55 protein-coding genes (1 of these 55 cut by a window edge) are annotated in these 56,041 nt (G+C 62.2%); 29 read left to right on the top strand and 26 right to left on the bottom strand.

Annotation, left to right across the window (positions count from 1 at the left end; translation table 11 throughout):
• The 5 genes from ACYPXD_RS02560 to ACYPXD_RS02540 form a co-directional block, all read left to right on the top strand.
• Positions 1-865, top strand: partial view of a tetratricopeptide repeat protein gene (locus ACYPXD_RS02560; RefSeq protein ID WP_459707101.1) — the 3' portion only. The gene continues 1,523 nt to the left of window position 1, outside the view; the window shows 865 of its 2,388 coding nt (coding positions 1,524-2,388); the start codon falls outside the window, past its left edge; its stop codon occupies positions 863-865.
• Positions 866-1,135: 270 nt separating this feature from the next.
• Positions 1,136-3,067 carry a methyl-accepting chemotaxis protein gene (locus tag ACYPXD_RS02555; RefSeq protein ID WP_459707285.1) on the top strand — a complete coding sequence of 644 codons (1,932 nt, stop codon included), beginning with the start codon at positions 1,136-1,138 and terminating at the stop codon, positions 3,065-3,067.
• 92 nt (positions 3,068-3,159) lie between these two features.
• A complete protein-coding gene (locus ACYPXD_RS02550; protein ID WP_459707100.1) occupies positions 3,160-3,660 on the top strand; it encodes a methylated-DNA--[protein]-cysteine S-methyltransferase in 501 nt (166 codons plus the stop codon).
• Between the two features lie 40 nt (positions 3,661-3,700).
• Positions 3,701-4,525, top strand: coding sequence for an isocitrate lyase/PEP mutase family protein (locus ACYPXD_RS02545; protein ID WP_459707098.1), 825 nt, complete (start codon positions 3,701-3,703; stop codon positions 4,523-4,525).
• 15 nt (positions 4,526-4,540) lie between these two features.
• Entirely contained in the window at positions 4,541-4,933 is a 393-nt protein-coding gene (locus ACYPXD_RS02540) for a RidA family protein (RefSeq protein ID WP_459707096.1), read from the top strand.
• Positions 4,934-4,948: 15 nt separating this feature from the next.
• Here ACYPXD_RS02540 and ACYPXD_RS02535 read toward each other — a convergent pair whose 3' ends face one another.
• The 4 genes from ACYPXD_RS02535 to ACYPXD_RS02520 form a co-directional block, all read right to left on the bottom strand.
• On the bottom strand, positions 4,949-5,149 hold the full coding sequence (locus tag ACYPXD_RS02535; RefSeq protein ID WP_459707093.1) for a hypothetical protein: 201 nt from the start codon (positions 5,147-5,149) through the stop codon (positions 4,949-4,951).
• A complete protein-coding gene (locus tag ACYPXD_RS02530) occupies positions 5,149-5,730 on the bottom strand; it encodes a hypothetical protein (RefSeq protein WP_459707091.1) in 582 nt (193 codons plus the stop codon). The genes ACYPXD_RS02535 and ACYPXD_RS02530 overlap by 1 nt, the downstream gene beginning before the upstream one ends.
• A gap of 41 nt (positions 5,731-5,771) precedes the next feature.
• On the bottom strand, positions 5,772-6,032 hold the full coding sequence (locus tag ACYPXD_RS02525; RefSeq protein ID WP_459707283.1) for a hypothetical protein: 261 nt from the start codon (positions 6,030-6,032) through the stop codon (positions 5,772-5,774).
• Positions 6,033-6,560: 528 nt separating this feature from the next.
• A complete protein-coding gene (locus ACYPXD_RS02520; protein ID WP_459707280.1) occupies positions 6,561-7,520 on the bottom strand; it encodes a LysR family transcriptional regulator in 960 nt (319 codons plus the stop codon).
• Positions 7,521-7,650: 130 nt separating this feature from the next.
• Here ACYPXD_RS02520 and ACYPXD_RS02515 point away from each other — a divergent pair, with 130 nt between their 5' ends.
• Positions 7,651-8,364, top strand: coding sequence for an SDR family NAD(P)-dependent oxidoreductase (locus ACYPXD_RS02515; protein ID WP_459707089.1), 714 nt, complete (start codon positions 7,651-7,653; stop codon positions 8,362-8,364).
• Positions 8,365-8,595: 231 nt separating this feature from the next.
• On the opposite strand, the gene ACYPXD_RS02510 is transcribed toward ACYPXD_RS02515, so the two are convergent.
• On the bottom strand, positions 8,596-9,213 hold the full coding sequence (locus ACYPXD_RS02510; protein ID WP_459707087.1) for a LysE family translocator: 618 nt from the start codon (positions 9,211-9,213) through the stop codon (positions 8,596-8,598).
• Between the two features lie 483 nt (positions 9,214-9,696).
• On the opposite strand from ACYPXD_RS02510, the gene ACYPXD_RS02505 reads away from it, so the two are divergent.
• On the top strand, positions 9,697-11,355 hold the full coding sequence (locus tag ACYPXD_RS02505) for a tetratricopeptide repeat protein (protein WP_459707083.1): 1,659 nt from the start codon (positions 9,697-9,699) through the stop codon (positions 11,353-11,355).
• Positions 11,356-11,432: 77 nt separating this feature from the next.
• Here ACYPXD_RS02505 and ACYPXD_RS02500 read toward each other — a convergent pair whose 3' ends face one another.
• Positions 11,433-12,395, bottom strand: a complete 963-nt coding sequence (locus ACYPXD_RS02500; protein WP_459707080.1) for a 2-dehydropantoate 2-reductase — start codon at positions 12,393-12,395, stop codon at positions 11,433-11,435.
• A gap of 252 nt (positions 12,396-12,647) precedes the next feature.
• Between ACYPXD_RS02500 and ACYPXD_RS02495 the strand changes: the two genes are divergently transcribed.
• Entirely contained in the window at positions 12,648-13,592 is a 945-nt protein-coding gene (locus ACYPXD_RS02495; protein WP_459707078.1) for a LysR family transcriptional regulator, read from the top strand.
• 85 nt (positions 13,593-13,677) lie between these two features.
• Here ACYPXD_RS02495 and ACYPXD_RS02490 read toward each other — a convergent pair whose 3' ends face one another.
• Positions 13,678-13,836, bottom strand: coding sequence for a hypothetical protein (locus ACYPXD_RS02490; protein WP_459707076.1), 159 nt, complete (start codon positions 13,834-13,836; stop codon positions 13,678-13,680).
• Positions 13,837-13,849: 13 nt separating this feature from the next.
• Between ACYPXD_RS02490 and ACYPXD_RS02485 the strand changes: the two genes are divergently transcribed.
• Positions 13,850-14,683 (top strand): class I SAM-dependent methyltransferase, encoded by an 834-nt coding sequence (locus tag ACYPXD_RS02485; protein WP_459707074.1) that lies wholly within the window; start codon positions 13,850-13,852, stop codon positions 14,681-14,683.
• A gap of 125 nt (positions 14,684-14,808) precedes the next feature.
• Positions 14,809-15,168 (top strand): hypothetical protein, encoded by a 360-nt coding sequence (locus ACYPXD_RS02480; RefSeq protein WP_459707072.1) that lies wholly within the window; start codon positions 14,809-14,811, stop codon positions 15,166-15,168.
• 484 nt (positions 15,169-15,652) lie between these two features.
• Here ACYPXD_RS02480 and ACYPXD_RS02475 read toward each other — a convergent pair whose 3' ends face one another.
• From ACYPXD_RS02475 to ACYPXD_RS02460, 4 genes are all read right to left on the bottom strand, one after another.
• Entirely contained in the window at positions 15,653-16,150 is a 498-nt protein-coding gene (locus tag ACYPXD_RS02475; protein WP_459707070.1) for a DUF805 domain-containing protein, read from the bottom strand.
• Positions 16,151-16,300: 150 nt separating this feature from the next.
• On the bottom strand, positions 16,301-16,438 hold the full coding sequence (locus ACYPXD_RS02470; protein WP_459707068.1) for a DUF3563 family protein: 138 nt from the start codon (positions 16,436-16,438) through the stop codon (positions 16,301-16,303).
• A 63-nt stretch (positions 16,439-16,501) separates the two neighbouring features.
• Positions 16,502-17,428 (bottom strand): hypothetical protein, encoded by a 927-nt coding sequence (locus tag ACYPXD_RS02465; protein WP_459707066.1) that lies wholly within the window; start codon positions 17,426-17,428, stop codon positions 16,502-16,504.
• Positions 17,425-18,813 carry an ATP-grasp domain-containing protein gene (locus ACYPXD_RS02460; RefSeq protein ID WP_459707064.1) on the bottom strand — a complete coding sequence of 463 codons (1,389 nt, stop codon included), beginning with the start codon at positions 18,811-18,813 and terminating at the stop codon, positions 17,425-17,427. The genes ACYPXD_RS02465 and ACYPXD_RS02460 overlap by 4 nt, the downstream gene beginning before the upstream one ends.
• Positions 18,814-19,153: 340 nt before the next feature.
• Between ACYPXD_RS02460 and nhaR the strand changes: the two genes are divergently transcribed.
• The 6 genes from nhaR to ACYPXD_RS02430 all read left to right on the top strand — a co-directional run bounded on the left by nhaR (position 19,154) and on the right by ACYPXD_RS02430 (position 25,481).
• On the top strand, positions 19,154-20,041 hold the full coding sequence (nhaR, locus tag ACYPXD_RS02455; RefSeq protein WP_459707061.1) for a transcriptional activator NhaR: 888 nt from the start codon (positions 19,154-19,156) through the stop codon (positions 20,039-20,041).
• 56 nt (positions 20,042-20,097) lie between these two features.
• Positions 20,098-20,742 carry a glutathione S-transferase family protein gene (locus ACYPXD_RS02450; RefSeq protein ID WP_459707059.1) on the top strand — a complete coding sequence of 215 codons (645 nt, stop codon included), beginning with the start codon at positions 20,098-20,100 and terminating at the stop codon, positions 20,740-20,742.
• Between the two features lie 423 nt (positions 20,743-21,165).
• A complete protein-coding gene (locus ACYPXD_RS02445) occupies positions 21,166-22,491 on the top strand; it encodes an MFS transporter (protein WP_459707057.1) in 1,326 nt (441 codons plus the stop codon).
• A gap of 112 nt (positions 22,492-22,603) precedes the next feature.
• Positions 22,604-23,656: an alpha/beta fold hydrolase gene (locus tag ACYPXD_RS02440; protein WP_459707054.1), complete on the top strand. Its 1,053-nt coding sequence runs from the start codon at positions 22,604-22,606 to the stop codon at positions 23,654-23,656.
• 32 nt (positions 23,657-23,688) lie between these two features.
• Positions 23,689-24,414 (top strand): maleate cis-trans isomerase family protein, encoded by a 726-nt coding sequence (locus tag ACYPXD_RS02435; protein ID WP_459707052.1) that lies wholly within the window; start codon positions 23,689-23,691, stop codon positions 24,412-24,414.
• A gap of 182 nt (positions 24,415-24,596) precedes the next feature.
• A complete protein-coding gene (locus ACYPXD_RS02430; protein ID WP_459707050.1) occupies positions 24,597-25,481 on the top strand; it encodes a LysR substrate-binding domain-containing protein in 885 nt (294 codons plus the stop codon).
• A 279-nt stretch (positions 25,482-25,760) separates the two neighbouring features.
• Here ACYPXD_RS02430 and ACYPXD_RS02425 read toward each other — a convergent pair whose 3' ends face one another.
• Positions 25,761-26,876 (bottom strand): NADH:flavin oxidoreductase, encoded by a 1,116-nt coding sequence (locus ACYPXD_RS02425; protein ID WP_459707048.1) that lies wholly within the window; start codon positions 26,874-26,876, stop codon positions 25,761-25,763.
• 105 nt (positions 26,877-26,981) lie between these two features.
• On the opposite strand from ACYPXD_RS02425, the gene ACYPXD_RS02420 reads away from it, so the two are divergent.
• From ACYPXD_RS02420 to ACYPXD_RS02400, 5 genes are all read left to right on the top strand, one after another.
• Positions 26,982-27,878 carry a LysR family transcriptional regulator gene (locus ACYPXD_RS02420; RefSeq protein ID WP_459707046.1) on the top strand — a complete coding sequence of 299 codons (897 nt, stop codon included), beginning with the start codon at positions 26,982-26,984 and terminating at the stop codon, positions 27,876-27,878.
• A 66-nt stretch (positions 27,879-27,944) separates the two neighbouring features.
• Positions 27,945-28,199, top strand: a complete 255-nt coding sequence (locus ACYPXD_RS02415) for a hypothetical protein (protein WP_459707044.1) — start codon at positions 27,945-27,947, stop codon at positions 28,197-28,199.
• A 52-nt stretch (positions 28,200-28,251) separates the two neighbouring features.
• A complete protein-coding gene (locus ACYPXD_RS02410; RefSeq protein ID WP_459707042.1) occupies positions 28,252-29,388 on the top strand; it encodes an HlyD family secretion protein in 1,137 nt (378 codons plus the stop codon).
• Entirely contained in the window at positions 29,385-30,980 is a 1,596-nt protein-coding gene (locus ACYPXD_RS02405; protein ID WP_459707040.1) for a DHA2 family efflux MFS transporter permease subunit, read from the top strand. Before ACYPXD_RS02410 ends, ACYPXD_RS02405 begins: the two co-directional genes overlap by 4 nt.
• A 9-nt stretch (positions 30,981-30,989) precedes the next feature.
• Positions 30,990-32,429: an efflux transporter outer membrane subunit gene (locus tag ACYPXD_RS02400; RefSeq protein ID WP_459707037.1), complete on the top strand. Its 1,440-nt coding sequence runs from the start codon at positions 30,990-30,992 to the stop codon at positions 32,427-32,429.
• 78 nt (positions 32,430-32,507) lie between these two features.
• On the opposite strand, the gene ACYPXD_RS02395 is transcribed toward ACYPXD_RS02400, so the two are convergent.
• Entirely contained in the window at positions 32,508-33,716 is a 1,209-nt protein-coding gene (locus ACYPXD_RS02395) for a pyridoxal-phosphate-dependent aminotransferase family protein (RefSeq protein WP_459707035.1), read from the bottom strand.
• A 576-nt stretch (positions 33,717-34,292) separates the two neighbouring features.
• On the opposite strand from ACYPXD_RS02395, the gene ACYPXD_RS02390 reads away from it, so the two are divergent.
• Both ACYPXD_RS02390 and ACYPXD_RS02385 read left to right on the top strand, forming a co-directional pair.
• Positions 34,293-35,636, top strand: a complete 1,344-nt coding sequence (locus ACYPXD_RS02390) for an ATP-grasp domain-containing protein (protein WP_459707033.1) — start codon at positions 34,293-34,295, stop codon at positions 35,634-35,636.
• A 45-nt stretch (positions 35,637-35,681) separates the two neighbouring features.
• The gene (locus tag ACYPXD_RS02385; RefSeq protein ID WP_459707030.1) at positions 35,682-36,455 is read left to right on the top strand and encodes an SDR family NAD(P)-dependent oxidoreductase; all 774 of its coding nucleotides are present in this window, start codon (positions 35,682-35,684) and stop codon (positions 36,453-36,455) included.
• A 131-nt stretch (positions 36,456-36,586) separates the two neighbouring features.
• On the opposite strand, the gene ACYPXD_RS02380 is transcribed toward ACYPXD_RS02385, so the two are convergent.
• Positions 36,587-36,784 (bottom strand): hypothetical protein, encoded by a 198-nt coding sequence (locus tag ACYPXD_RS02380; RefSeq protein ID WP_459707028.1) that lies wholly within the window; start codon positions 36,782-36,784, stop codon positions 36,587-36,589.
• A gap of 290 nt (positions 36,785-37,074) precedes the next feature.
• Here ACYPXD_RS02380 and ACYPXD_RS02375 point away from each other — a divergent pair, with 290 nt between their 5' ends.
• Positions 37,075-38,100 (top strand): alcohol dehydrogenase, encoded by a 1,026-nt coding sequence (locus ACYPXD_RS02375; protein ID WP_459707026.1) that lies wholly within the window; start codon positions 37,075-37,077, stop codon positions 38,098-38,100.
• 32 nt (positions 38,101-38,132) lie between these two features.
• Here the strand turns inward: ACYPXD_RS02375 and ACYPXD_RS02370 are convergent, their stop codons facing one another.
• From ACYPXD_RS02370 to ACYPXD_RS02355, 4 genes are all read right to left on the bottom strand, one after another.
• A complete protein-coding gene (locus ACYPXD_RS02370; RefSeq protein ID WP_459707024.1) occupies positions 38,133-39,050 on the bottom strand; it encodes a LysR family transcriptional regulator in 918 nt (305 codons plus the stop codon).
• Positions 39,051-39,417: 367 nt separating this feature from the next.
• Positions 39,418-40,314, bottom strand: a complete 897-nt coding sequence (locus tag ACYPXD_RS02365) for a LysR family transcriptional regulator (RefSeq protein WP_459707021.1) — start codon at positions 40,312-40,314, stop codon at positions 39,418-39,420.
• A gap of 130 nt (positions 40,315-40,444) precedes the next feature.
• The gene (locus tag ACYPXD_RS02360) at positions 40,445-40,876 is read right to left on the bottom strand and encodes a cupin domain-containing protein (RefSeq protein ID WP_459707019.1); all 432 of its coding nucleotides are present in this window, start codon (positions 40,874-40,876) and stop codon (positions 40,445-40,447) included.
• Between the two features lie 101 nt (positions 40,877-40,977).
• Positions 40,978-41,235 carry a hypothetical protein gene (locus tag ACYPXD_RS02355; protein ID WP_459707017.1) on the bottom strand — a complete coding sequence of 86 codons (258 nt, stop codon included), beginning with the start codon at positions 41,233-41,235 and terminating at the stop codon, positions 40,978-40,980.
• A 543-nt stretch (positions 41,236-41,778) separates the two neighbouring features.
• Between ACYPXD_RS02355 and ACYPXD_RS02350 the strand changes: the two genes are divergently transcribed.
• The 3 genes from ACYPXD_RS02350 to ACYPXD_RS02340 all read left to right on the top strand — a co-directional run bounded on the left by ACYPXD_RS02350 (position 41,779) and on the right by ACYPXD_RS02340 (position 44,829).
• Positions 41,779-42,768 carry a zinc-dependent alcohol dehydrogenase family protein gene (locus ACYPXD_RS02350; protein WP_459707015.1) on the top strand — a complete coding sequence of 330 codons (990 nt, stop codon included), beginning with the start codon at positions 41,779-41,781 and terminating at the stop codon, positions 42,766-42,768.
• A gap of 170 nt (positions 42,769-42,938) precedes the next feature.
• Positions 42,939-44,090 (top strand): alkene reductase, encoded by a 1,152-nt coding sequence (locus ACYPXD_RS02345; protein WP_459707013.1) that lies wholly within the window; start codon positions 42,939-42,941, stop codon positions 44,088-44,090.
• Between the two features lie 73 nt (positions 44,091-44,163).
• Positions 44,164-44,829, top strand: a complete 666-nt coding sequence (locus ACYPXD_RS02340) for a peroxiredoxin-like family protein (protein ID WP_459707011.1) — start codon at positions 44,164-44,166, stop codon at positions 44,827-44,829.
• A 51-nt stretch (positions 44,830-44,880) separates the two neighbouring features.
• Here the strand turns inward: ACYPXD_RS02340 and ACYPXD_RS02335 are convergent, their stop codons facing one another.
• The 5 genes from ACYPXD_RS02335 to ACYPXD_RS02315 all read right to left on the bottom strand — a co-directional run bounded on the left by ACYPXD_RS02335 (position 44,881) and on the right by ACYPXD_RS02315 (position 50,101).
• Entirely contained in the window at positions 44,881-45,813 is a 933-nt protein-coding gene (locus tag ACYPXD_RS02335; RefSeq protein ID WP_459707009.1) for a LysR family transcriptional regulator, read from the bottom strand.
• Between the two features lie 272 nt (positions 45,814-46,085).
• Positions 46,086-47,120, bottom strand: coding sequence for a lysylphosphatidylglycerol synthase domain-containing protein (locus tag ACYPXD_RS02330; protein WP_459707007.1), 1,035 nt, complete (start codon positions 47,118-47,120; stop codon positions 46,086-46,088).
• Between the two features lie 72 nt (positions 47,121-47,192).
• The gene (hpnI, locus tag ACYPXD_RS02325) at positions 47,193-48,434 is read right to left on the bottom strand and encodes a bacteriohopanetetrol glucosamine biosynthesis glycosyltransferase HpnI (protein ID WP_459707005.1); all 1,242 of its coding nucleotides are present in this window, start codon (positions 48,432-48,434) and stop codon (positions 47,193-47,195) included.
• Positions 48,435-48,602: 168 nt separating this feature from the next.
• Entirely contained in the window at positions 48,603-48,974 is a 372-nt protein-coding gene (locus ACYPXD_RS02320; RefSeq protein ID WP_459707003.1) for a hypothetical protein, read from the bottom strand.
• A gap of 665 nt (positions 48,975-49,639) precedes the next feature.
• Positions 49,640-50,101 (bottom strand): CHRD domain-containing protein, encoded by a 462-nt coding sequence (locus tag ACYPXD_RS02315; protein ID WP_459707001.1) that lies wholly within the window; start codon positions 50,099-50,101, stop codon positions 49,640-49,642.
• 503 nt (positions 50,102-50,604) lie between these two features.
• Between ACYPXD_RS02315 and ACYPXD_RS02310 the strand changes: the two genes are divergently transcribed.
• Complete coding sequence (locus ACYPXD_RS02310; protein WP_459706998.1) at positions 50,605-52,332, top strand: tetratricopeptide repeat protein; 1,728 nt, start codon at positions 50,605-50,607, stop codon at positions 52,330-52,332.
• 81 nt (positions 52,333-52,413) lie between these two features.
• On the opposite strand, the gene ACYPXD_RS02305 is transcribed toward ACYPXD_RS02310, so the two are convergent.
• Complete coding sequence (locus ACYPXD_RS02305; RefSeq protein WP_459706996.1) at positions 52,414-53,163, bottom strand: SDR family NAD(P)-dependent oxidoreductase; 750 nt, start codon at positions 53,161-53,163, stop codon at positions 52,414-52,416.
• A gap of 102 nt (positions 53,164-53,265) precedes the next feature.
• Positions 53,266-54,012: an SDR family NAD(P)-dependent oxidoreductase gene (locus tag ACYPXD_RS02300; RefSeq protein ID WP_459706994.1), complete on the bottom strand. Its 747-nt coding sequence runs from the start codon at positions 54,010-54,012 to the stop codon at positions 53,266-53,268.
• A gap of 265 nt (positions 54,013-54,277) precedes the next feature.
• Between ACYPXD_RS02300 and ACYPXD_RS02295 the strand changes: the two genes are divergently transcribed.
• On the top strand, positions 54,278-55,195 hold the full coding sequence (locus ACYPXD_RS02295) for a LysR family transcriptional regulator (RefSeq protein WP_459706992.1): 918 nt from the start codon (positions 54,278-54,280) through the stop codon (positions 55,193-55,195).
• 191 nt (positions 55,196-55,386) lie between these two features.
• Here the strand turns inward: ACYPXD_RS02295 and ACYPXD_RS02290 are convergent, their stop codons facing one another.
• The gene (locus ACYPXD_RS02290) at positions 55,387-56,019 is read right to left on the bottom strand and encodes a (2Fe-2S)-binding protein (RefSeq protein ID WP_459706990.1); all 633 of its coding nucleotides are present in this window, start codon (positions 56,017-56,019) and stop codon (positions 55,387-55,389) included.
• Between the last annotated feature and the right edge of the window lie 22 nt (positions 56,020-56,041).

Here is a 56,041-nt window from a genome sequence, read left to right as displayed (position 1 = left end):
CCTGCTCGACCTGACGATGCATATGTCCGACGCGCGTCCGTTGCTGTTCGCGCGCAAGCCGGCGCCGGTGCAGATCGCGTGGCTTGCCTATCCGGGCACGACCGGCATCGATGCGATCGACTACCGGCTGACCGATCCGTGGCTCGACCCGCCGGGCAGCGATCGCCACTACAGCGAGCAGTCGATTCGTCTGGCGGACTCGTTCTGGTGCTACGACCCGCTGGCCGCGTCGATCAAGCCGGCCGACATGCCGGCCGTCAACGCGCTGCCCGCCTTCGACAACGGCTTCGTGACATTCGGATGCCTGAACAATCCGTGCAAGCTGACCGACCGCACGCTGCAGATGTGGCGTGGCGTGCTGCACGAAGCCGGCAACGCGCGCTTGCTGCTGATGGCGCCGCAAGGCTCCCCGCGTACGCGGCTCGTCGAGCGGCTCGCGTCGCATGGCATCGGCAGCGAGCGGGTGCGCTTCGTTAAGTTCCAGTCGCGCGCCGACTATCTGCGCACCTATCAGGAGATCGATATCGGCCTCGACACGTTTCCCTACAACGGCCATACGACGAGCCTCGACGCGAGCTGGATGGGCGTGCCGGTGGTCACGCGCGTCGGTGCGACGGCCGTCGGACGCGCGGGCCTGAGCCAGTCGATGAACCTCGACCTTGCCGAACTCGTCGCGCACAGCGACGCGCAGTTCGTCGAGATTGCGCTGCGGCTCGCGCGCGACTTGCCGCATGTCGCGCATGTGCGCGAGGGCTTACGTGCGCGCCTCGCCGCTTCGCCGCTGATGGACGGCGCGCGCTTCGCGGTACAAGTCGAAGCCGCGTATCGCAGCGCATGGGAACGCTGGTGCGACGCTGTTATGTGAATGTGAAGTTCACGCACCCTTGCTGCACCAGACAGGCGTTTTTTTAGCGGATTTTTTGCGTGACCGGCACCAGCGCAATGCGTATTGCGCCCCGCGGTGGTGCCACGCGAAAAATCCGCTTCGCATCGTTTCAGTTCAGGGTTTGCCAGCCGTAATAGGGATGTGACGTCGACGTGACATGTCTCTCGAGCTACGAGGCCTTGCGCACGCCGCCGTTGCAACCTGAACCCGAATCACAGGATGTACACGATGCGTTTTTTTGCTCCCGGAATGGCTTTGATGGGCCGCCTCAAAATGTCGCGCAAGCTCGTGGTGCTTGCGTTGCTGTTTATGCTGCCGCTTGCGGTATGCCTGTACGCGATCCTTAACGACGAAGTGAATTTCTATGTATCGACGCGCGAGGAACTCGACGGCATTCGCTTGCTCGAGACGACCCAGGCGTTGCTGAAAGCGGTGCAGAAGCGCCGCGGCGCGAGCGCGTCGCTGATGGCCGGCAATCAGTCGATCCGTCCCGCGTTCGATGCGGCCAACGCCGACGCGCAGCGGCTCATTGCAGCACTGCGCGCGCAGACGGCGGCAACGAAGTCGTTCGATCTCAGTGCGCAAACGGACTCGTTGTCCGAGCAATACACGCAGCTTGCGCAGATGCCGCTGACCGGCCCGGGCAAGGACGTCTTCGACGCGCACACGGCGCTCGTGCGCACGATCTTCGCATTTACGGCGGATCTCGCGGACGCGTCGCAACTCGCGCTCGATCCCGACGCCGCGACCTACTATCTGGCGAACTCGGTGGCGCTCTCGTTGCCGGCCGCCGCCGAAATGGCCGCGATCACGCGCGGCAAAGGCGCGGCCGCGCTTGCCGCTGCGGCAAAAAGCCAGGCGCCGCTGGGCGACGCCGACCGCGCGGCGCTCGGCGTGCACGCCGTGTTTCTGCGCGATCAGATCCGCACCGTGCGTAACGACGTGAAGCGTGTGCAGCGCGCACTGGGCACGAACGATGCCGCGTCGGTCATGCAGCGCCTGAACTTCGACGATGCCGATGCGTTCGACAAGACGGTCGAGGACCTCGCATCGAACCCGAATGCGCCGGCGCCCGAATCGAATGCGTACTTCGACTCCGGCACGCGCGCCGTCGATGCGGTCTATCGCGCGCATGGCCAAATGTCCGCCTTGCTGAAAACGCTGCTCGATGCGCGTGCGCATGCGCAGGCCGTGCATATCGCGGTGCTTAGTGTGTTGAGCGCCGTGTCGGTGGGCGTTGCGCTGTATCTGTTCGTCGCGTTTGCGCGCAGAACCGGCGCCGATGTGAACGCACTCGCCGGCAGCATGCAGCAGGCGAGCGCCGGCGATTTGCGAGGCCGGCTCGACGCAAGCGGCCGCGACGAACTCGCCTCGATCAAGCTGCGCATGAACGAACTGCTCGCAGCGCTCAGCCGCACGATCACCACGACGAAGACGAGCGCCGAATCGGTGCTGACCGGCAGCGAGGAAATCGCGGCGGGCAACCTCGATCTATCGCGGCGCACCGAGGAACAGGCGGCGTCGCTCGAAGAAACGGCGGCCAGCATGGAACAGCTGACCGCCACCGTACGCCACAACGCGGACAACGCAAAACAGGCGGGGCTGCTGAGCCGCGAGGCGTCGACGAAAGCATCGGCGAGCGGCGAGGTGATCACACGCGCCGTCGATGTGATGCACGAAATCGGCCGGCGCTCGGCGGAAATGGCCGCGATGATCTCGACCATCGAAGGCATCGCATTTCAAACGAATATCCTTGCGCTCAATGCCGCCGTCGAAGCGGCGCGCGCCGGCGAGCAGGGCAAGGGCTTCGCGGTCGTGGCCGGCGAAGTGCGTACGCTCGCGCATCGCACAGCGAGCGCGGCGAAGGACGTGAAGGAGATGATCGAACGTTCGTCGGCGAGCGTCGAAGGCGGCACCCGGCTGTTCGCCGATGCGCAGGCGGCGATTCGCAGCGTGATCGAATCGGTGACGAATGTCGACGCGATCGTCAATGAAATTGCCGGCGCATCGGTGCAGCAGGGCGAAGGCATCGAACAGGTCAATATCGCGATCACGCAGCTCGACCGCACCACGCAGCAGAATGCGGCGCTGGTCGAACAGGCGGCCGCCGCCAGCACGTCGCTGAAAGAGCAGGCGCTGATGATGGAGGAGGTTGTCGCGACATTTCACGTCGACGTGTAAGGTTGTGGCGGGATTGCGCTTATGCTTCTGCTTTTGGCGTTGAGCGGGCCGGCGGCGGAAATACCGCACGGTCCGCGGCGAAGGAGAGCGCAATGCCGTATGTGTTCAAGATTGTCGCGTCGCCGGTCGGCAAGCTGAAACTCGTGGCGCGCGGCGAGAATCTTGTCGCGATTCTGTGGGAAAACGACCGGCCGGGCCGCGTGAAACTCGGCGAGATGCATGAGGCGGACGATCACCCGGTGCTGGTCGACACCGCGCGCCAACTGGGCGAATATTTCGACGGTACGCGCACGCGTTTCGAGGTGGCCACCGAGTTTATCGGCACCGAATTCCAGAAAAAAGTGTGGAATGCGCTGCTGACCATTCCGTTCGGCGAGACACGCAGCTACCGCGAGATTGCCGTGCAGATCGGCGATGTGAAGGCGACGCGCGCAGTCGGCGCGGCGAACGGCCGCAATCCCATTTCAATCATCGCGCCGTGCCATCGTGTGATCGGCGCATCCGGCGATCTGACCGGCTTTGCCGGCGGCATACCAACCAAAGCCACGTTGATTGCGCTCGAATCGGGCGCGGTGCAGCCGTTGCTGATTTAAGCGCGGTAGCGGTTGCGATTCCTTCTGAAGGAGACATCCGATGTCACGCACCACCGCAGAAAGGCGCGCCGCTTTCCGCGCGCTGCACGCATCAGGCTGCTTTATCCTGCCGAATCCGTGGGACGCCGGCAGCGCCCGCTATTTGCAGTCGCTCGGCTTCAAGGCGCTCGCCACGACGAGCGCGGGCTTCGCATGGTCGAGCGGACGCGAGGACAACAATCTGCCGCGCGACGCGATTCTTGCGCATTTGCGCGAGATGGTCGAAGCGACCGATCTGCCGATCAATGCGGATTTCGAAAACGGTTTTGCGGACGATGCCGAAGGCGTCGCGCAAAGCGTTGCGCTTGCGGTTGAAACGGGCGTGGCGGGGCTATCGATCGAAGATTCGACCGGGCGCGCCGATGCGCCGTTATTTCCGATCGACGTAGCCGTAGAACGGCTTGGCGCGGCACGTCGGGCGATCGACAAGGCAGGCGGCGATACGCTGCTTGTCGCGCGCGCGGAGAACTTCTTTGCCGGGGTGCCCGATCTCGACGATACGCTCGCGCGCCTGAAGGCCTACGCGGCGGCCGGGGCCGACTGCCTGTACGCACCGGGCATTCGCACGCGCGAACAGATCGAGGCCGTGGTTGCCGCCGTCGCGCCGAAGCCGGTGAATCTGCTGATCGGAGGGAATTCCGGGCTGACGTTGCGCGCTGTCGAGGCGTTGGGCGTGCGGCGCATCAGCACCGGCGGCGGGCTGGCGCGTGCGGCGTGGGGCGGTTTGATGCGCGCGGCGCAAGGGCTTGCCGAGGGGCGTTTCGAGGGCTTTCCCGATGCGCCGGGCGGCGGCGATATCAACGGCTTGTTCAAACGCGGCGCTTGAACCGGAGTTTCAGACATGGCTCGCGAAACCCTACGCGTCGAACCGCTTTCGACATGGCTTGAGCGCTGGAAAGCACCGACTTCGGCCGTCACGCGCCACAACGGCACGGTCTATGTGTCGGGCTTTCCGCCGTTCGATCCTCAGACCGGCGAGATCGTCGATGCACCGATCGAACGGCAAACCGAACTCGTGCTGAACCAGTTGAAGGCCTGCGTCGAGGCGGCGGGTTCGTCGCTCGATCAGGTGTTGAAGTGCAATGTCTATTGCACGTCGGTCGATCAATTCGCGGTGGTCAACGGAATTTATGCGCGCTTCTTCGGGCCGAATCCGCCGGCCCGGATTTTTATCAACGTGCCGGCATGGCCCGGACATTTCGACATCGAGATCGATTGCATCGCGGCGTGCTGACTTCTGCGCTTTTCGCTAGCTATGGCTATCGACCCACGCCTCGGCCCATTCGAGCCCGACCGTTTCCGCTTCTTCTTCCGTGTTCACGTGCGCAAGAATGCCGGACGCTTCGACGACCTTTGCTCCGGATGTAATCGTGCCGCTTGCCGCATAACCTTCCTGCTGGCGGATCGCGTGACCCCAGATCGAATAGCCCTTGTAGTGCCGCGCTTGCATTAGTGCATGACCTGAGCGGTCGCACCACCGGTGCCGACGCGCAACACGTTGCCTTCCGGCGTGACGATGCGCGGAATGTCCTCGAAGTGCGAGATATCGTGCTTCGGCGGCGGGACTTCGTTGTGCTTGAGGCGGCTCGCATCGATGGCCGGCGCCGTTGCATGACGGGCGGCTTCGTTAGCGGCCTGAGTGGGCGCCGGGTTCGCAGCCTGATGCGGGCCTTGCGGCGAGCCTTGCATCGAACCTTGCATCGAACCTCGTGGCACGCTTTGCTGCGCCGTTTGATGTTGATGCGGCGCCGATGCACTGCGATGCGCAAGCACCTTTCGATGATGCGGCGGCGTGGCGGTCTTGCCGATCAGATGTGCGCCTGGCCGTGCGTCCGGCGAACGCATAGGCTGACGCGCTTCGGGCGGATTCCAGATCTCGATGATGCGTTCGCCGGCCTGCGCAGCGGGTGCGGCAGCGAGCAACGAGAGAGCGGGCAACGCCGCGGCGAGCAAACCTGAGGCGGCCGCCAGAAGTCGAAGCGGGGCTTGAAGCAGAGGGCCCATCGAAAGTCGCAGCATTGCAGTGTTCATTCCGCTCACTCCTTTCCGCTATTCGCATTCCGCCAACAGACTCACCGGCCATTGATGCGGCAGCTGACGTTTTGGCCTACGCACGAACCGTCGCACCCTGCGCAGAAATACCGGTCGCGCAGCGTCTTGCCGTCGACGTGCCACGCATTGTACGCGGGGGCCTCAACGGTTCCGACCGACCGGCCGTTTTCGCGCGCATGAAACGTCGGCTCGCCGTCTTTGCCGCGCCGGATCGCATCGTCGATGACGGCGGCGCCGAACGCGGCCTTCAGGCTCGCGACAAAAGCGGCGATTTCCGGCATTGGATGCGAGGTGGACGGCTCAGCGGCAACCAGTGTGGCCCCATGCGCGACAACCTGCGGCGGTGCGACTGGCGTGTTCATGGCACAGCACCTTTTCAGGGAGACGCCCGGAGCCGGGGCAACTGCATCGCAGGCATTGACCGAAAACCGGGCGATCAGGCTGCGCATAGAATACTGTATAAACATACAGGTGTCACGCGCTGTCGCGAGCGCGCGACAGCGCGGCTCGCATGCAGGGAAACGGAATTCGTGAGACTGGAGCCAAGTTCGTGAGACCGAAATTACGGAATTGATGAGACGGCCGGGAACGCTGTCCCGGCAAATCCGCGGCCGGTTGCGACAACAACCAGCGTGCTGCAATGCTCGCCGAACGCCAGCTGATGATGTCGGACCGACCCAATTCCGTCATTTATCTTCCGGGCGCTAATGTCCGTTTTCGGGGCGACAGGAGTCGGTCGAGAAAGCTACCTGCGTGCAGTGTTGATGACGCGGTGTCAAACGCTCCGTATGTCTGTGCGGTGGACTGGGCTAACTGTGCAGCGCTGGCGAATCTGTCAATAGGTCCGGCGGATAGGCTGCCGAACATAGATCCAGCACCTGGCCGCGAAACCAGCGATGAGGCGGATCGTGATCGAGGCGCGGATGCCAGATCGCCGAGATGTTGAACGCGGGTGTGGATAGTGGAAGCTCGAAGCACTGCAAACCGTTGGCGCTCGCGTAATCCGGAATAAATGCATTGCCGAGGCAGGAACGCGGAACGACAGCGAGCAAGTCGGAACGACGCACTAACTGCATGGCGTTGGTATAAGACGGCACCACCACCAATAGCTTTCGTTGCATGCCTTGCAGTTCCAGGGCCGTGTCGACGGAGTTTTCTGCTTCACCGGTACGCGAGATCATCACATGGCCGTATTCAGTCCATTGCGCTACGCTGATCCTTTCATCGCCCAGCAGCGGATGTTTGAGGCGGCATACGCCGACATAGCGATCGCGGAATAACAAACGCGTTCGTACCTCGGGGGCGGATGTCCTGACGATACCGATCTCCAGATCTATTGTGCCTTCCCTCAGCGCTTGCGCGCTCCAGTCCTGCTTGAGCGCAAAGCGAATCTGCACACCGGGTGCCGCGCGGTGGACCCGGTCCATCAAGGCCGCGCCAAGCAGATCGATGAAACCTTCGCCGGCTCGCAGCGTAAAACGTTGTTCAAGGGTGGAAATGTCGAACCGATGTTCGGCGCGACTCAGCGCGCCTTCCGCTTGCCGGACCAAAGTGGAAACACGCAGGCTCAGTTGCTCGGCGTAAGGCGTTAGCACCAGCGTGCGTCCGGCCTGAAGCAGCAAGCGATCACCGGTCGCCGAGCGCAGACGTGTCAGCGTGCGGCTCATGGCAGAGACGCTGAGGTTCAGGCGCCGGGCGGCCCCGGTAACGCTACGCTCGCTCAGCAACGCATCCAGTGCAGTCAGCAGGTTCAGGTCGACGCGTGTCATCCGCCCAGAATAATCGAAACTCACCTCGTATGGCGTTTGGTGCAATCGAGGATTGCGGGGCGGGCGTCTGGTGCAAATCCGGGGTTCTCTCGACAATTCATGGCATTCGTTGCCGGGAAAGGAGAACATCATGCACCGCACATCTGCCCACATATCCACTGTCCTGCTTATCGGCGCTTCACGCGGTCTCGGCCACGCCATGGCTGCGGAGTTTCTGAGGAAGGGCTGGCACGTTGTCGGGACCGTGCGCGCCGGTGGTGGACGAACGCTTCTGCACGAGCTGGCCGACGCGCACCCTGGTCGGGTCGACATCGAAACGCTCGACATCACCCAGCCGGATCAGCTCCGGGCATTACGCCAGCATTTGTCCGGCCGAACATTCGACGTACTGTTCGTCAATGCGGGCACTACCAATCCTGATCCTACGCAGACCATCGGCGAGGTGCCGACGGAAGATTTTGTGGGTCTCATGATTACCAACGCACTCAGCCCGATGCGGGTAGTCGAAAGCCTGTCCGATCGGGTTCGGCCGGATGGTCTGATCGGGATCATGTCGTCCGGGCAAGGCAGCGTCGCTGACAACGAATCCGGCCAGCGCGAGCTTTATCGTGGCAGCAAGGCGGCACTGAACCAGTTCATGCGCAGCTTTGCCGCGCGTCACGCGCACACGTCGCGGGCCATGCTGCTGATGGCGCCCGGCTGGGTGCGCACTGACCTGGGCGGTCCCGAAGGGCGATTGTCGATCGAGGAAAGCGTTCCAGGCGTCGTGGATGTCCTTTTGGCCAAGCTGGGGCGTCCTGGCCTTGAGTATCTGGATTATCGCGGCCGGACCGTTCGATGGTGACGGTGCAGTTTTTGGCTATCCTCCTCGCTCGCCGAGAATGACGGCAGCTACTTTCTGACCGGCCAATCGAGAAGCTGGCGTTGACTGACCGCTTCCTGGCCGAACGTGGAAATCCATCGAAAAGGTATGTGCGCTGCATCGCCCTGATCGGCGAACTTCCGCAGCCGACCGAAAGGGACATTCGCACGCGTGCGCAAGCGGCCGGTCAAATAGGCTCCATCGGGTGCTTTGCTAACGAAATGCCTGCCGGATACCCAGCGCGACAATGAGGCCTCCACACACGCGGTCGATCCACGCCTTCACGCGACGATACGCCGTCGCGATCGCCGCCTGCGATAGAACAAGCGCGACTGCTCCGTACCAGCACGTCGCAGTCGCACCGACAGTAGCAAGCATGGCAAAGAAGGTCGGCGTGGAGACGTGTGCGGGCGCTGCCGAGGAAAACACGGCAGCGTAAAAGGCGATGGACTTCGGGTTCGCGATATTTGTCGCGACGCCTTGCAGGAATGCGGCACGAAATAGCGGCGTCTGCGGAGGGGAAGACGCTGCCAAGTCGCTTGCCCGCGCTGACACGATGAGTCGCAGTCCAAACCAGATCAGATAGGCGGCGCCAGCAAGCCTAACGCTAACAGCCAGCCACGGGAAAATGGCGAACACCATTCCGATACCCAAGATGGCGCAAGTCGCCCAGAACAGATTGACTGCCACGATTCCAGCGACAAGCGCGAGCGCGTCTGAGCGTCTACCGGAAACTGCTTTGTGAACGACCGCGACAAAGTTCGGTCCGGGTATGACGACACCTGCCGCATAGACAGAGAAAACACTCGCTACAGCAGACGAATCGATCATTTGTTCTCTCGGTGAAGTGTGTGTACAGGGCGAGGATGCGGCTTGAACCGCCGGTATTCTGAAGCAATTTGGAGTTGACCGCTGTTGGCGGGGCGTGCAAACCGAAAATGTTAGCCAAATCTAGGCCGATTGTTGACGATCTTACTCAGATGCATGAACGTCGCTTCCTGGCCGGACCGCGCCCTAAGTGTGCGCGCCCAACAACGGCTCCAGCGTTTTGCGTAGGAAGTGGCGGTACCCCAGTCTCACGAATACCGTTTTCCTGCACTCGTGGGCGGCCGCGCAGCGCGCCGCCGCTCGATAGACGGTTTGCTCCCGCAAGCAGGGAAACTAGAATTTCAACGGAGCCGACCATTCCTGTCCGCTCGCTGGCCATGTGGAACCACGGCCGCGCACGGTCCAGGCACGCGGTCCAGGCACGTGGTCTGAGCACGCGGTCCGCACACACGGCCCAAAGCAACAACTGAGATGACGGAGCAGCGTATGACCTATTTCGATCTCGGACCCTACAGCCGCAAGATCACCACCTCCGCGCCGGAGGCCCAAGTCTGGTTCGACAGGGGGCTCAACTGGCTCTTTGGTTTCAACCATGGCGAGGCGATCAGGTGCTTCCAGAAGGCGCTCGAGCATGACCCGCAATGCGCGATGGCGCATTGGGGTATCAGCTATGCGTCGGGGCCGAATTACAACCTGCCGTGGGATCGTTACGACCCGCACGGTCGGCAGCTGGCGTTGTCGGCCTCTTACGACGCCGCATTGCGTGCGCTCGCGCATGCGGGGAACGCAAGTCCGGTCGAGCAGGCCATGATCGAAGCGCTGCCCGCGCGCTATCCCCAGCGCGAGGCGATCGAGGATATGAGGCCATGGGACAAGGCGTACACGAAGGAGATGCGCAACGTCTTCGAAGCCTTTTCTGACGATCTCGACGTCCGCGCGGTGTTCGCCGAGTCGATCATGAATGAGACGCCGTGGCAAATGTGGGATCTGCGCTCGGGCAGGCCCGCCGAAGGAGCGGGCACCGAGGAATGCAGGGCCGTGCTCGAACACGCCTTCGATAGCGTGCCGGCGGCGTGGGATCACCCCGGCCTGCTGCATCTCTACGTTCACCTGATGGAAATGTCGCCATTCCCTGAACGCGCGCTGCGCGCCGGCGATCGGCTACGAGGGATCGTCCCCGAGGCGGGCCACCTGATCCATATGCCGACCCACCTGGATGTGCTGTGCGGGTACTACCACGATGTCCTCGCCTATAACCAGAGGGCGCTGGCGAGCGACCGCCGGTTCCTCGCGTATGCGGACGATCCGGGCGTCTACCTGATCTACGTCATCCACAACTTCCACTTCGCGATCTACGGCGCGACGTTCCTTGGCCAGTACGCACCGGCCCTTGCCGCGGCCGAAGAGCTGATCGACACGATCCCGCAAGCGGTGCTGCGCGTCGAATCGCCGCCCATGGCGGATTTCCTCGAAGGCTACCTGACCATGAAGCAGCATGTGTTCGTGCGCTTCGGGAAATGGCGCGAAATCATCGAACAAGACTTGCCGGAAGACAGGGAGCTCTACTGCTCGAATGTCGCCATGATCCATTACGCCAAAGCGGTCGCGCATTCAGCGCTTGGCAATGTCGCCGAGGCCGAGGCAGAGAAGGCATCGTTCATGGCGGCAAAGAGCCGGGTGCCTGACACGCGGCTCGTGCATAACAACACGGTCGTCGACCTCCTGAGCGTGGCCGACGCGATGCTGGATGGCGAACTCGAGTATCGCAAAGGCAACTACGATTCCGCCTTCGCGCATTTGCGCAGGTCAGTCGAGATAAGCGACGCGCTGCCTTATGACGAGCCTTGGGGATGGATGCAGCCGACCCGCCACGCGCTCGGCGCGTTACTGCTCGAGCAGGGGCGGATCGAAGAGGCGGAGTCGGTCTATCGCTCCGACCTCGGTCTCGACGGCAAACTGAGCCGGGCCTGCCAGCACCCCGACAATCTGTGGTCGCTTCACGGGCTGCACGAATGCCTCGTTCGTCGTGGAGAAAAGGTCGAGTCGATGCTGATCAAGCAGAGGCTCGATCTTGCGCAAGCGCGGGCGGACGTTCCGATCAAGGCGTCTTGCTTCTGCCGCCGGGCGGCGATGGCGGCCGGCTAGTCGAATGCGGCGAAAGTGCGCGCGGGCATCGCCCGACATGGTCAGCGCGTCGACGATGAGCGCCGACGATGGGCGAGTTACTGTGGCGTAGTCGCCCCGAGTGTTGCACCGTCGTTTATCGCTTGCAGTAGAGCCAATACAATTCGGTTCGTGGGCGTCGGTACGCCGAGCGATTCGCCCATTCGTACAATAGCGCCCGTCAGGGCATCCACTTCCAGTATGTGTCCGTTGATGAAGTCGAAATACATGGACGTCGCTTCGTCCGGGGGATAAGCGAGGAGTCGCTCCAGCACCTGCGACTGCGCGTTCCCGTCGAGTTCGACGCCGCCAGCGAGCGCGACCGCGAGTCCTTCCCGAATGATGTCCGATGCGACGTTCTGAATATCGTCTCGCTGAAACACCACGAGGCGCCGTCTCGTCAGGGCCGTGATCGGATTCGCGACCGCATTCAACAACAACTTTATCCAGCGGCGCTGCTCAAAATCTTTTTGGGGCGACACCCTTAGCGATGTCCCTTCGAAAAGCGCTGCAAAGGCCTGACCGGCAGCACTGTCCGGAATCACGATGTCGACTTCGCTGCCATGGCGGAAACTGAAGTCGTTCGCCGAGCGCCGCTTGCCATTGAAATATACGACTGCCGGGACAACGGCACGGTTTCCCACATAAGGAGCGACCCGCCGTTCGTGTTCGATTCCGTTCTGCAGCACAGCGACACGCGTGTGGGGGCCGCACAGGCGCTCGAACCAGACGGAAGCGGACGCTGTGTCCTGCGTCTTCGTACAAAGTACGATCCAGTCGACTTGGCCGGCCCGCAGGGGGTTAGTCACGACATCGGGTGTTAAACGATGTGTACCTTCGGGCGTTTCCAGCGTGATCGCTTCGACATTGCGGCGTGCGCATACAACTATCCGATCACGCCCGGATAGTTGAAGGCAGCTTGCCACTACACCCCCTATGCCGCCCATTCCTATTACTGCAATCGACACGCGCTGAGTCATCTGAATTCCTGCCATGCCTGTGATGCGATTCGGGTCGAGCAAGTGTGGTCGGCTGCGGTACAAAAATGAAGTGATTTATAGTCATCGTCGCCATAAGCTTTTGTTATAGAGGCCGGTCGCGCAAGCAGCCTGCCGATCGCCTCGCTGAACTGTCGGCAATACCCGCTCCGATGCATAGCTTTTGCGCGTTGACGCACGTGCATCAAGGCGGGAACGGATTGGCGCAAATTAATGTTCCGACATGCAGGAAAGCCTATAATTTTCCGCACATAACCGATAGTTATAGGGCGGTTCTTGGACATTCGTGCGCTTCGCTATTTTGCCGAGGTAGTCAATTGCGGGGGCTTTAGCCGGGCTTCCGAGGTCCTGCACGTCACTCAACCTGCAATCAGCCGCGCGGTGCGCCTGCTTGAAGAGGAATGCGGGATTCGCTTGCTGACCCGCGAGCCGAAGACCGTAAAACTCACTCGCGAAGGCGAGGTGGTTTATCGGCACGCTACCCAGATGCTGCGCCAGGCTCGTCAACTCACCTCTGAATTGACAGACATGAAGTCGGAGCTGAAAGGCGTGTTCCGCGTAGGGTTGCCCCCTCTGGTGGGATCGACGTTTTTTTCCGGCGTGATCGCGCGGTTTCGAAGCGAATATCCCGGCATTGAGCTTCAAATTGCCGAGTTCTTTTCAAGCCGCCTCGAACAGGCGCTCGACGACGGCGAGATCGATATTGCCGCGGCGATGCTGCCCATCGACACGGAGCGCTTTGTCGCACAGCTGTTCGCCGCGGATCAATTGATGTTCGTCGTCAATCCGGGACACGAGATAAGCACGCATTCGGCGATGAGGATTCTCGCGCTAAAGAGCCACCCGCTGGTCACTTTCACCCAAGACTTCAAACTGTGCCGGTTGATCGAAGACGCGTGCCGTGCGCAAGGATTCGTCCCCTCGATCGTGGGCCGCAGCAGTCACCTCGACTTCGTTCTGGCGATGGTGGCATCGGGAATGGGCGTAACGGTTTTGCCCAGATCGGTTATCGAGAAAGCCAATGTCGGGCACTTCGTCTCGGTACCGATTGTGAAACCTGCCATCCATTTCGAACTTGCACTCGTGCGACCGCGCGAGAGCTACGTCAGCCACGAATGCCGGGCCTGGCTGGAACTCGCGGCGAGCGCGCTGGGATTTCAGATCTCCGACTCGTTCGTTTGCGAGGTCGACCGCAAGCCGCAGACGCGGGATCATCCATGACACCGCTCGTCGGTTCCGGCGTTCTGCGCAAAACATCTGGACGCCTGGTCATTCCTCGATACGGCTGACTTGCCGATACTGGCGCTCACACCATGCTGCGCGTCAGCCAGCCCCGACTAGCCTTAACCCTTTCCAGGTCCGGTTCGCTTCGCCCGATCGCCGCGCGGGCGCGCCAGAACCATGCATTTTGCGGCGCAAACAGGAGCAGCGCGAACGCGCATTTGTGCGTTTGCTGCGCCGTCATTGAGGAGCGCCTTATGTCAGCTGTTGATTCCGCTTTCGCACCCGTCACCGATTTCGGCGCTGTCAAGGTCCGCCAACAGGCAGCGTGGTCGACAGGCGACTATGCGGTGGTTGGCACCACGCTGCAGATCGTCGGAGAAAACCTCTGCGAAGCGCTCGACGTGCGCGCTGGCAGTCGCGTGCTCGACGTCGCCGCAGGCAACGGCAATGCAACGCTCGCCGCCGCGCGGCGCTGGTGCGATGTCACGTCGACTGACTACGTCGCCTCTCTGCTCGATTCGGGCCGTGCGCGCGCGCAAGCTGAAGGACTCGTGGTGCAGTTCGAGGAAGCGGACGCTGAAGCGTTGCCCTACGCGGATGCTTCATTCGACGTCGTGATGTCGACCTTCGGCGTGATGTTTACTCCGGACCAGCCAAAAGCGGCGGCCGAACTCGCGCGTGTTTGCAAGCCGGGCGGCCGGATCGGCCTTGCGAACTGGACGCCGGAGAGTTTCATCGGGCAGGTGTTCAAGACGATCGGCAAGTACATTCCGCCGCCGGCGGGCGTGAAGTCGCCGGCACTCTGGGGCACCAAGGCGCGCCTCGAAGAGCTGTTCGACGGCAGCGCCCGGACCATCACGACAATCAACCGCGATTTCACGTTCCGCTATCGTTCGCCGGCGCATTTCATCGAGATATTCCGCACGTTCTATGGGCCGATGAACAAGGCCTTCGCCGCACTCGAAGGCGAACCGCAGGCGGCGTTCCTCGCCGATCTGACGGCACTGATCCACAGCCGGAACCGGTCGAACGACGCGACGCTTGTGCTGCCGAGCGAGTATCTCGAAGTCGTGGTGGAACGACTGTAATTGCAATCTGCAGGCGAGGTTGACGTTGACATCGGGCAGGGTTCGAAGGGAAAGCCGGCGGCGAAAGTCCGGCCAGGCTAAGCTTGTGAGAGGTCGTCAGGCGCACGACCATCCAGGAACAAGTCATGGGACTCTTCCCGGCGGCAATGCGCGTAAGTAGCGCCGTTGCGCTACTTGCACTGTCCGGCTGCTACTACGTCGGCTACTACCCGTACGGCTATTACCCATACGGTTACTATCCGGCCGTGCCTGCTTACGCGACACAGCGCGAAGTCCCCGTTCAAAGCTATGGCCTTGCGAACGGCGCCGACGCGCAGAACATTCCGCCGGCATCACAGCGCGGAGCCGCGTACGTCTATCCGGTGCCCGTGTACGTCGCGCCCGCCTACTACCCTCCGTACTATGCCCCCTACCCATGGTATGGCTGGCCGGGCTGGTGGGGCCCGTCGGTGTCGTTCCGCTTCGGCTACTGGGGGCGGTGGTAACGGGCGCTGACGCGAATCAGGTGAAGGTCCGCTGGTGTCGCGGCTTCGCGCTACTGGACGTCACGACGGGTGACGTTCCTCACTCTGTCTGGGATTCTCCTTCTGTTGAGGCTTCACTGGCCGCGTCGTGCATTCTGAGGGGGCTGTTCCAGGGGTTGTAGTCGAAATTGTCCGAGACAAACTTCCGTGCGACCTTAAGCTCCGGCCGAAACAGCGTATTCAACCTTCTCAAGATCTGACATACGTTGCTCCGAGGCAAATCGAAAGACTGGGCAGTCAAGTTCCGGTCAATCGGCCGGTCTGCCTGACGAAAAGACGTTTGACAGCGTTTGCTTATTCCAGGCAACGCGATGCATCTCATGGACGCATCTCACCAGCTTATTGAACGTTTTCGAGGCGTCGCGTCGAGGCGTGCCCTCGCGCCCGCGCGATAGGTGCCGCATCGCAGGGGCGGCGTGAAATGTGCGCCGCCACGGCCGTGGATCTAGAAGCCGCCGGCCATGATCAAATGGCGCGTATGCAGATAGGTCAGCAGCGCCCACCGGCAAAGCGCAAGCGCCACGAGACACGAAACGAGCGCCAGCGTCGTCTTTGCGAAGCCGGACGGCGCCGGAGCGGGGCCGAAGTCGTTCGCATGGCGTGGGCCGGATAGAAAGCAGAGGACGGGTAGCACAATCACGCCGATCAGCGGAATCGACAGCACCTTGACGGACCACGCGGGAAAGTTGAGATCTCTGAGGCGCCGCGACGACGCGCTGTAGAACAGCGTCGCGAACGCCGCGCTGAGCAGCGACACGGCCAGATTCAGATCCGCGAGACCGATGCGGCCCGGGGCCGCGAACTCGAGGCAGGCGAGCGCGGTAAGAAGCGACCACGCCATCGCGCCCAGCGACATCACGAGCAGATAGCTGCCCGCGCCCATCCGACGATTCGCGACGATCGCGCCGGCCTGAAACCTGCACGCTGCGAGAAGCTTCGACATCACCGTTTCCCCTTGCTGGTTTGGGTGAGCGCTTCACGATGAAAAGGCGGATGTCGAAGTTTACGGCAGATGTCGCGGGAAGTTTAGGGATGCGGAGCGCATCGCCGTGTCGATGCGCTCCATGGCTGTATCAAGCAGCGTCGCGCCTGGTCAGTTCATCCTCTCGAGATGGATCATCCGGCGTTCGATTTCGGCCAGGTCTTTGGCCATCGCCACGTATTCGTCGCGGCGATCCTTGTCGGCCTGTTCGATCCACTCGGTCAGTTTGGTCAGAAGGTAGGCAACCATCGCAGTCTCCACTGTGGTCTGAGTCGGTGATCCAGATCGTACGGCGCGACAATGAGCGCAAAGTTAGGACGCAGATCCGCGTGCAGGCGCGGGCGCAGGTTTGCGCCCGGCGAACACATCGAAAAGCAGCGCGCCCGCGACGACCAGGGTTCCCGCCAGCGTGACCGGTTGCCACTCATAAGCCGGCGACAGCATCGACAGCATGAACGACAGCACGGGCTGCAAGGCCATGCAGATCATCAGTGTCAATCCGTCGGTCTTTCGCACCGCGAACTGCACCAGCAACAGCGGCAGCATCACGCCGATCGCGGCGACCGCGACGATCGTCAGCGCATCCGCGGGCGCCGGAAGCGCAAGGCTGCCGGCATCACCCACGCCACTTTCGAACGACAGCCACACCAGCGCCACCGCAATCGTCAGATAGAACCGATGCGCGAGGATCGACGCCGGCCGCCAGCCGCTATCGGCGAGCCGGCGGAACGAACCGATGATCAGCGTCGACGCGGCGCCCGCAATCGCGGCCGCGACAAGCGCGAACGCCGTGTGCCACGATGCGGCCGCCGCACGTTCGAGTTCGACCGGCACGAGCAATGCGCATCCGCCTACGATGCCCGCACAGACGACCAGCTTCGCCGCGCCCGGCCGGCCGCCGGATGGCCGGTCATGTCTCTGCCATGCCGCCGCAACGACCGCCACCAGCACCGCAACGCCGATCTCAATCGCACCGACCGCGGCCGGCGACAAATGCTTCAACGCGTAGAAGAAGCAGATAAACGCCACCGCGGTCCACACATTGACCGCCACGATCTCCGCGCGCGAGCCGGCCGGCAGCCGACCGCGCGCAACCGCGAGGAACACGCCCGCGACGACGCAAAAGCTGATCAGCAGAAATTGCGCGGGCGCGATCGCGGCGAGAAAGGTGCCGTACATCACCTTGCCGCTCGATTGCAGCAACACGGCAAGGAACGACAGCGCGTGGGCGGTGCTCATGGCGCACTATCCGATTCGGTTGCGAGCGCAACTTTCGGCTGGGTTTGCGTCTGCGTTTGCATCTGCATCTGCTTGCTGGTCCATTCCAGTGCCGTTTCGGGCGTGACCTCCGGCGCAGGTTCGGGCGCGATCGCGTACAGCGCATGAGCGGCTTCCCATGCACGAAACTGGGCGATGTCCATGCGGATCTGCATCGGATCGTCGTGGATCAGATAGACGACGCCGCCGCAAAACAGCGAGTCGGAACTGCGCCAGACGCGTGCACCGGGTTCGAGCGGCCGGTAGTGCGCATGAAACGACGGCAGCGTCGCGAGCCTCTGCAGTCCGTCCGTCGACGCGACATGGCCGCCCTCGCCAAACACGAAGAATACTTTCGCGAAGTGGCGCCGGCGCTCGTATGTGTCGCGCGCCGCGGGTTCGTTTCTGTACCGCGCGACGAGCTGGTCCGCGAAGCAGCTCGCTTGCGTCGGCAGTCCCGCTACCGCATAGGACGGCGCATCCATCATGCCGCCCATCAGCCGCGCGCCCGTTTCGATCAGCGCCGGGCCGGCTTCGGTGAGCCGCAGCTCGCTGTGCGCCGGGCCGTTTTCGATGCCGAGCGCCGTGATCGCGCGCTTCGTATAGTCGAACAACGCCTGGATTTTCGGCGCGTCGGGATTGAGCAGCGTCATCGAGCACATGGCGTTCGAGCCGCCGCGCACGTTGCGATAGTCGACATGCCATGCGTCGGTGACGCGATGGATGCCGTTTTCGCTCACGGTATTGACGATATATTGCGGCCCTTCGAGGTACGACTGGATCACGAGGCTATCGTTGAATCCGCCGAGCAGATTGTCGCGATACAGCGCCGCGTGCACCGCGCGGTCGATGTCCGTATGGTCGTAGCAAATCACCACGCCATCGGAGCCCGCGCTGAGCAGCGGCTTGACGACCACGGGCCACTTCCCGTAGTTGCGCGCCCACTCGTGCGCTTCAGCCGCCGAGGTAATGCGCGCCTGCTGCGCGGCGTGCAATCGATGCGCATGCAACTGGTTGATCATGTCGAACTTGTTGCGCCGCGCGCTCAGTGTGTCAGCGCGATTGGTCGGCAAGCCGAGCGCGAGTGCGAGCGATTCGGCGTACGTCACACCCCACTCGGAGCCCGCGACGATTGCATCGAAACGCACCGGCGGCAGGCGTACGAGCGCTTCCCGCACCGTGCCGAGGTAGCCGAGATTGGCCGAGTACGGCGTGGCGTCGAAACACGGCGCCGCGAGCTTTGGAACTTGTTGTGTCGAGCGCAGATGGACGCAGATTGCGCCGCGCAGGTTCAGTTCGCGCACGAGTTCACGCCCGGTCGAGTAGCCGTCGACGATCAGGATCAGTTTGCCCTTTACGCTTGCCATGATGAAGTCTCCTTGACGTTTCCTGCGAGAGAACCGCGAGAGCGCGGCTCAAGAGATCAGGTCGCTTCCGTTCGCATTGCATTGAAGCCTTTGCTTTACTTCGCAGTGCTCGATGCAAAAACGAAAGCCTGTGTCGGCAATGTAGAAGGCGAAGCGCGGGTTCGAATATTCGAAAAAACATTGCGAAGCGAAGAAAAAACAGGCGGGCGCGGCGTGTGCAATCGCCTGGGAACAAGGCGGCAAGCGGGTTTGACGGGTCGATAGCGATGCTAATTCGCGACTCATTCTTCGCCGATACGATGCGCAGCATCGACGCATCGACGAGGGTCAGGTGGATCGTATGAACTACAAGCACCTCTATTACCTGTGGATGGCCGCGAAGCACGGCGGCATTGCGGGCGCTTCCGAGCGGCTGCATCTGACGCCGCAAACGGTAAGCAGCCAGATCAAGCTGCTCGAAGACCGCGTCGGTTGCGCATTGCTGCGGCGGCGCGGGCGGCTTGTCGAGCTGACCGATGCCGGACGCGTGGCCGCCGACTATGCGGCGAAGATCTTCGCGCTCGGCGCGGAACTCGAGCGCGAGTTGCGCGCGCCGCGTCGCGCCAACGATGTACTGCGCGTCGGCATTGCCGATTCGATTCACAAGACGATTGCGTGCCGGCTCATCGAACCGGCCGTGTCGTCGCATGCGGGCCTGCGCGTGGTGTGCCGCGAAGGCAATCAGGCGGCGCTCGTCGGCGCGCTCGCCGAGCATCGGCTCGATGTCGTGCTCTGCGATGCGCCGTTGCACGACGAAGGGCGGCTGCGGGCGCGCAGCGACAAGCTCGGTTCGACCGGCATGTCGGTCTTCGCGACGTCGGCATTAGCGGCGCCGTACCGCGAGGCCGCGTTTCCCGCATGCCTCGCGCATATGCCGATGTTGCTGCCCGGCGCGGACAGCGTGCTGAAGGCGCGCTTCGATGCATGGCTTGATTCGCAGGGGCTCGCGCCGCCGATCGTCGGTGAATTCGACGATGGCGCCTTGATGGTCGCGTTCGCGGGAGAGGGCAAGGGCGCGATCGTTGCGCCGTCGGTGCTCGAAGCGTCGTTGCGCACGCAATATGCGCTGCTGCCGGTCGGTCGTATCGACGAGGTGCGCCACGACTTTTATGCGATTTCGCTAGACGGGCGTGGCAAACATCCGGCCGTCAGCGACATTACACGCGCGGGAAGGCAACTCGAGTTTTGAAACCGCGCACGTCTGCGTGGATAATCGCAGGCTCCCCCTACGACGGAGCCTGAACGATGCAGCTTTACGGAAGACGCAGTTCGATCAACGTGCAGAAAGTGGTCTGGTGCCTCGCGGAACTGGGTCTTGCCGAAGGGCGCGACTATCAGCGTATCGACGCGGGGCTCGAGTTCGGCGTCAACCATACGCCCGACTATCTCGCGATGAACCCGAACGGGCTCGTGCCGACGCTCGTCGATGGCGAACGTGTGGTGTGGGAGTCGAATACGATCCTGCGCTACGTTGCCGCGACGCGTGCGGGCGGCCATGCGTTATTTCCGGCCGATGCGGGCGAGCGCTCGGAAGTGGAGCGCTGGATGGACTGGCAACTCGGCACGTTGTGGGCGACGCTGCGCGTCACGTTCCTTGGACTGACGCGCACGCCGGAGGCGCAGCGCGACTATGACGCGATTCGCGGCGCGTTCCAGGACGCCGCGCGATTGCTGCGCGTGCTCGACGGTCACCTCGGGCAACGTGCGTTTATCGCGCTTCAGCGATTCACGATCGCGGATATCGTCGTCGCGCTGGCCGCGCATCGCTGGACGATGCTTGCGGAGCGCTTTCCGGAAGTGCTGGGCGCGGAGCCCGCGATGCCTTCCGTCATGCGCTGGCTCACGGAAGCAAGAAGCCGTGAGGGCTTTTCGCTTGCTGTCGCGCCGTAGCGGGAAGACAGCGCCTCGAAGGCCAGCGCCATGATCCGGCAAACCACCCGCATCACGATGACGACCGGCGACGACGGCGCAAGATAAGCGAGCATCGGGTCTTTCCGAAATAAGGACGGTGGGCGACATCGTGCGCAGCGCCAACCGCGCGCCCGAGTGTGTGAATTTCTGGTGAACGAAACCGTCGTTCCTGCCCGGGCGCGGCCTTCCGGCATGGCGGGGCACGCAACGCATGCTTGAGATGACGGCGCATGCGATGGTCGGCAAACGCGTCGCGATCGACAAAAACTTCACGAACGCGCGACGAAAAGTCGATGGCGGCGCGGAAGTGAATTTCCTATCCTTGCAATTCAACAATCGAACCATACAGCGGAGACGCGTCGCGCAGTTCCATGCCGCGGCGCCACGAGGAGACCCCCGTCCATGCGGCAGCTTGCGCACGCGTCCATCGAGACGCGCACGATCGCCCGAATATCGGCACGCATCGTCCCATTTCTTGTCCTCGCGTTCTTCGTCTCGTTTATCGACCGTGTCAATGTTGGTTTCGCTGCGTTGCAGATGAACCATCAGCTCGGCTTTTCCGCGACCGTCTTCGGCTGGGGCGTCGGCGCGTTTTTCGTTTCGCTGTGCCTGTGCGAAGTGCCGGCGAACATGTTGATGGCGAAGGTCGGCGCGCGCCGCTGGATCTGCCGGATCATGATCAGCTGGGGGCTCGTGTCGGGCGCGACCGCATTCGTGACCGGCGTGAAGTCGTTCCTGTTGCTGCGCTTTCTGCTCGGCGTCGCCGAAGCCGGCTTTTTTCCGGGCGTCATCCTTTATCTCGGCACATGGTTTCCGCGCGGCAATCGCGCGCATGTGCTGAGCCTGTTTCTGATGGCGATGCCGCTGGCGAACTTTATCGGCTCGCCGATCTCGGGCGCGCTGCTCGGCCTCGACGGCGCGCTCGGCCTGCATGGCTGGCAGTGGCTCTTCATCATCGAAGCGGTGCCGGCCGTGCTGATGGGCGTGCTGTGTCTCTTCGTGCTGCCGGACAACCCCGCGCAAGCGCGTTGGCTTGCCGACGACGAACGCCGGTGGCTCAACGAGCGTCTTGCCGCCGAACGCAGCAGCGCGCCGGCCACGGTCGAAGCGCATTCGATCTGGCAGGTGCTGCGCAATCCGCGCGTGCTCGGCCTCGCGGTCGTCTATGCGGGCTCGGTCGGCTGCAACTACGCGCTCAGCTACTGGCAGCCGCAGATCATCAAGGCGTTCGGCCTGAGCAATTTCCAGACGGGGCTGATCAACGCCATCCCGTTCGGTCTGGCCACGGCGGCCATGATTATCTGGGCGCGCCGCTCGGACCGTAGCGGCGAGCGTTTCTGGCATACGGCGGCGCCGCTCGCGGTGTCGGCGGTGGGCCTGATCGCGTGCATGTTTCTCACCACGCTGGCGCCGACCGTATTCGCGCTGACCGTCGCGCTGGCCGGCTGTTATGCAGTCAAGGCGCCGATGTTCGCGCTGTGCGCGGAGTCGCTGTCCGAGAACGCGGCCGCCGCCGGCATCGGACAGGTTTGCGCGATCGGCAACGTGGCGGGCTTTATCTGCCCGACGCTGATCGGCTGGATTCGCGACCTGACCGGCAACTTCCGCATGGGCCTGTTGCCGATGGTCGTGCTCGCGCTGCTCGGCATGGTCGTGACGCTTGCGCTCAAGCGCCGTCATCCCGTGCCGCCGGGTCCGCCCGGCGGCCGGCTGCAAGAGGCGGGCTGACGATTCAGGCGCCGACTCAAGCGCGGATCCAAGCGCGCTTCCGCCGCGTGCCAACCCGTGTTTCGACCCGCGTTTCAACCCGCGTTTCAACCGCTTGATCACGATGACCACGATGGACACCATCCAATTCCACGAAGAACAGACCGACACCGCCCACCACATCGCAGTCTGCGGTGCGCACGATCGCGGCCGATCCGGCGAACTCTTCTGCATCGAGGATGACTACACCGACGGCTGGCGCACGCCCGATACCGTGCTGTTGCTGCACGGCATCGCGGAGCGCGCCGAGACGTGGCGCGCATGGGTGCCGCAACTGGCGCGCCGCTACCGCGTGTTGCGCCCGGACCTGCGCGGTTTCGGCCGGTCGAGCGCGCTGCCGGCGGGCTTCACGATTGCCGATTGGGCCGACGACATCGTCCAGATGATCGCCACGCTCGAACGCACGCGTGTGCATCTGGTGGCGACGAAGCTCGGCGCGCTGATTGCCTTCGAACTGGCGCAGCGGCAGCCGCAATGGGTCGCGTCGATGACGCTGGCCGGCATGCTGCCGTCGCCGAACAAGGCGCTCGGACCGTGGATCGACGACTGGCTTGCGATGGTCGAGGGCGACAACAGCGGCGACGTCAAAGGCAAGCTCAACAGCGTGCTCAACGTCAAGCTAAAAGGCAACGGCAGGGATAACGGTCGAGACAAGCCCGGCGGCGTCGAGCGCTGGGCGCACGAAACGATGCCGGGACGCATGGGCAGCACGCTGTCGCCGGCCGCGATGCAGTGGTGGACACGTGCGATGGCGACCGCACCGGCGGCGAGCGTTGCTGCGTGCTTCCGTCTGCTGCCGGGCATCGACGGCCCGAGCTATCCCGAGCGCGTGCAGTGTCCGACGCTTTTTATCGCGGCCGGCGCGCCCGTTGCTGCGGATAAGTCGGGCTACGACCAGCGGCCGGCCGCGGCGGATCTGCAACGATTGCGCGAGCGTGTCGCGGGATCGTCGTGGGTCGAGGTGCCGGCCGATTCGTACCATATCGCCGCGACCCATCCGGACGACTGCGCGCGCGAAGCGCTTGCGTTTATCGAACGCGTCGACGAAGCGCAAGCGGCCGCGACCGAAGCGACCAGCGAGGCCGCGGCGCGCGCGGCGATCGAAACGAACCGCCCGGCGTCGTAAGCGCACCGGGCACTCTCACTGCGGGGGCATGTATGAAAGGATGGAGAGCGCGCATCGGCTTCCTGGTGCCACCGGGTAACCCGACGGTCGAGCCGGAAATGTTCGAGATGGCGCCGCGCGGCGTGTCGGTGCATTTCACGCGAATGACCGCGCACGGCGCGGCTGGCACGCACGACGGCCAGGAGGAGCGCAACCGGAGCCAGATCGAAAGCGTGGACGGGTGCCTTGAATTGCTTGCGATGGTGTCGCCGAATGTCGTCGTCATGGCGCACACGGCGACGAGCTATACGCTTGGCCGTGAAGCCGAGGCGGCGTTGACCGCGCGTATCGAGCAGAAGTTCAAATTCCGCTTTATCACCGCGTTCGGGTCGGTGATGGCGGCCGTTGCCCGGCTTGGCGTCAAGCGCATCGCGTACGCGACGCCGTATAACGAGGCGACGACGCTGCAAGGCGTCGCACATCTACGCGAACACGATATCGATGTGGTCAGTCACGGCCGCCTCGATAACGTGCGCAACATTTACGAAGAGAGCGACGAGCGTGCCTATCAGGTTGCGCGTCAGGTCGATCATCACCACGCGGAAGCGATCTTTCTCAGCGGCGTCGGCATGCCGACGCTCGGCGCGCTCGAATGCCTCGAACGCGACCTCGGCAAGCCGGTGATTTCCGCCGCGTCCGCGATGATGTGGCACGCGTTGCGCGTGAGCGGCGTCGGCGATGCCGTCGACGGCTACGGCCAGTTGCTTCGCGAACGCTGAACGTGAGGCGCAGCGGTGTGGCGGTGCAGTGGGTGTCCGCCATACATTCCAGAGAGGCGCTTATTCCAACGCGATACCAGAGCAGCGAGACCGAAGCGGCGGCCGGCGCCGGCGCAGCCCTGCACGAGTGCTGCGGTAAAGTAGCGGCGTTCCGGATCGAAAGTGAAAGGAGAGCCGCCGCGATGCATCGCCTGCCCCCGCTCAATGCCTTGCGGGCATTTGAGGCCGTTGCGCGTCAGGGCACGCTCACGCGTGCGGCCGAAGAACTGCACGTCACGCCGACGGCGGTCAGCCGACATATCCGTAATCTGGAGGAATCGCTGAACGCGCGGCTATTCGATCGCGAAGGCGGCCAGCTGCTGCTCACCTCGCACGGCAAGACCTACGCGCGCACGCTGGCGCGCGCGTTCGAAATGATGAGCGAGGCGACCGATCTGTTGTCGCAAGCGTCGGCGCGCACGCAGATTACGCTGCGCGCGTTCACGACGCTGCTCGTGCGCTGGATGATTCCGCGTCTGTCCGATTTTCAGCGCAAGCATCCCGAGGTCGATTTGCGTTTGACCACCGCGTTCGACGCGGTCGACTTCGAACGCGACAAGGTCGATCTCGGTGTGCGCTACGGGCAAGGCCAGTGGCCCGGCCTGCATGCGACCCGGCTCTTCTACGACGAGCTTGTCGCGGTCGGCAATACCGCGATGCGCGACCGCTTCGCGGACCGGCCGCTCGCCGAAGCACTCGAAGCGTCGACGCTGCTCGTGCATACGCTGCATCTCGACGACTGGCCCGACTGGTTCGAGGCAGCGGGGCTGGAGGAGGTCGTCGCGCAGAACCGCCAGCCGTTCGACGACATGTCGCTCATCTATCAAAGCGCGCTCGACGGCCTCGGTGTGGGCATGGTGCAGCGGCGCTATCTGACGCGCGACCTCGCCGAAGGACGAATGCATCTGCTTTCGCCGGTGGTGCTGCGCCGCGAGCGCGGGTTTTATCTCGTGTGCCGGCAGGAAACGGCGTTGAATCCCGCGGTGCAGTCGTTTATCAAATGGATCGACGAGCGGCGCGACGATTGACTGCGCGCCTGTCAGTCGCAATGCGAGGGCGGCATCTTCAGGGGGCCGCCCGGTTGCGTGGTTATGGTGGTTTGTGCTGCTGCTACTTCTGCCGATGTCCGACCGGATATACGGTGCGCCGTTGTATTCGTGCTGCGGTTGTCGGATATCGGCGCCGTGGTGGCGCCGCTTGTGCCCGCGTGTTACGCGCGCCCGCGGTCGCGCGGGGATATCGTGAGGCGGTGGAAGGAAAGGTAGAGGCAAGAACCTGCTTCGCTACCCAGCACCGCTTTCGAACCTTCACGCGTCCGCCAGCATCGCGAGTTCTCTGTCCTTGATGCTCGCCACCGGATGAAGAATCGCGCTATCGAATGACTTCGGTTCGCGGCTGCTTGCGAGCACCTTCGGCAGATCGGGGTTGGCCAGCGCGCCGCGTCCTACCGTCACGATGTCCGCGCCGGTCGACAGTGCGTTTGAGATCCGCTCTGCCGTGTGCAAGCTGCCGTTTGCGATGATCGTGACGTTCGGCGCGTAGCGACGGGCCAGCGTGACGAGACTATCGTGCATGCCTTCGAACGCGGGTCGCCACGCTTCATACTCGGTCACGTGAATGAAGTTCGCGCCGGCAGCGGCGAGCGTGCCGAAGATGATTTCGGCGTCGGCTTCGCCGCCTTGCCACTTCGACGTGTAGTCGTTGACCTTGCCTTGCGAAATCCGGATGCCCACCGGAACGGTGCGGCCGAGGTTGCGCTTGACCGCGCTCACGACATCGGCGAGCAACTGGACACGTGCCTTCGTATCCCCGCCCCAACGATCGGTTCGGCGGTTGGTCTCTGCCGTCAGAAACTGATCGAGGAGATAACCATTGGCGCCGTGAATTTCCACGCCGCTGAAGCCGGCGATGTTCACCGCGCGTTGTGCGGCATCGACATAGCCCTGAACCGCTTCATCGATCTCGGCATCGGTCATCGGTCTGGGTTCGGGATAAAGACCCTCGCCGTGGTAGAACTCCATCTGCCGGCCTTTCGGGCGAACCGCCGACGGCGCCACCGTGTGCGTGCGATAAATATTGCCTTGACTCAGCGCACCAGCGTGCATCAGTTGTGCGAACACCTGTGCGCCTTGCGCTTGCATCTGCCGATTGAACGCGGTCCAGGCCGCTGCCTGCGCGCGATCTGATAAGCCCGGTTGAAACCGGTATCCTTGCGAGAACGCCTTGTCGGTGTAAATGCCCTCGGTCGTGACGAGCCCAAAGCCGCCCTTCGCGAAACGCAGGTAATAGTCGAACATGGTTCGCGTCGGGTGCCCGTCTTCCGTGGCCGTGATGCGTGTCATCGGAGCGACTGCCATCCGGTTACGCACAGCGATGCCGTTGCCGTCGTACGGGGAGAGGATCAGGGAGGGGATGTCGGTCATTTTGCGGCTCGTCTTGAAGAGAAGGTGTCTGCATCTTAGGAGTCGAGACGAGCGGGAAACAGACATCGGAACGTGAAGGCGCCCTAACACTTCTGGATATAAACCATGCTTCTTCCCGACGTTCGAACCTTCCTGGCCGTGGCGTCCGCGGGGAGCTTGTCCGCTGCGGCGCGCCAGCTGGACGTCGTTCCGATGCAGGTATCGCGGCGCATAGCGGCGCTCGAGGAGGATCTCGGCGTGCGTCTCTTTCATCGGACCACGCGATCGCTGACCTTGACCGCGGAAGGCGAGGCATTTGTGCCGTATGCGAGAACGCTGGTTGATGCAGAAGCGACTGCGCGTGCCGAATTGAGCCCGTTGCCGAAAACCGCATCAGGAGTGCTGCGCATGACGGCGCCGAGCGGTTTCGGACAATCGGTTGTCTTGCCGATGCTTTCGCGGTTGCTGGAAGCGAACCCTGAACTGCGGATCGATCTCGATCTTTCGGACCGTCAGGTGGATATCGTGGGGCAGGGGCTGGATCTCGCGTTGCGCATTGCACCGCTCGAGGATTCGGAGCTGATTGCGAAGAAGGTGGCGGCGAATCCACGGCTGATTTGTGCGGCGCCTGGTTATCTGAAGAAGCATGGCGTACCGAACACCGTGGCCGAGCTCGACGCGCATCGCTGTGTCAGGCTGTGCGCGGTGCGGCGATGGCCGCTTGTCGTCGATGGCGTGATGACGCGCAGGCGCGTGGAAGCGTCGGTGACGACAACCAGTGTCGAGGCTGCGATTACCGCGGCCGTGCAAGGCTTGGGGCTCGCCATGCTGACTTACTGGGATGTCTTCAGGCAGCTAGCCGATCGCTCGCTCGTACAAGTGCAACTGCAGGATGCTTCGATGGAAGATCTGTCGGTTTGGGCGGTGATTCCGAGCAGGCGGTATGTGCCTAACCGCGTCAATGTGTTTTTGGGAGCGCTCGAGCGGGAGATTGGGGCGCTTGCGAGGAAGCATGGGCGGTGAGCGGCCGGAACAATGGCTTGAAGTATTGCCCACGTCATAGCGGTCGGCACGGTCCATGGACACGTCATGCGCGCCGTGAACGCATTCAATCGGGTGCTCGTCTTGCTGATCGCGCTGATTGCGATCAGCGCGCTCGAAGTGCTCGCGAGGCGCTTCGCAGCATTTCGCAGCGCCCATGTTCCGGGCGACGCGATCGCCTCCCATCGCTGCGCTGTTTCTAACAGCCGTCGATTACTTTTGCACATGTGCAAATTTCATCAGCCAGTGCTTGCGATTGGGGGATTTATTCACACGGTCCACGTCACCACAATTGAGCGCTGAGGCGCGCCAACTGCGCGCCGGACATGCACTCACGTAATTGACAGACCGCACTATGACCTCCTCTTTATCAGCAGCTACGCCGGTCAGCGACGCCAGTAGCGCCATCAAGCCGCGACGCGTCCCCTGGATGGGGCTTGCGCTATTCGCCGTCGTCGCTGTCGCGCTTGCCGCCGCCGGGTACGGGTACTTCGTCGGCCGCTTTATCGAAACCACCGACGATGCGTATGTGGGCGGCGACGTTACCGTGATGGCGCCGCGCGTGAGCGGCTTCGTCACTGATGTACTGGTGAAAGACAACCAGTTCGTGCACGCGAACCAGGTGCTGATCCGCATCGATTCGCGCGACTACGATGCGCGGCTCGCGCAGGCCAATGCCGACGTGCAGGGCGCGCAGGCGGCCGTGACCGAACTCGAAGCGAGGCGTGCGCTGCAACTGGCGGTGATCAACGAGCGCTCGGCCGGCGTGCACGCATCGAGCGCGGAACTCACGCGCAGCGCTGCGGACCAGTACCGCTATCGCGCGCTGATGAAAGACGAGGCGGTGTCGGATCAGGTGGTCGAGCGGGCGGATGCCGATCTGCAGAAGGCGCGTGCCGCCGTTGACAGCAGCCACGCGTCGCTCGTCGCCGCGCAGCGGCAGCTGACCGTACTCGATGCGCAGATCGCCGATGCGCAGGCACGCGTGGCGACCGCGCAGGCCGCGCAGCGCGTCGCGGAACTGAACGTCGGCTACACGACGATCCGCTCGCCCGTGGACGGCTACATCGGCAACCGTTCGGCACGCGTCGGTATGCTCGCGAACGTCGGCGGGCCGTTGCTGACGGTGGTACCCGCGCGCGGGCTGTGGATCGATGCGAACTTCAAGGAAGATCAGCTCAGGCATATGCAGGCGGGCGACGCAGTCGACGTAAAGCTTGATGCCTCAAGTGAACCGCTAAAGGGCGTCGTGCAAAGCCTCGCGCCGGCCACGGGCGCGACTTTCAGCATCCTGCCCGCGGAGAACGCGACCGGCAATTTTACGAAGATCGTGCAACGCGTGCCGGTGCGCGTGGTGCTCGACGTGCCGGACGACCTGCGGCATGGACTGCGGCCCGGGCTCTCGGCGACAGTGAGCGTGCATCTCGGCAGCGGCGCCGCGAGCTCGCATGGACTGGAAAAGACCGCGCCGGCGACGGATGATGTGCAATGACAACTGCAATAACGGCGACTCCTGCGCCTGCGCTAAACCCGGCCGACCAGCCGCTTCGCGCCAAAGTATTCGCGTTCGTACTGATGTGCGTCGGCTTCTTTATGGCGACGCTCGATATCCAGATCGTCGCTTCATCGCTAAAAGACATCGGTGGCGGATTGTCGGCCAGTCAGGATGAACTCTCCTGGGTGCAGACGTCCTATCTGATCGCGGAGATCATCGTCATTCCGATGTCCGGCTGGCTCTCGCGCGTATTTTCGACGCGCTGGCTGTTCGCTGTCTCGGCACTCGGTTTTACCGTGGTCAGCATGGTATGCGGCCTCGCCTGGGACATCAATTCGATGATTCTGTTTCGCGCCCTGCAAGGCGCGCTCGGCGCCGTGATGATCCCAACGGTCTTCACGACCGTCTTCGTGCTGTTCCCGCCGGGCAAGCAGCGACTGATCGCGTCGACGGCAGTCAGCACACTTGCGTCGCTCGCGCCGACTGTCGGACCGGTCATCGGCGGCTGGCTGACCGATCAGTGGTCGTGGCACTGGCTGTTCTTCATCAACCTCGTGCCCGGCATCATCGTCACGGTGCTGGTGCCGAAGTTCGTGCATGTCGACGAAGCGGACCTCTCGCTGTTAAAGCGTGGCGACTACCTCGGCATCGTGCTGATGTCCGCCTTCCTCGGATGCCTCGAATACGTGCTCGAGGAAGGCCCGCGCAAGAACTGGTTCGGCGACGATGCGATTCTCGCCTGCGCGTGGATTGCGGGAATATCGGGCTTTCTGTTTCTCGTGCACGCCTTCACCGCCAAAGAGCCTATTGTCGACCTGCGGTCGCTTGGGTTGCGAAACTTCGCCATCGGCAGCCTGCAATCGTTCGTGATCGGGATCGGCATCTATTGCATGGTGTTCCTGACGCCGGGGTTCCTTTCGCGCGTACGCGGATTCGATTCCCTGCAGATCGGCGTCGCGATGCTATCGGTCGGCTCCGCACAACTGGTAGGGCTCGTCGTGTATACGTGGTTCGCGCGCTTCGTGTCGTTGCGCAAGCTGCTTGTGTTCGGGCTCGCGCTGTTCGGCATCGGCAGCGTGCTGTACGTGCCCGTCACTCATGACTGGGGTTGGCAGCAACTGCTGATACCGCAGATGTTGCGCGGCTTCGGGCAGCAGTTCTGTATCTCGCCGATCGTGATGATGTCGCTCGGCAGTTTGCCGCCCGCGCGGCTCAAGTCGGCCAGCGGTCTGTTCAATCTGATGCGCAATCTGGGTGGCGCAATCGGCATCGCGGTGGTCAGCACAATGCTGAACGACCGCTTGAATCTGCACTATGAACGGCTGGCCGAACATGTGACGTCCGGCAGGCCGCGAATCGAACTCGCATTGGAAAGACAGATGGCGCACTTGAGCGCCGTAGCGGGCGATACGTTGAGCAGCACGCAAGGCGGCATGGCCATGCTCCATTCGCTGCTCATGCGCGAGGCGCTGGTGCTGACCTACTCCGACACGTTTCTTGCGGTGGCGTTGTGCTTCGGCGTCGCACTTATCGCGATGCTGTTTTCGAAACCGTTCGGCCTGAGCGCGCCGCCAAAGGATGCCCACTAAAAGACTGCCATGAAACCGATCATCGCACCGATAAGCTGTATCGCCGCGACGCTGATGCTGACAGCGTGCGCTGTTCCACCGGCCAGCCACGAAGCTCTTACGGATTCCATAGAAAAGATCGCGCCTGCCGCGTGGAACGTGGACGCACCGCAGGACGCGGTCAACGCAGACGCCTGGTGGATGCATTTCGGCGACCCGACGCTGTACGAACTTGTGCGGTCGGTGCTGAACGGCAACCTCGAGGTGAAGGCTGCCGTCGAACGCGTGAAGCAGGCGGAGGACGAAGTGACTGTGCGCCACGCGGCCTTGCTGCCGGAAGTCGATGCGTCTGCAATCGCGGCGCACGCACGGCAGATCACGCCGCCGCCGCTCGGCTATGTCGATTCCGCGGGCTTTGGTCTCACCGCCGGCTGGAATCTCGACGTTTTCGGTGGCGAACGTCTCGCGGTTCTGGCGTCGCGGGCCCAGGTGTCGGGCCGCCAGTCCGCGTTGAACGAACTGCGGCTCGCGCTCGCCGCGAATACGGCGGCCGCCTATATCAACTTGCGATGGGCACAATCGGAGTTGCAGATCCTTAAGGATAACGAGCAGATCCGCAGCCGCGCGCTGAAGCTGACCCAGGACCGCCTGCGCTACGGGCTGTCGACACAGCTCGATGTGGCCCGTGCGCAGAACCAGTTACAGGTCCTGCAGGCGCGCACGCCGCGCATCGAGTCGGAAATCCAGCACCAGCTGAGCCTGCTTGCCGTGCTGTCGGGCCGCACGCCTGAGAGCGTGAGCCATCTGGTCCTGACCGATGCGCGCCCGATTCCCGTGCCGTCGCAAGGCGTGCCGTCGACGCTGCCATCCGCTGCACTGCTGCGCCGCCCGGACGTGCACACCGCGTATGCGAGGGTCGAACAGCGTGCGGCGGAGGTGGGGGTCGCGCGTGCCGAGCGCTATCCGAAATTCCGCCTCGATCTAAGCGACGGTTTTCTTTCCGCGTCATGGGTCAACACACCGACGCTGACCGATAACCTGTTTAGCGCGGCATTGAGCGCGACGAGTCCAATTTTCAACGCGGGTCGCATCACCGCGAATATCGACGCGAGCGAGAGCCGGATGCGCGAATCGCAACTGGCACTGAACCAGACGATGTTGAACGCGCTCAAGGAGATCGAGGACACGCGCAGTGACCTCGTCAGCGGCGCGGCGCAGGTGGATCGGCTCGGCGGTGCGTTGAGCGCATCGGACAAGGCATTGAAATTGTCGACGCAACTGTACAAGGGCGGTGCATCGAGTTTCCTCGACGTGCTCGATGCGCAGCAGGCTTATCTCGTCGACGCGCAAGCGTTGAACGAGGCGAAACGCGCTCACGCACGCGCCGCGGTTGCGTTGTATCAATCGTTAGGCGGCGGGTGGGATGCGTCGGCTGATCTGTTGTCCAGCGCCGCGGTCAAGCTGCACTGATTGGCCCGCGACACGGAATTGATTGCTCCCGCAGACATCCGGCTTGCCCCGGCGTAACCGGCAAACCTGGCCGGTTCGTCATGAACCGGACACGGGCCCTGTGTTCAGTGCAGCCATAGCGAGTTCAAGTGCACCGTTGCCGATCGGCACATGTAGCGCACGGAAGGCGGCTTCCACGCTTGCCAGACAACCGAGAATCATCGCCTCGTTGATGCTGCCCAGGTGGCCGATGCGAAAGCTTCGGTTACCTTGCGGACCGACGCCGCCGCCGAGGGCGACATGGAATTGCTCGCGCGCAAAGAGGCACAGCTCCGCGGAATGGATGCCTTCACGCAACCTCACCACCGTGACGGCGGTCGAACGCGCCGACGGTTCCCTGACTACCAATTCCATCGCGCCGCGTTCGCTCCAGCGTTCGACGGTCGCATGGACGGCGCGGGCAATGCGCGTATGACGGGCGTAGACCTGCTCGTATCCTTCCCGTTCGATTTGCGCAAGCGCAGCTTCAAGTCCCATCAGGAGCGTTTCAGGCGGCGTCCCGCCGAACTTGCGAAAGCTGGCTGTCGACTTGCGCGGTCGCCAGTCCCAGTAAACGCGTGGCGCAGGATTGTCGTTCGCGACGCTCATTGCTTTCTCGTCGACCGCGACGAACGACAGGCCAGGCGGCACCATCAACGCTTTCTGACACGATCCGATCGTGACGTTCACGCCCCATGCGTCCATCTGATATGCGGTCGTGCCAAGCGACGCAACCGCGTCGACCACGAACAGCGCGGGATGGCCTGCGCGGTCGATGGCCTGCCTGACACTGCGCATGTCGCTCGTGACGCCGCTGGCGGTATCCGTGTGAACCGCGAACACGGCAACGATCCGGTGTGTCGAATCGGCGCGCAACGCAGCTTCGACAAGGCCGGCATCGATCTGCTCGCCTTCGCGGGCCTCAGTCCGAACGACGCGCCCGCCACAGCCTTCGACGTGTTGAGCCCACATCTCGGCGAAATAGCCGCTGCCGGCGACCAGCACGGTCGCGTCCGGCGGGATCAGATTCGCGATCGTCGCTTCCCATGCGCCGTGCCCGTTTGCCGCGTACATCATCACATCCGCGCTGGTCGTGTTCATGAGCCTTTTGAGCCCCAGTTCGCAATTGTCGATGAGATAGGTCAGCCGAGGATCGTTGAGGTCGAAAAGTTGCACATTCATCGCGTTCATCACGTCCGGCGGGATGTGCGTCGGACCGGGTGCGTGCAGCAGTTTCAGACCGGCGGTGGAAGAGAGGGTTGAATTCATGGAGTGATGGCAGGCGCAGAGAGTGGAGTGACGGATCGGCTGCTGCGATCGCGCAACGTGGGGGCTAAGGACGCGGGTTCCGGTCCCTTGGGCCGTCAGGAACGTTCAGTCCTGGGGCATCGCATTACGTCCCGCTATGGCTCGGGCGTCGAATACCCGTCATTGCACTAACGACGAGTCATTATCGACACACGGGAGAAATGAAACAGCGAATATTTGCGCGCATCTGCTGATCGAAATTGAGTTTGGGACGTCCCCTAAGCGACGGATAGCGATATCAGACCGATGAGAATTCATTAAATATTAATGAGCTTTACGATTTGCAAATGTGCACAGCGGCACATCGGAAATGATCGTTTTCTTTAGACAGCGCTTAACGCAAGATCTGAAAAATCTAAAGGTCGAAAGGCCTTGATTAAACCAGGTCCAATTCAACCCGCTTCTTGCGGCGCGTCCGTTCGCTAAAGAGGAAGATGAAAAATCCGACCATACGAAGCTGGGCGAGACACCTCGTACTCGTTCATAGCACAGGCAGCGTCGCTTGCCCGACAGTGACGCCCGCTCAGGATCAATACGATGCGAACGGGCGACCGGCGCTTTTCGAACGCGAAGTCGGATATATCTACGACACGCCGTTCTATCTTCCGGACGAAGGGTCGCCGGGCGATGTTTGACATTCGAGACGCGGCATCTGTCGGGCCGACCGCAGGATATGAAATGGCGGGCGTCGCCGTCATGCTTGAAAAGGCTTTTAACGGAGAGGATCTGACTCCGCTTGGAGAGTGGCTGATCGAATACGCGCGTGTACACGACGATCCGCGCGCGCTAATGGATCTTGCGCTCGTACTGGAGCTAAAGGACCAGCCTGCTGCGGCGCTTTCGGTCCAGCGTCTTTCCCTTCAGTCTCAGCGACTTTATCGATTCGGTACGCGATCTCGCGATGCTTCAGGCGCACGCGTGCTTGTATTGAAGGCTCCAGGCAGACTGGTTGCCAACACACCGTTCGAATGTCTGCTCAACGACTCGGAACTGCGCGTCGACGTACTTTATGTGGATGACTGGACGCCTGAGGATGGCCTTCCCGAGCACGATAGGGTGCTCGTAGCCGCCGCGGCGCTTGATAGCAATCGTGGTGCGCTTGCGAAGATTTCCCGCCTTATTGCATCGTCATCGAGCCCGGTGCTGAATCGGCCAGACAACGTATGGCTGACCACGCGCGAGGCGGCCGCACGACTGCTCGCTCGCGAACCTGGGGTCTGCATGGCCGACATCGTGCGGCTTGATCGTGCCTCGCTGATCCACGCTCTCGGGTCGGAGGCGGATTACCCGTCGCTCGTGGGAATCGACTTTCCGCTTATCGTGCGGCCGGTGGATTCGCACGCCGGCAGAAGTCTTGTTCGCGTCTGCAATCGCGAAGCGTTGCGCACTTACCTCGACGAGGTCGGCGGAGACAATTTCTACCTCGCGTCGTTTATCGACTATCGCAGTTCCGACGGGCTGTTCAGGAAGTATCGGATCGTGCTGCTAGACGGCGTTCCGTACGCGTGCCACATGGGGATATCGAAAGACTGGATGGTGCATTACCCATACGAAGAGATGACGAATGACTTCCGACGCCGCGAGGAGGAAGCGCGTTTCATGGAAACTTTCGAGCACGACTTCGTCGCTCGCCATGGGAAGGCACTGAAAGGCGTCGCCCGTCTGACAGGGCTCGAGTACGTCGGATTGGACTGTGCCGAGTCTCCGGACGGCCGATTGCTGATTTTCGAAATATCGACTGCGATGCTTGTGCACGACATGGACTCTCGCGAAATTTTTCCTTATAAGCATTCGCAAATGCAGCGGATATGTCGTGCCTTTACCGAGATGTTGATGGCCACGGCCGATTCGTGTGGGGCGCGCGATCGCCTTATCGACTGATGCGAACGGCTCGACTTGAAGCAACGTTATACAGGAGAACGATCGATGAAGCTGAAGAACAGAATTGCATTGGTGACGGGTGGAAACGGAGGAATTGGTCTCGCAACCGCGAAGCTGTTTGTGGCTGAAGGGGCTACGGTAGTGATCACCGGCCGCAATGAGGAGAAGCTTGAGCGCGCCGCATCGGAACTGGGTCATGCGGCCGTCGCGGTGCGTGCGGACCTCAATGTCAGCGAGGAGCGAGTGGCGCTCTTCCGCGAGATAGCCGACACTCACGGCAGACTCGACATCCTGTTTGCCAACGCAGGCATTGCGCGCGGAAAAGCGATTGCCGACACGACGAAGCACGAGCTGGACGAAGTCCTGCTGACCAACGTCACCGCTGTATTCCTGACCATTCAGACGGCTTTGCAATTGATGAGTCCAGGTGCGTCCATTGTGGTGAACGGCTCGGTTGCGGGCAAGGCCGGTTTCCTGCCCGGCAGCGGCGCCTACTCGGCGAGCAAGCACGCGGTACTCGCGATGGTTCGCAGCATGTCGGCTGAACTCGCGCCACAAGACATTCGCATCAACGTATTGGCGCCGGGTTTTACGGCAACCGGGTTTGGCACCGATGGTCTGGATGAAGCCACGATAGCGGCCAGAACGAAGGCGTTGGGTCGACTCATTCCGGTCGGGCGGATGGCCTACCCCGACGAAATTGCGCGTGCCGCATTGTTCCTGGCTTCCGATGACGCGTCTTATGTGCATGGCGCGGAACTGGCCGTGGACGGCGGCGTGTCCGGCGCGACTTTCGGCGCAGAGGCTTTCAGGACATAGCTTCGGGACCTATTTTCAGCGCATGGAAGCGGAGGACAATCCGGTGCGCCGCAAGCCAGGGTTGTTCGCCCGCAGCGTGACGGTGTCGAGTGATCCTTAGCTCTCTTATTCGATAAGGGCGCCTTATGCGATTACCCGACCGAATCGGTCGTCCACACCATTCTTAGCTGACCGTCCTTCTTGATCCACGTTGCGCGCGGTTTTCCGGACGACCGATGAACAGGCAGATGCACAACAACATCGCTGCGTCGCAAATTACGTGATTTGCTTATCGGGTCTTTAAGCGGAACAACTTGCCGCAGTTCAAATTGACTTTTCACTTCAGCCATAAAAACCTCCCTGAATTCCGCTGCAACGAGGTGTGAATTGCCAGACCTTTTGAGTGGTCCTCGAATGAGAGCGCAGGTTGAATGCGTGCGGTTCATATTCATAGAACGCGACGCACACGTTCTCTATTCCTATGAACTGGCAAGTTCTGGTGCGCATATCCGCACATCCGGTGATCGCTTTTAACCCGTTTCGCTATCGCGATTGATCGACCGATAATGCCGGCCTTCACACCATCATTGGCCAGCTGCACAGAACACGCGGCAGCGTGTCGTTAAAGAGAGTTCGCGAGATGAAAACCACATACCGAGCCATGCAGGCAACAGCCCCTGGCACACTGCAATGGGTCGAACTGCCGTTGATGGAACCGCCGCCGGGTCATGTGCGCATTCGCGTCGAAGCGTGTGGCGTTTGCCACAGCGATTCGTGGACCGTAGAAGGAACCTTCCTCGCTGGGATTGCCTATCCGCGTGTGCCGGGTCACGAAGTCGTCGGCACGATCGATGCGGTCGGAGAACAAGCCGAACCGTGGGCGCTGGGTCAACGCGTCGGAGTCGGTTTCCTGGGCGGCCATTGCGGGACATGCAGGCATTGCCGTCGCGGCGATACGATTAGCTGCGAGACGCGAAACATCACCGGTATAAGCGTCGACGGCGGGTATGCCGAGGTGATGATCGCCAAAGCCAATGCGCTTGCCTCCATTCCCGACGAGTTGTCGTCGGTCGAAGCGGCGCCGCTGCTATGCGCCGGGCTCACCACCTTCAACGCATTGCGCAATGGAAAGGCGCGTGCCGGCGATCTGGTCGCGATCCAGGGCGTGGGCGGACTCGGGCATCTCGCGGTTCAGTACGCCGCACACATGGGTTTCCGGGTCGCCGTGATTTCGCGCGGCGCAGACAAGCGCGACATCGCAATAAGGCTTGGCGCACATCACTACATCGACAGCGCCTCCGAAGACGTGGCCGCCGCACTGCAGAATCTCGGTGGTGCAATGGGCATTCTGGCAACGGCCGCCGACAATCGCGCGATGTCCGCGCTGATCAATGGCCTTGCGCCGCGCGGAGAAATGATGATTGCAGGGCTGGGCGGAAGTGCGCCGATCGAGGTTCATGCACTGCCGCTCGTTCGGGGCAGCCGCGCCATCACGGGTTCATTGACGGGGGATCCGATTGACAGTGAAGACACGCTCGGCTTTAGCTCGCTGCAGGGGATACAGGCGATGAGCGAGGTCTTTCCGCTTGAACGGGCCAGCGAGGCCTACCAGCGCATGATGCGCAATGAAGCGCGCTTTCGCATCGTACTGGTCACCGGCCAATAAGCAGGCTCACCCGGTTTTGGCGGTCCCAACCGTTAGTTGGGGCCGAACTTCTCCGGAGAGGTGAACAATGCGCGATCCTGCTGAAAAAGGTTCGTGAGAAACTCGGTCACTGTCCTGATCAGGCGGCTCTTGTTGTCTCGCTGACGGGTGATCATCCACAACTCGCGGGAAGGGGGCGTGTGGCCGAGCGAAACGGCACAGAGCTTTTCGTGAGTACGCCCGATAAAATGCGGCAGCATCGCGACGCCGGCCCCCGCGATCGCCGCCGCTGCCTGTATGGCCTGGCTGTCGGCGCGAAACGCTCGGCGCGCACGCGGGAAGGTTTGCGCGAGCCAGGCAGCGTCGGGAATATAGGAATTGGCTTCATCGAAGCCGACGAATACCGGTGCGTGGCCCTCTTCGAGAAGTCGGCGCCAGTGCGCCGATGCATAGAACCCATAGTCCAATGTCACAAGCGGCCGGGCGATGACGTCCCCGTCCGAGGGACGGGCAAGACGTAAAGCGATGTCGGCTTCGCGGCGTTCGAGACTCACGATACGGACATCAGATGCGAGCTCGATATCGACGCCCGGATAACTTGCGGAAAGCTTCGAGAGCCGCGCGGCAAGGAAACCTTGCACGATACCGGGCGTCGCGCTTATCCGCACAAGGCCCTTCGGAGTATCGTCAGCGGCGTGGGTGCGACCGAGCGTTGCCGCGGCCGCTTCCATATCTTGCGCCGCGGCAATCGCGTCCAGACCGGCCGATGTCAGCACGTAGCCTTCCGGTCGACGTTCGACGAGTTTTTGACCCAGCGCCTGCTCGAGCGACGAGATTCGCCTGGCGACTGTTGCGTGGTTGACCGAGAGTGCGCGGGCAGCCGCGGAGAGGCTGCCATGGCGTGCCAGGGTCGCAAAAAAACGGACATCTTCCCAGCTCAATTCCGCGCGGATCCTGTCGTTCAAATCCATAGTACGTCCATCAACGATTCCGACGGCGAGCCTGCACGGAGAGACTGCGTCTTACGCACCCCGTGAGTGGCGACGCATGCGGCGTCGTCAATGTGTTCGCCATGCCCGGATTGAATACGGGCCGGGATATTACCCGGTCATACGAGCGATATCGGCCGCCTCGCGCCGATATCGCTCGCGGGGCAATCGAACCGGCTATGAATGTCTGTCGTGCGCATGGACCAGGGCAGTCCCGCTGATGTCCACGCAATCCGCATTATTGCCTGCGTATGCGGTGACGTTGAACCGGCATTTTCGCACATCGATTGTGCAAAATACGTGCGTCGCTGGCCGACGGGTGGCATGAGCATGGCTCGCGAGCGGGCGACTATCGACCTTCGAACAAGGCGCTATCGTGCTCGAACTGCTTGGCGAGAAACTCGCAGACAACCGTAACCGGCATGCTTTCGCTGTCTTGCCGACGCCGTACCAGCCAGAGTTCGCGCGACGGGGGTTTCTCGCTCAAAGCGCAAGGCACGAGAAGGGGGTCGGTTCGACCTATAAAGTGCGGAAGCAATGCGATTCCCGCGCCCAACCCCGCGATGACCGCTTGTGCCGCCTGATTGTTCGCCCGCAGCGCAATGCGGGCATGCGGGTAAGCTTTGAATAGCCAGGACGCGTCGGGAATATCGGCATTTGCCTCGTCGAATCCGATGAACACGGGAGCCACGCCATTCGCGACATGGTGTTGCCATTCGGCGTTGGCGTAAAAGCCGTATCCGAGCGTGGCGAGTCGCGTCGAAACAGTCGCATCGTCGACATGCTGTCCAAACCGCAGCACGATGTCGGCTTCGCGACGCTCAAGACTGACGTCGCGCAGATCGGATGCGAGTTCCACGTCGAGTGCCGGATACTTCGCTGTCAGGACTGCGAGGCGTGCCGCCAGAAAGCGTTCGGAAAGCGCCGGCGTTGCACTGATACGCACAAGACCTTTGGGACCGTCATAACGACCGCCGCGAATCAGTGTTGCAGCCGCTGTTTCCATTTCGGTAGTCGCAGAAATCGCTCGGTTTCCCGCTTCCGTCAACACGTAGCCGTCTGGACGCCGTTCGACGAGCTTCTCGCCCAGAGCGTGTTCGAGCGATGCAATTCGCCGCGCTACCGTCGCGTGAGTCACCGCGAGGGCGCGCGCGGCTGACGTGAGGCTGCCGTGGCGCACGAGGGCGGCAAAGATTCGGACATCTTCCCAGTCGACTTTTCTTGCGCGTATATCGGGCACGTGCACCGGCGATCAATGAGTTCGGGATACCACACGCCGGTGTTCCGCTTTCCGAACACGCCGGCGAAGGTGAAGCATGAAACCTTGACGCCTGCCTGTCGAACCGCGACGGGGTTTCAGCCGGCCAGCGGTGCGGCTACAGGTGGACCGTGTCCAGTTCGGGGAGCAGGGTGACGCTTTCCTGTTCATTGGGGTCGGTTCGTGTGACGATCGCCACGCAACTTTCCGCTTCGCTTGGGTTATACGGCAAGTGAGGCATATTGGCCGGGATATACAGAAACTCACCGGCCGACACCGTTAGATGCCGTTCAAGTCGCTCTCCATACCACATGCCCGACCGGCCTTTGAGGATGTAGATGGCGGTTTCGTGAGCGTCGTGCTTGTGCGCTTTGGCTTTGCCCAAGGGCGGAATGGTCGCAATTTGCATATGTATTCCAACGGAGCCAACGGTATCCGCTGAAATACCCGACTCGTAGAGCAGTGCCTGTTTTCCCGAGAACGACTGTCCGGGACGGATAACACAGCACGTCGCTTCAACTGGGCGCTTGTTTGACGACTGGTCTTTCATCGGATTTTCCTCCGGGTACCCCGTATATCGAAGCAAAGGATGGCGGCCGACCGTCAAACGGGCTCTGCCGCGCATTCGCATGCCAGCGCCGTCGCGCAGTCTCAGACCACTTCGTCGACAAGACCAGACTTCCTTCGGGGCAGGAGATCCATCGGGCCGGAAAGTGTCGCAACCGGAACGAGCTTTTGCGGCTGCGCTATTCCTGCGCCCGGTTTCGCCGCGTGACCCGTCCCGTCGGTGAGTGCGGCCGCGGCTGAATCGTCCTGTCGGCGATTGCCGCGCGTTTGGCTATTCAACGAGTTTTCGAATTTATTGGCGATCTCCATCGCCTGAAAGACAGCACGACTTGCAATGCGCATCGGTAACCTCAAGACAGGAGCAGCCGGTAGACGAGTTCCGCTCAATCGGGCCGGTCCTGTGACTCGGGACTGCCCAAAAATAGCGCTTACGCTGACTGCTAGCGTTAGCGCGTTCTATTGTGTGCGCGATTCGCCGTCTCAGGAAGTGCGAAATGACGCGCACCGGCTGCTGAGCTTTACGCAGACCATGCGGCGACGGCAAACGACGCTCCAAGGAATGCCTGCTGGACGCAACTCAACAGGTCGTTCACAACGACATCCCACTGATTGACCGTCGAACAGATAAAGCCGGTTCTGCTAAATCCATTTCGTGGAAGGCGTTGCGTCCGCCATCGCGCACCGCAACCGCGCCTGAAACATCCGCTCGTCCGGGGCGGAAGGTTCGCACTTATCCCGATCTGGAATGAGCGCTATCCATTTTCGTGTCTTCCCGACGCACAGCGAAATGACTAAATTTCGCTTCGTCGAATCGCGGCATACGACGCCAGGTTTGAAGCGCGGATCGGTACGCCTTTCTCAACCCTACATTTCAAGAGGTTTCACATGTCACGCATCATCCAGTTTTCCAAAGCCGGTGGCCCCGAAGTGCTCGAGTTCGTCGACACGCCGGTTCGTGCTCCCGCATCGACCGAAGTACGGCTCAAGGTCAAGGCAATCGGGATCAACCGTGCGGAATCCATGTGGCGCACCGACATCTATATCGAACCCGTCAGGTTCCCCGCCGGCCTGGGTTATGAGGCTGCAGGGATCGTCGACGCAGTGGGCGCCGAAGTGACCGGCATCGCTGTGGGCGACCAGGTCAGCGTCATCCCCTCTTTCTCGATGAACCAGTACTTCACTTACGGCGAGGTGATCAATGTGCCGGGCTACGCTGTGGTGAAGCATCCCGACTCGCTGACGTTCGAAGAAGCGGCATCGGTCTGGATGATGTTCCTGACACCATATGGCGCGTTGATAGAAGACGCCAAAGTGGGAAAGGGCGACTTCGTCCTCGTTTCCGCCGCGTCCAGCAGCGTGGGTCTGGCGGCAATCCAGATCACCCGCTACGCCGGCGCGACTCCGATCGCACTGACCCGGACCGCGGCGAAGCGCGAACAGTTGCTCCGGGCCGGCGCGGCACACGTGATTGTCACTGACGAAGTGGACATGGTGGCTGAAGTCATGCGTATCACTAACGGCAAGGGCGCGCGTGTCGTGTTCGATCCGATCGGTGGACCGAACTTTCCGAAGCTGATCTCCGCGCTGTCGTTCCAGGGCACCGTCTATCTCTACGGTGCGCTGGCCGAGGGCGATACACCGATACCCGTGCTCGAGATGATCGCCAAAATGCCGACCATCAAGGCGCACAACGTCTGGCTCACGACCGGCGACGAAACGCGGCGTCGATCGGCGGTCGAATATATCGTCAAGGGCCTTTCAATCGGCGCGCTGAAGCCGGTCATCGATCGCACCTTCACCTTCGACGAAATGCCCGAGGTTCACCGCTATCTCGAGAACAACGGCCAGTTCGGCAAGATCGTCGTAACCGTGTAGCGGAGATGGGCGGTCCGTCCGATGTCTCGCGAGGCGACTCATCCGGATCTGGAATAGGCCCTATCCCGATTCGCCGCTATCTGAACCTGAATCGAATCTCTACAGTTCGTCTCAACGCATCGCGTGAACCTTCGGTCCCGGATGCTCAACCCACTCCTGAAGGAAAGATCATGAAGAGGCTGTTCACTTCCACGAAAGTCGGTGCCTATACCCTGAAGCATCGCGTCGTGCTCGCGCCGATGACGCGGGTACGCACACTGCAACCCGGCGATATTCCGAGCCCGATGATGGCTGATTTCTACGGCCAGCGCGCGTCGGATGGCGGTCTTGAGATCATCGAAGCGGCCAGCATCTCCGTTCAGGCGCGTTCGTACCTGGGCGCGGCGAGCATCTATCACGACGACCAGCATGAAGGATGGAAGGCGATCGCCGACGCGGTGCACGCAAAGGGCGGCCGCGCGTTCCTGCAGTTGATCCACGGCGGCCGTCAAAGTCACGTCGACGTGACGGGCGGCGCGCATCCGGTCGCTCCGTCCGTCGTACCGTTCGACGGCGTCGCGCTGACAAAGGATGGCTTTGTTCCCGCGTCGCCGCACCGCGCGCTTGAGATCGCGGAAATTGCGGAGATCGTTGAAGACTTCCGCCGCGCCGCGGAGCGCGCAAGACAAGCCGGCTTCGATGGCGTCGAACTCCATGCCGCGAACGGTTACCTCGTCGACCAGTTCATTCAGGACGGCACCAACCGACGCACGGATGCCTACGGCGGCCCGATCGAAAATCGCGTGCGTTTTCTGCGCGAATCGCTCGAAGCGCTGATCTCGGTGTTCGGCGCGGACCGCGTCGGCGTACGCATCTCGCCGTCGGGCGAATGGGGAGGCATCTCGGACAGCAACCCCGAAGCGACGTTCAGCCATGTCGCAAAAGTGCTCGATTCGTACGGAATCGCCTATCTGCATGTGATCGAGCCGCGCGTCAAAGGCGACGATACGCTGCATGAAGGGCATCCGGCCGTCGCCGCCGCATATCTGCGCCCGCACTTCTCCGGTCCGATCATCGCCGCAGGCGGTTTCGGCCGCGACAGCGCGATCGCCATCGTGGAATCGGGCGACGCGGACCTCGTTGCGTTCGGACGTCACTTCTCGTCGAACCCGGACCTGCCGTTCCGGCTGCGGCATGATCTGCCGCTTACGCCCTATGTGCGCTCGGCATTCTGGGGCGGCAGCGAAGAAAACTACTCGGATTTCCAGACGTATGAAGCGCAGCAGGCCTCGGACCGCATCGCGGAAGAAGCGGACGACGTGGCCGATACGGAAGCCGCCTGAAAACGCATGCCCGCCTCGCACCACGCCATGGCAGCGCGCGAAGCGGGCATTGCCCGTACGGATCTCGTCGAGCATGAAACAGGATCGAAGCATAGCGAAGTTCGATGCGGATACGCTTGCCGCAATCGCCGCGGCCTCGGCTGCGATGCCGGGAACTCTGCGCGCCGGCGCCCGCGTGCCGCCATTCACGTTGGCCGACAGGCAGGGCGGCAAGGTCTCGCTCGATCATCTGCTGATGGCCGGACCCGTTGTGCTTGATTTTGTGCGCGGCGCCTGGTGCGCATACGGAGAGGAAAGTCTCGCGCAGTTTGCGTCGACGTATGACCGGATCGCGACACTGGGCGCACAGGCCGTCGCGATCGCGCCGCATGGCCGGCCGGCGCACGCCGGTGACGCATTGCCGATGCCCGAACTGATCGACGTGGATATGAAAGTGGCACGTGCGTTCGGACTCGCGTTCGACTTGCCTGCCGAGCTTCGGACCCGGTACCTCGAGCTTGGATATGCCCCGCCGCGCACGCACATCGCCGGCAGCTTTCTTGTGCCGATTCCGGCGACGTACCTCGTCGATCAGGACGGGCTAGTCGTACTCGCTTACGTCAACGTCGATTACCGAACGCGTTTCGACTGCGAATCTCTGATAACGGCGCTGCGGGCGCTGACCGTGCGTCGCAAACCAGGCGAACGCGCGGCGCGGCGGCTCGTCATGAGCAGGCGGCGCACGCGCCACGCAGTCTGAGCGTCGCGCCGGTGCACCGTCGCGCACGGTGCGAACCGTGCGAACCGTGCGTCACGCGGTCTTCAATCCGCGAACGGAAAGAAGCTGAGGCGCAAACTCGGGAGCGAGGCATTCCTCAACGAATGCAACAAACTGGCGAGCCTTCGTGCTCGCCAGCCGCCCCGTCGGGTAGACGGCCGACAACGGGATAGTAGGCAGCATCCAGTCATCCATAACGGATACGACTTCGCCCGACTTCAATTCCGGCGAAAACGCCCACTCCGAAGCGACTGCGAGCCCCATACCCGCGAAAACCGCAGCGCGCAGCCCTTCTGTTGCTGTGATCTTGACGCGGCCTTGCAGGCGGACCGATAACTCGGCGGTCTCGCTGCGAAAGGTCCAGTCTTCTCCGCCGCTGGGTTCACGCGTGTAAATGACCGCGCGATGAGCGATCAGATCGGCGGGGGCGGCAGGCGTCCCGTTCTGTTCGAAGTACGACGGCGTGGCCAGCACGCGCCGACGTGCTTCGCCGATACGGCGCGCAGTCATATTCGAATTGGCCAGGTCGCCCATACGCAGCGCCACATCGATACCTTCCCCGACCAGATCGATGTTACGGTCGTCGAGCACGAGTTCCAGTTCGAGTTCCGGGTGGCGCTCCAGAAACTCCGGCAAGCGCGGCACGATGTGGAGCCGCGCAAAACATACGGCAGCGGACACACGTAGTTTGCCCTTCAGTGCGGATGTCGTTCCACGCGCCGCCAACACGGCTTCGTTTGTTTCCTCGACGGCACGTATCGCGCGCTGGTAAAACCCTTTGCCTGCTTCCGTCGGTGTGAGCGCGCGTGTCGAGCGCAGCAGCAACTTCGCGCCGAGCCATTCTTCGAGCTGCGCGACAGCTTTCGACACGGCGGGCTGGCCAATATCGAAGTGCCTGGCCGCTGCCGAAAACGAGCCCGTATCGACGACGCGGATAAAGATTTCAATTGCCTCAAGGCGGTCCATCCCGACTCTCCCATCGAGGGCTGCGGCCCGGCTTCGTGCGTTCACTGGCACGGCTCGGGAATGCGAAATCTGGCCGCGAGCGCGGTTTGCCGCTCTCGTGCGATGTGGCGCACTGCATACGATGCGCCGCCGTTCAGATCGTGAAGATTGCATATTACCCGCTGACATCGCTCGATGCGCGAAGGGTAAGGGTGTCCGCTGGCCCGCTTATAGCAGGCTGCCGCGCACAGGGACGAATGGCCGCTCATCGCCGGGTTCTTCTGAAGCGTGCGTCATCCGCGCGTGTCCCGTGCATCCTGTGCACGCGTGAAGCGATTCCGCCGAACGTCTGTACGGCGCACGGACGCCGGCGAATGCTCGGCTGCCTGCCAGGCAAGCAGCCCCGGTACGTAAATCAGCAAATCGCGGATTCGTCTCGCACCCGCGAGCGCGAGACAGGTGTCCGGATTCAGACCCAGCAGGCCGCCGATCAGCACGAACCCGCCCTCCTGCACACCAAGCCCGGCCGGCACCAGGAAGGCCGTGCTACTGAGCATCTGGATCAGCGCCTCCAGCACGAACGCTTGCGCAAGGCTCACATCCGTGCCCAGGAAATGAAGCGCGAGCCATAGTTCGAATGCAAAACCCACGCATTGCAGCGTCTGCCAGATACACAGATAGCGCACGACCACGCCGCGCTGCCGCCAGATCAGCTTCACTGACTGATCGATGCGTGCGGACCGGCCCACCAGCGCAACGAGCTTGCCGCTCGTCATCCGGTTAAGCACCCGAGCGGCCCGCTCGAAGGGGCGCGCGTGCTGGACGAGTGCGAAGAGCAGCAGGACCGGCACGAGTACAGCGACAACGCCGGCGAGGCGCTCCATCACGGCCGCCGCCTCCGCGGACGCGTGGTAGAGCACATAGCATGCGGCGGCAAGCGCGAAAACCAGCTGGCTGATCAGCGTGAGCTGCATATCGACGACAAGACTCGCCACAGCGGTCGCCGGTCGTATACCGAGGCGTCCGAGCAGGCGGAACGAAACAATTTCTCCGCCGATGCGCGCAACCGGCAGCAGGCCGTTCACCGACTCGCGGATCCACACGAGTTTCAGCATGGTCGGCAGCCGCGGCCGCTGGGCGGGCCGGATCAGCGAACGCCAGTCCCATGCGTTCGCCAGCATCGGCAGCAGATGAACGAGCGCGGCAAGCACGAGCCCGGCGCCCGCGTCTTTCAGCAGCCGGAACACGGTGGCCGGATGCTCGCGCCATACGAGCCATGCCGCCGCGATGAGACCGATCAGGGCCAACGCCCGTCCGAGATATTTCATTGAGCAAACGATTTTCGCGAGCAGGAACTCATGGCAGCCATGACGGGTTCATCGACGCATCCGCATGATGCTTCATTCTTCGGGCACCGGCGACAGGAGGCCCTCGTCATCCACTTCGAAGCTGAATCCGCGCCACTCGACACGGGATGAGAAGAAGCTCGCGACAAAGACGACGAACGATAGCGCATCCCACATCGGCAGGAGCCAGATTCCCCGATGTGTTTGACGCACTGCGTTGTCGGACCGCCATTTGAGCGCGAGGCGCGCGACCAGCGCGATGCCGGCAAGCAGCCACGCCCACGCCGCACCTCCCGACGCCAGTACCGCCAGTATCGCAAACGGGATCGGATGCATCAGCGCGGAGCCCAGATGCCCGAGCCTGTCGACGGCCCGGATGGTTCGGCTCCAGCGTAATTCGTGCGCGACAAACTTCGCGAAGCTCGTCTCGACGCAGGCATGCCGTACCGTGAACGGCGGAATCGCGACGGTTGCGCCGGTGCGTCGCACCGCGTCGCCGATCGCATGATCCTCCGCCAGATGATGGGCGAACTGTGCAAGTCCGCCGATGCGCTCGAGCATCGCGCGCTCCATCGCGATGGTCTGGCCAAAGCAGGGACGCGCTCTGCCCATCGCCAGGCCCGTCACGACCCCGGGCAGGAAATGATAGTTCGTCGCCGCTGCGGAAAAACGCGGCCACCAGCCCGGTGCGCACAGACCTCGATACACGCAGGTCACGAGCCCAACGCCGGGGCACTGCAACGCGCCGACGACGTGCCGCAGGTAACTGCGCTCCACGGTCACGTCACTGTCGGCAAAGCACAGCACATCATGCTCTGCGTGCTCGAGCATGTTGACGAGATTGCCGATTTTGCGATTCGGCCCATAGAGCCGGGCGTCGATCACCACGCTGATCTGCGCGTGCGGATACCGCGTGCGCAGCCGGTCGACGGTCGCGAGTGCGACATCCGAGGGGTCGTGCACCCCAAACACGAACTGGACCGGGCCCGGGTAATCCTGCTCGAAAAAGCTGACGAGATTGCCTTCGAGATTCCACTCGTCTCCGCACAGCGGCTTGATGAGCGTCACGCCGGGAAAGCTTGAGGGCTGCGCACAGGCACGCGCGAAGAAGCGGCGCACGAGTTCGCCGGCAAGCCAGCTGTAGCCGATTCCCGGCACAGCAAGCACCGCGCAGATGCGGGCCAGTAACGTGCTTAGCGCATGGGCAATATGCCATGCGACGAACAGGTTCGACGTGGCAAAGCGTACAAACACCACCGGTATGCACAGGAACAGGACGACACACAGCGCGTGCATGTACCCCTTCGAGCGTCCCCTGATTGCATTTGATTCATCGCTGCGCGCGTTCATTACATCCCTTGTATGCGCGGTAACCCGAGGGACCCTATACCGCGCATTGCACGCAGAGAAGGGGCCGGGGGCCGCTTCGTCTTCGCACGCTGCTCGTCTTGCCGATGTAAGGTGTCACGAAACCGTCCGGTCGAAGAGCCGGCTGTTAAGTTTGAGGTAGAAGACAACCAGCAAGCGGCGCGGACACTGCGGCGACATCGAGACCGTGCGTCGCCGCCATCCATACACGCTGACATGCCCGCTTGCGACGGCGGACCTGAATGCCGAACGCGAACGCCCGTAGATAAAAAGGACGATGCAGACGAGCGCCGCCAGCATGCCCAGGCGAAAAGACGGCAGCATGAAAATGCGAGCCGGGACGTGAAAAACCAGCATGGCGATCAGCACCAGCACCTGAATCATGGCGGCGGCAAGCGACGCAAGGACAAGATGGGAGCGCAACTGCTCTATCGTCGACGATCTCATGGTGATGTTCGGGTTCGACACAGCACAGTCATTCGCTGTGTCGGCACTGAGTTTCGAAATGCCTGCAAGTTGCTTCCAGAAAAGACGCCACTTCTATGGCGCGGCACAAACGTGTAGCGTCGTCGAGCGAGAAGGATGGTACGCGCGCATATCTGAAGGAATTCTTAAGAACTGCCGCGCTAACCGATCTTTTGCGAAGAAGCCGTCGTTTTCACCTGCTACGGGTTCGGATTCGCGGGCCGGACGACGCTCGAGGTCGTCACCACTTCAACAGGTACTTTACAAATGCATATCTGCCGGCTCGAAGCGCAGCTCGATCCGGCAGCGTGGAGGGCAGCGCGGAGGGGTGTCGTGAATGACAAGTGAAGCATCGTGGATGCGCGCGAGCGCGGCGGCGAAGCGCAAACCAGAGCCGTGCCCCGGCGTGAAACAGGCGCGACACACCTGCTTCGGTGGCACGGTCTCAGGACCGCTTTGCGTTCCGCGGGGATCGCCGCGAGATTGTGACTGATGAACAGATCACTCAGACCGTATGTCTGTTGAAGCGACGCGTCGCCCCGCTAACGCCAACGCCAATGCCAACGCCAGTCGCCGCTCCGTGCAGGCGCGGCCGTGGTGATGCTGCTCGCAGGCTTATTTCTGATGTGCCGCGAACCGGATCATGACGGGCCGCGCCGGTGGTCGCGTCAATTGCTCTTCGGCGGGACCACCTGGCCGCGAATCTCGCCGTCCGGATGATCCTTGGTATGAACGTTGATGTACATGTCGCCGGCTTCGAACAGCTTGGCGTCGTCCTGCGACAGCGTGGCCTGACCACTGATCGGGCTCGTCACCTCCATGTTGCCCTTCTGAGAGATCCAGACCTTCACGCCGGCGTTTTTGCCGGCCGGTGCGGGTCCATGGAAATGCGCCATCGTGGCCTGACTCGACAAGCCGCTAAAACTGACGTTCCAGGTGACGACCCGCGTGTTTGCGTCGTATGTCAGGTCGGCTTTGCCGCTGCCGGAAGTCTGTACCGGCGGGACCTGCTGGGCGCCGGTGAGCGGCACTTCAAATGCGATCGGTGCCGCTTGCGCCACAGTGAGTGTGCCAGCTAACGCTAAACTGCCGAGCACCATGAAAGCGCGCCGTGAGATCGATCGTGACATGGGGGGTTTCTCCTTTCGGTTTGTCATTGAGGCGGTGTTCATTTTCGAAGATTGCGGAAAGCCTGGTCGGCTCCAACATCGGTAGCAAGCGACTTGAAGCGTTGGATCCCACCATTTTGAAACAGACGTCGCGAAGCAATGTCCGGCCCGACGTCGGCTGTTGGCCGGCTGAGATCATGCGGTATCACCATGCATGAACGTAGCTCCCACGCAACTATTCCATTGCACGACAATTATTGTTTTCGCGGGCAACCGCACCTGCGGCGTTATGGCCGATGGCGCCCATTTGAGGATGCTTATAGTAAATACCGCGCTTCGCGCTGAATGGATTCCGAAAGAAATCGGCCGCTTCTTTGCATCGATTGCCCACAGAAGTGCTTCGGTGTCCTTCGGCACTTACGTATAGAAGTGCTCTTCAGCGATAATGGATCACATTACGTGTTTAACCCAACCGGCGCCTCGACAATTCCCGATGTGAGAATGCGTCGCAACCATGCACCCTTATGAGCAGGACAGTAGTTCAACAACGCAGGCTGGATGCGATGCTGCATCAGGCCGTAGCGATGCAGCAAAACGGAGCACATGCCGAAGCGGAAGATCTCTATCGGGAGATCCTGGCTTTGCGTCCCGCACACTTCGATGCGATTCAGTTACTGGGTGCGCTGTCGCTACAGACGGGACGAATCGACGAAGGCATTGAACTGTTAAAGAAAGCCGTCTTGATCAACGGCAAGCACGCACCGCTTCACTCGAACCTCGCGTATTCGTATAACACGCAGCGCCGGTTCAGCGAAGGCCTGGCTAGCGCAAATCGGGCGCTGACCCTGCAGCCGGGCCTGGTCGACGCTCTGACTAATCGCGGCAACGCACTGGCGGGGCTGGGCCGTGCCACGGAAGCACTGGCCAGCTTCGACAAAGCGCTTGCGCTACAGCCGGGGTTCGCACAGGCGTGGAACAACCGTGCCTGTGCGTTGCGCGATCTGAACCGTCCCATGGACGCGATCGCGAGTTGTGATCAGGCCATCGCATTGCAGCCCGGCTATGCGGAGGCATGGAGCAATCGCGCCAACGCACTGAGCGATCTGAATCGAGCTGTCGACGCCCAGGCGAACTATCGACGGGCCCTCGAACTGGCGCCTGAATTCTGCGACGCATGGAGCAATCTGGGTCTCGCACTGATCGACACCAGGCAACATGAAGAGGCGCTGCGCTCGTATGAGCGCGCACTCGCGTTGGATCCCGATGCGGCCGAAGCGCATTGGAACTATTCGCTTTGCCTGTTGCAAATGGGGCGATTCGATCAAGGCTGGCGGGAATACGAATGGCGGTGGCAACGCCAGCGGATCAAGGCGTCTCAGCGCGGCTTCGCGCAACCGCTCTGGCTCGGTGATTCTCCACTCGACGGCAAGACCATACTCCTGCATGCGGAACAAGGCCTCGGCGACACGCTGCAGTTTTGCCGCTATGCGCCGCTTGTCGCCGCGAAGGGTGGGAAAGTCATCCTCGAGGTACCGGCGGAGCTGACGCGGCTGCTCACTACACTCGATGGCGTCGCTGAACTGGTCGAGCAGGGCAAACCGCTGCCCGCTTTCGATTGTCATGCACCCTTGCTTAGTTTGCCTTTCGCCTTCCAGACCGATCTCGCGAATATTCCCTGCACGACACCCTATCTGTTCGCGGACCGTGCCGCGGCGCAGCGCTGGCGCGAGCGACTTGCAAGTGACGCACACGCATTCAAGGTGGGCGTCGTTTGGGCGGGCGGCAATCGTCCGCATGTCCCGGAACTGCGAAGGTACGATGCGCGGCGCTCAGTGACGCTTGATATGCTGCGGCCAATCCTCGGTGTGCCGCAGGTTCGCTTCTACAGCTTGCAGAAAGGCCCATCGGCGCAGCAACTGCGCGAAGCGCCCGAGCTGGCCGAACGAATCGTCGATCACACGGACGAATTCACCGACTTTGCCGACACCGCCGCATTCGTGGACAACCTCGATCTCGTGATTACGGTCGATACGGCCGTGGCTCACCTCGCGGGCGCAATGGGCAAACCGGTGTGGATCATGAACCGCTTCGATACGTGCTGGCGGTGGTTGCTCGATCGCACAGACAGCCCATGGTATCCGGATGCACGGTTATTCAGACAACCGGCGTTGGGAGACTGGAACACCGTCATCGAGGCGGTGCGCGATGCGCTGTCGGTCGCAGGTTCGCCTGCCGACTTGAAGAAGCGATAGACGATCTTACTCACCGTCATCATGTCCGGTCTCCTATCGCTCGTCGGCCACCCGCGGCTGTGCACGAGATCGAAAGAAGCATCAGGCGGCTGTTCGCCCGCCGTTGACTCGAAGAACCTCGCCGGTCATAAAGCTCGCCTTTCCCGACGCGACGAAAACAATCGCGTCTGCAATTTCTGCAGGTGTTCCGGCGCGCTTCAGCGGCACCGATGCAAGCATGGTCGTCTTGCCTTGCTCGGTGCCCGTTATCCTGTCGAGCATGTCGGTCTGGATCGGACCCGGCGCCACTGCGTTCACACGAATACCCAATGCAGCGGCCTCCAGTGCGGCGGACTTCGTGAGACCTTCTACGGCGTGCTTGCTCGCAACATAGATTGAATTGCGTGAGGCGCCGCGAATCCCCATCGTGGACGATATGTTCACGATGCTGCCGCTGCCCTGAATGGACATCGCCCGAAGCTCGTGCTTCATGGCCAGTAAGGTGCCGAGCACATTGGCATCAAAGACAGCGCTGTACCGATCCATGGTTTGTTCGACGATTGGCGCCGGTTCTCCCTCATAGCCCGCACTGTTCACTGCAATGTCCAGGCGACCGAAGCGCGTGATCGCATGATCCACTAAAGCACGTATCTCCTCGTCGAAGCGCACGTCTGCCTTGACGAATTCGGCTTCAGCACCGAATGCGCGTAGTTCCTCAGCGAGCTTCTCACCCTCTTCGGCACGGCGGCCCGATATCACTACCTTTGCCTTCTCTCTGGCGAAGGCAAGGGCCGTTGCGCGACCGATCCCGGAGAGCGCTCCGGTGACGAGTACAACGGGAGAGTTATCCATTCTCCAGACTCCTTCGAACAATCAGGACCGCACGACCCGGACACATGCGAATCGTGCGACCTCATCCGGTGCCTCGGAACGAGCCGCCCGGTTGGTTGCGTATCAGGCGCTATAGCCGCCGTCAACAGGGATGATCGAACCCGTTATGAAGCTCGCAGCCGGGCTCGCGACAAATGCGACCACCGACGCGATTTCCTCGGCGCGCCCAAAGCGGCCGAGTGCGGTTGCCGCGGCTTGTGCTTCGGCAAACGGGCTGTTATCGGGATTCATCTCGGTATTGGTCGAGCCGGCTGCAATGGCATTCACCGTAATGCCCTTTGGACCCAGATCGCGGGCCGCCCCCTTCGTATAACCTTCGATGGCGCGCTTTGTCGCACTGTAGTCAGCCAGCCCGGGCCAGGTCGAACGCAGTGCGAGGGCCGACGAGACAGAGATAATCCGGCCGCCGTCGCCCATCACCTTGGAGGCTTCGCGAATCGCGGTCACCACGGCTTCGTAATTGATACGTTGCTGGCGTTCGAAGCCCGATGTGTCGATGGTCTCGGCGACGCTGCCGGTTTCGAAGACACCGGCGTTATTGACGAGGATGTCGAGCTTGCCGAAGCGCTTGACGACTTCCCCGATCAACCCCTTGACCTCAGCCGATTTCGCCTGATCGGCCTTCAGGGCGATGGCCTTGCCGCCCGATGCCTCGATCTTCGCGATGACCTCTTTTGCCCGGTCTTCACTGTTCGAATAGCCGATCACGACCGTTGCGCCTTCGGACGAAAGCTGGAGAGCGGTCGCGGCGCCAATGCCGCGTGAGCCACCCGTTACAAGGGCGACTTTTCCTGAGAGAGAGTGTGACATGTTGATTTCCTATCCTAAGTAATTGCGCATGCATGTCCCGCATCACAACCCACTTTGCGCCAGCACGGTTGCTATTGGCGCAGCCGGTGGTTTTCCGTGCGCCTGCGGCACCCGGAGCGGGTAGGGCATGCAATTCGCCGATTTTGTCGGGTCGAGACTGGCTCCACCGCGATCTGGATGCAGATTACGGCGCGCGTACTTGTGCGTCCAATCAATGCTTTATCGGAGTAATATCACTGAGAATGATGAATGGCCCTTCTTCACAATGAAAGACGTCGACCTCCACCTGATTTCGATCTTCGATGCCGTCATGACCGAGGGGTCCGTGACAAAGGCCGCTGCACGTTTGGCCATGACGCAGTCGGCGGTCAGCAACGCCATCGCTCGCATGCGCGTCGTCTGGGAGGACCCGTTATTCACACGGTCCGGACGCGGCATCAAGCCTTCGGCGAAGGCGCAGGCACTGTGGCGCGAGATTCAGGAACCGCTCGTGCAGATCCGCACGGCTGCCTCACCCGTGAAGTTCGAGCCGGCGACATCGACACGCGCCTTCAGGGTGGCGGTGACCGATTACCTGTCGGGCGCCCTTTGGCCCTTGCTTCGCGCGCACGTCGAGAAATATGCCCCCGGGGTTCGAATTCTCGCGGTGCCTTATACAAGCCAGGAGACGGGCGCACAGCTTCGCAACAACGACGTCGACATCTGCATGGGTGGGCTCCAGCCCATGGGTGGGGATATCCGGCTCCAGCGGCTGTTCGTCGAAAACTGGATCTGCGCGATGCGCGCAAAACATCCGCTCGCGAATGCCTCGCTTAGCGAGGAAGACTTTCTCAACGCGGATCATCTGCTCGTCTCGCTCTCGGGAAGCCCGGTAGGTTTCGCTGACACGGCGCTCGAACGCCTCGGCAAACGGCGTCGCGTTTCCATGACGTTGAACAGTTTTTCCGGCGTGCCGTCGCTTCTGCTTGCGTCCAACCTGATCAGCGTGTTGCCCGCCGGCGTCGTGCGGACCCATGCGCTCAGGAAGCAGATCCATTCGTGCGAAGTGCCCGTCGAGCTCCCTCCCTTCGAATGTCAGATGGCCTGGCATACGCGGAATGATCGCGATCCCGCGCATCGCTGGATGCGAGCGCTGATCACCGAGACGTGCGACCGGATCTGGAATGCTCAGCTAACGCCCTAGCTGACTTCCCTCTCCGGCGCATCAACCTGCCTCAACGCCCGGGTAGCGAACGGTACGCTTGAGCCAGGTATGCACGAGCAGCAATGGGACAGCAGCGCGAAGGTTTTTGCTGGAACGGTGGATGAGGGAAGTGTCTTAGGGCAGTTTGCGGCGCTATTGCAACTGGCAGCCGCGAGGCGGCACGAGAAGTCTTACTTGATTGACTCCGGGATGTTGTTACTTCGCTTCTGTGGGGGCGAACCGGCAGCGCCGTCATTCACGAGTCGCTTCAGGCTCGGAACGCAGGTGCCACAGACAGTGCCGTAGCGAAGCGTTGCCTTCAGCTCGTCCACGCCGGCGCCGTTCGCGATCGCCTGTTTGATAAGTGACTCTCTCACCTGCATACAGGTGCAAACCGTCCGATCGCGCACTGCCGGTTCAGCGCGCAGGCTCGCGAATGCGGCGAAACGCGGTCCGCTCCACGGCTTCGCCTCGCGTAATCTTGCCAGCAATGCGGCGCCGTTGGCGGTGTCGCCGGCCAGCACGAAGCCGTCGATCACGTTGTCGCGCCAGATGGCGCGCCTGTCCAGTCCGCGCCGCGCGTCGCGGTATTCGAGCGTGTCGTCGCCGGACGGCAGCTCCAGTGCCGCGTAGACGCGCTCGAGCCACCCCTGCGGTGCGGCGGTGTGTGCGGCGCGCAGAACCAGCAGATCGTCCGCGTCGAATGTCACCGATGCGTACGCGCAGTCCTTAAGCAGCGGTTGCAGCGCGGCCTGCAGCGCGAGCGTGTCGCCGCGGCGTGCCGCGATCATCCGCCACGGCAGGTCGGCGCGCTCGATGCGCACCGCCGCATGCTTCAGTTCGGGC

The sequence above is a fragment of the Paraburkholderia sp. 2C genome, assembly GCF_054589215.1.
This window is presented reverse-complemented; position numbering and strand designations above follow the sequence as displayed.

Coding starts and splice junctions, on each gene's coding strand:
- ACYPXD_RS02555 (WP_459707285.1), top strand. CDS start 1,136: ATGGCTTTGATGGGCCGCCTCAAAATGTCGCGCAAGCTCGTGGTGCTT.
- ACYPXD_RS02550 (WP_459707100.1), top strand. CDS start 3,160: ATGCCGTATGTGTTCAAGATTGTCGCGTCGCCGGTCGGCAAGCTGAAA.
- ACYPXD_RS02545 (WP_459707098.1), top strand. CDS start 3,701: ATGTCACGCACCACCGCAGAAAGGCGCGCCGCTTTCCGCGCGCTGCAC.
- ACYPXD_RS02540 (WP_459707096.1), top strand. CDS start 4,541: ATGGCTCGCGAAACCCTACGCGTCGAACCGCTTTCGACATGGCTTGAG.
- ACYPXD_RS02535 (WP_459707093.1), bottom strand. CDS start 5,149: ATGCAAGCGCGGCACTACAAGGGCTATTCGATCTGGGGTCACGCGATC.
- ACYPXD_RS02530 (WP_459707091.1), bottom strand. CDS start 5,730: ATGAACACTGCAATGCTGCGACTTTCGATGGGCCCTCTGCTTCAAGCC.
- ACYPXD_RS02525 (WP_459707283.1), bottom strand. CDS start 6,032: ATGCCGGAAATCGCCGCTTTTGTCGCGAGCCTGAAGGCCGCGTTCGGC.
- ACYPXD_RS02520 (WP_459707280.1), bottom strand. CDS start 7,520: ATGACACGCGTCGACCTGAACCTGCTGACTGCACTGGATGCGTTGCTG.
- ACYPXD_RS02515 (WP_459707089.1), top strand. CDS start 7,651: ATGCACCGCACATCTGCCCACATATCCACTGTCCTGCTTATCGGCGCT.
- ACYPXD_RS02510 (WP_459707087.1), bottom strand. CDS start 9,213: ATGATCGATTCGTCTGCTGTAGCGAGTGTTTTCTCTGTCTATGCGGCA.
- ACYPXD_RS02505 (WP_459707083.1), top strand. CDS start 9,697: ATGACCTATTTCGATCTCGGACCCTACAGCCGCAAGATCACCACCTCC.
- ACYPXD_RS02490 (WP_459707076.1), bottom strand. CDS start 13,836: ATGACGGCGCAGCAAACGCACAAATGCGCGTTCGCGCTGCTCCTGTTT.
- ACYPXD_RS02485 (WP_459707074.1), top strand. CDS start 13,850: ATGTCAGCTGTTGATTCCGCTTTCGCACCCGTCACCGATTTCGGCGCT.
- ACYPXD_RS02480 (WP_459707072.1), top strand. CDS start 14,809: ATGGGACTCTTCCCGGCGGCAATGCGCGTAAGTAGCGCCGTTGCGCTA.
- ACYPXD_RS02475 (WP_459707070.1), bottom strand. CDS start 16,150: ATGTCGAAGCTTCTCGCAGCGTGCAGGTTTCAGGCCGGCGCGATCGTC.
- ACYPXD_RS02470 (WP_459707068.1), bottom strand. CDS start 16,438: ATGGTTGCCTACCTTCTGACCAAACTGACCGAGTGGATCGAACAGGCC.
- ACYPXD_RS02465 (WP_459707066.1), bottom strand. CDS start 17,428: ATGAGCACCGCCCACGCGCTGTCGTTCCTTGCCGTGTTGCTGCAATCG.
- ACYPXD_RS02460 (WP_459707064.1), bottom strand. CDS start 18,813: ATGGCAAGCGTAAAGGGCAAACTGATCCTGATCGTCGACGGCTACTCG.
- nhaR (WP_459707061.1), top strand. CDS start 19,154: ATGAACTACAAGCACCTCTATTACCTGTGGATGGCCGCGAAGCACGGC.
- ACYPXD_RS02450 (WP_459707059.1), top strand. CDS start 20,098: ATGCAGCTTTACGGAAGACGCAGTTCGATCAACGTGCAGAAAGTGGTC.
- ACYPXD_RS02445 (WP_459707057.1), top strand. CDS start 21,166: ATGCGGCAGCTTGCGCACGCGTCCATCGAGACGCGCACGATCGCCCGA.
- ACYPXD_RS02440 (WP_459707054.1), top strand. CDS start 22,604: ATGGACACCATCCAATTCCACGAAGAACAGACCGACACCGCCCACCAC.
- ACYPXD_RS02435 (WP_459707052.1), top strand. CDS start 23,689: ATGAAAGGATGGAGAGCGCGCATCGGCTTCCTGGTGCCACCGGGTAAC.
- ACYPXD_RS02430 (WP_459707050.1), top strand. CDS start 24,597: ATGCATCGCCTGCCCCCGCTCAATGCCTTGCGGGCATTTGAGGCCGTT.
- ACYPXD_RS02425 (WP_459707048.1), bottom strand. CDS start 26,876: ATGACCGACATCCCCTCCCTGATCCTCTCCCCGTACGACGGCAACGGC.
- ACYPXD_RS02420 (WP_459707046.1), top strand. CDS start 26,982: ATGCTTCTTCCCGACGTTCGAACCTTCCTGGCCGTGGCGTCCGCGGGG.
- ACYPXD_RS02415 (WP_459707044.1), top strand. CDS start 27,945: ATGCGCGCCGTGAACGCATTCAATCGGGTGCTCGTCTTGCTGATCGCG.
- ACYPXD_RS02410 (WP_459707042.1), top strand. CDS start 28,252: ATGACCTCCTCTTTATCAGCAGCTACGCCGGTCAGCGACGCCAGTAGC.
- ACYPXD_RS02405 (WP_459707040.1), top strand. CDS start 29,385: ATGACAACTGCAATAACGGCGACTCCTGCGCCTGCGCTAAACCCGGCC.
- ACYPXD_RS02400 (WP_459707037.1), top strand. CDS start 30,990: ATGAAACCGATCATCGCACCGATAAGCTGTATCGCCGCGACGCTGATG.
- ACYPXD_RS02395 (WP_459707035.1), bottom strand. CDS start 33,716: ATGAATTCAACCCTCTCTTCCACCGCCGGTCTGAAACTGCTGCACGCA.
- ACYPXD_RS02390 (WP_459707033.1), top strand. CDS start 34,293: ATGCGAACGGGCGACCGGCGCTTTTCGAACGCGAAGTCGGATATATCT.
- ACYPXD_RS02385 (WP_459707030.1), top strand. CDS start 35,682: ATGAAGCTGAAGAACAGAATTGCATTGGTGACGGGTGGAAACGGAGGA.
- ACYPXD_RS02380 (WP_459707028.1), bottom strand. CDS start 36,784: ATGGCTGAAGTGAAAAGTCAATTTGAACTGCGGCAAGTTGTTCCGCTT.
- ACYPXD_RS02375 (WP_459707026.1), top strand. CDS start 37,075: ATGAAAACCACATACCGAGCCATGCAGGCAACAGCCCCTGGCACACTG.
- ACYPXD_RS02370 (WP_459707024.1), bottom strand. CDS start 39,050: ATGGATTTGAACGACAGGATCCGCGCGGAATTGAGCTGGGAAGATGTC.
- ACYPXD_RS02360 (WP_459707019.1), bottom strand. CDS start 40,876: ATGAAAGACCAGTCGTCAAACAAGCGCCCAGTTGAAGCGACGTGCTGT.
- ACYPXD_RS02355 (WP_459707017.1), bottom strand. CDS start 41,235: ATGCGCATTGCAAGTCGTGCTGTCTTTCAGGCGATGGAGATCGCCAAT.
- ACYPXD_RS02350 (WP_459707015.1), top strand. CDS start 41,779: ATGTCACGCATCATCCAGTTTTCCAAAGCCGGTGGCCCCGAAGTGCTC.
- ACYPXD_RS02345 (WP_459707013.1), top strand. CDS start 42,939: ATGAAGAGGCTGTTCACTTCCACGAAAGTCGGTGCCTATACCCTGAAG.
- ACYPXD_RS02340 (WP_459707011.1), top strand. CDS start 44,164: ATGAAACAGGATCGAAGCATAGCGAAGTTCGATGCGGATACGCTTGCC.
- ACYPXD_RS02335 (WP_459707009.1), bottom strand. CDS start 45,813: ATGGACCGCCTTGAGGCAATTGAAATCTTTATCCGCGTCGTCGATACG.
- ACYPXD_RS02330 (WP_459707007.1), bottom strand. CDS start 47,120: ATGAAATATCTCGGACGGGCGTTGGCCCTGATCGGTCTCATCGCGGCG.
- hpnI (WP_459707005.1), bottom strand. CDS start 48,434: ATGCACGCGCTGTGTGTCGTCCTGTTCCTGTGCATACCGGTGGTGTTT.
- ACYPXD_RS02315 (WP_459707001.1), bottom strand. CDS start 50,101: ATGTCACGATCGATCTCACGGCGCGCTTTCATGGTGCTCGGCAGTTTA.
- ACYPXD_RS02310 (WP_459706998.1), top strand. CDS start 50,605: ATGAGCAGGACAGTAGTTCAACAACGCAGGCTGGATGCGATGCTGCAT.
- ACYPXD_RS02305 (WP_459706996.1), bottom strand. CDS start 53,163: ATGGATAACTCTCCCGTTGTACTCGTCACCGGAGCGCTCTCCGGGATC.
- ACYPXD_RS02300 (WP_459706994.1), bottom strand. CDS start 54,012: ATGTCACACTCTCTCTCAGGAAAAGTCGCCCTTGTAACGGGTGGCTCA.
- ACYPXD_RS02295 (WP_459706992.1), top strand. CDS start 54,278: ATGAAAGACGTCGACCTCCACCTGATTTCGATCTTCGATGCCGTCATG.